A 55,752-nucleotide genomic window follows, 5' to 3' on the forward strand; every position below is an offset into this window, starting at 1 on the left:
TTCGCCTAATCTCTCTTAGCGACTTTAATATCTTAACATCTCATCTCCATGCCGTCAACAACTTTTTTTCAAAAGTTTTTTAAGTCTTTTTTAAAAGCTTTTATGTTGCAGCAACTTTTATAATATACCAGCGAATAAATCAATAGTCAATAGGTTTTACGAATAAAATTAGCTTTTAACCATCATCAATAATTTCGCTTCAATAATTTCGCTTTCTCCTTCATGTATGTGTGGCATTCCTCTTCCGCGCTCATCCTTCTCAACAAACCGTAAAGGAGATTATACTTTTCATTCATGGCCCTCTTGATTAAGTGATCAACCCTTTCATCGTGAAAATCGCTGATGATTTCATCCATTTCCTTTTTTAACAGATACACCATTTCCATTTTTTCTTTCTCATTAATCAATAAACCAAGCATGCACGACACCTCCAACAGACATCTTTCCCTAAACAGATGGTTTTTATCAAGCATCCCTAATTTTTTTGCATAACAAAAAACCTTTCGCATAAATTTGAAGACAAGAGTCTTGGACAAGGGGATGGAATTAATGAAATTTTTCATGGTGCTTCAAGCAAAGAACCTCAAATTTTATTCGTTAATTTTACTCAGTGCATTGTTTACCGCATGGTTCTTATTCGTACAAAACATCCTTCATGCACCTGTTTTTTCAACGGAGGATGGACCAAAAGCGGTTTATAAAGGAGAGAAGAATGTTGCGATAACTTTCAATATTGGTTGGGGTGATGAAAAAGCGGTGCCGATAATAGACACTTTAAAAAAAGAAAACATCAAATCGGCAACTTTTTTCCTTTCCGGTTCTTGGGCAGAACGTCATCCTGATATCGTTGCGCAAATCGTAAAAGAAGGATTTGAAATCGGCATGCTTGGTTACGATTATAAGGATTATTCCGAAATGGAGGATCAGGAAATCATTCGCGACATATCTAAAGCCCAGGAAGCATTTAAAAAGCTGAATGTGAAAAATATAGAGCTTTTACGTGCACCAACCGGACATTTTGACAAGCGCCTCTTAAAGATCAGTGATAAGTTTGGATATACCGTGGTCCATTGGAGCATTGATTCAAAAGATTGGACCAATCCAGGTGTAGAACGGATCGTTCAAAATATCAACAAAGCACAAAAGGGAGATATCATTTTATTGCATGCTTCCGACTCGGCAAAGCAAACGAATAAAGCACTCCCCGAGCTGCTGGATGAACTTCGCGAAAAAAATTTGACCTTCGTCAACGTGTCGGAGATGATCTCCAATTCCTCTGCAAGCAGTGAGGAAATCCGCTAGTCAGGTCATGAAGAAGACGGCGTACCATCGGTTTCCTTTAGCCTTCGGCACGCCGTCCCTTTAAAACTTCCAATTGTACGCAACGCTAGCTGCCTTTCCCCAGTTCGCCAGCCTTCATTTCATTGCCTTTAGCTTGAGCTTGCTTCCGGGCTCTTTTTCCTGCCAATTCCTTTTGGGAATGCTCGATCAATTTGCCTAGGACCAATAATTGATAGGCATTGCAAACGAGCAGGGGAAACAACATGAAGTAAAGCCAGCCTTCATCATTGGAATTCAGAACGGGCAACCACTCTAGAACGGTGAATACGACCATGAAAAATAAAGCGGGGATGAACGATTGTCCATTCGTTTGCTTCATTTTGAAAAAAGCGGTAACCAAGGCGGCTGCCAAAACGATTAAGGCTAATACGATATAGGAGCTGATTGCCCCGCCAGATCCGAAATTAAGGTACCTTAAATAGACTAAATCGAATACAACAAAAAGGATGAGCACAATTTGTACGGCATTCCAAAGGTAAGCGCTTTTAAAAATCCCCAAACCGAATCGATGTATCGTTAAATAAGCAAAAAAACCAGCTTGGCTTATGACGCTGAAAATTAATCCAACACCGAATAACCAAATGAAGGTCGAAAGGATGGCCATGACTTCGAAAGAAGAAAAATAAGGCTCAAACTCCCCCCACCGGGCTAAAAAACCTACAACCCCTCCAGTTATACCGCCGATAAGCAATGTCGTAAAAAACAATTTAACTAAATTACGGCTGTTCATTGTTTTCCCCCATATATTTCTATTTCATTTCCTTAATTGTACCAACCATATTTGGAAAAATCCACTTATTCTATGATGGAATAATATCGCCGTTTGGAACCATATTAATTGTAAGAAGGATGAAAGGGGCCCTGCGTATGAAAGTGGGAGTTGCTTTGCTATTTACGTCATTCTTACTCGTTTGTTCCGGTTGTGCTCAAAATGGGGCAGGGCAAGATAAAATGGAGTATGAAGAGACAAAGAAAATGGTCGTTGATATCCTGAAGACAGACGATGGAAAAAAAGCCATCCAGGATATCATTTCCGATGATAAAACAAAAGCTGAACTTATTATGGACTCGGATGTCATTAAGAAGTCCATTGAAGATATGATCACCTCGGATAAAGGCAAGGAGTTTTGGAAAAAGACATTTAAAGATCCTGAATTTGCTTCTGCTTATGCTAAAGCTCTGGAAGATGAACATAAAAAAATATTGAAGGACTTGACGAATGATCCGCAGTACCGCGGCATGCTCATGGACATTTTAAAAGAACCTGATATGGAAAAAGAAATGAATAAATTATTGAAAACGAAGGAAATGCGATCGGTGTACAAAGAATTGATCATAGAAACGATGGATAGTCCACTCGTTCAAGCAAAGCTGCAGGAAAGATTGGATAAAGCAGCTACAAAAGCAGCAGAGAAGGAAACCAAAAACGAAGAAAAAGATAAGAAGGACAAGGAATGAAATCAGGCTGATTCCAGTGGAATCAGCCTGATTTTTTTATTGAAGCTTTTCGATGACTTTTTCGGCTATATCCCCATATATCCTGCCAAGCCTATGATCTGCTGCGTAAATGGATGGAGCGAAGTCCTCTTCATTCCAATCAGGCTGCTGCAGCGGAAGTTGTCCCAAAACCTCTGTCCGCAGTTCTTCGGCAAGCTTCGCACCGCCGCCTTTACCGAATACATATTCTTTTTCTCCAGTCGTTTTGCTTTCAAAGAATGACATATTCTCAATGACTCCAATGACTTCGTGCTCTGTCTTGATCGCCATCGCACCGGCCCTCGCAGCAACGAAGGCTGCAGTTGGATGCGGTGTCGTCACGATGATTTCCTTACACGAAGGCAGCATCGTATGGACGTCGAGAGCAACATCACCGGTACCTGGAGGCAAGTCGAGCACCAAATAGTCCAACTCTCCCCATTCCACTTCATTGAAGAAGCTGTTCAGCATCTTACCGAGCATCGGCCCTCTCCAGATGATTGGCGCATTATCTTCTACAAAGAAGCCCATCGAGATGACTTTAACGCCAAACCGTTCGACGGGGATGATTCTCTCCCCGCGAACGACAGGTCTTTTTGTTATACCCATCATATCAGGTACACTGAAGCCATAGATATCAGCATCAACAAGGCCGACCTTTTTCCCCAAACGAGCAAGTGAAGTAGCGAAATTCACTGAAATCGTCGATTTCCCTACCCCGCCCTTACCGCTGGCAATCGCGATGAATTGTGTCTTGCTGTTAGGACCAAGCAAGCCCTGATCCCCTTCATCCTGCATCATATTTTCACGGTGTTTAGCCAATTCCTCTTCCGAAAGCTCCGTAAAGCGAATTCCTACCGACTCCGCTCCATTCGTTTTCAGCAAGTTCACGACTTCCGTTTGCATTTGCATTTGCTCCGCTGTCCCCGTTTTTGCAATCGCAAGTTTAACGCTTACATGTTTCTTTTCAGGCTTTATCTTGATTTCAATGATCCCGTTCGTTTTTTCAAGGCTTTTATGTAGAAAAGGGTCTGTGAGATCCTTTAGTAAACTCAATACTTTCTCTTCTGTTAACAAGTCGAGCACCCCTTTGAATTCGTTTTATTTTCCCCATTTCAGTATATCATATTACGGAAAGAAAGCTTATCATCTGCCCCCTGTTTCAAGGAACGGCCCATTTGCCCATAGTAAAAAGGCCTTGTACCCTACAAGACCCAAAGATCATTCTTCATCGGTTAGCTTTTCCTCTGTAAAGTAACGTAAAATCCCCATATAAATTGAACTCGCAATTTTTTCCTGATACTTATCACTAATAAGGCGTCCCCTTTCCTCAGCATTGGAAAGAAAGCCTATTTCCACTAGTGCACCCGGTTTCTTCGCATAGTTCATTAAATAAACATGATTGATCGTTTTTGCATCACGCTTTGTATTTTCAAGATTCCGAATGATTTCAGTCTGAATGAATTTAGCCACCTGTTCATTTTCCTCATATCGCTTCGTATAAAAGGTTTGGGCCCCCTTCGACGACGCCGACGGAAAAGAATTCAAATGAATGCTTAAAAATAAGTCCGCTTCTGAGTCATTGATCATCTCAACCCTGCTGCGCAGGTCCTCCTGTTTTCGCTGCCGGATTCCCTTCGTATTTTTTTGAGCTAAATCCTCGTCCTTCTCACGGGTCATGATGACTAAAGCTCCCTGCTCCTGCAGATAGTCGCGGACCTTCATTGAAACGGAAAGGGCAATTTCCTTTTCCATTACATCTTGTACATTCGCTCCGCCATCCATCCCTCCGTGACCGGCATCAAGGACGATCACTTTACCTGCCAGCGGAAGGTTCCAGGAGTCCCATGAATCATCCTCCACAAATTTAAAAGTAACAATTAAAAAAAGGACAAACAATCCCATGGCGATACCAGTATATTTCAGCTTTCTACGCATGACCGTTCTCCTCCCATGATCCCTATACTAAAAAGTATGGGACAAACCATGGATTTAGAACATTTAGTGCAATTTCATTTTATAACGTTTTTCACCAGTCTTGAAGCCATCCTGCCACCACTCCCCGACAAACCCCTCACAGCAATAAAATAAACCCTCGTCGAAGGCGTTATTCGCTGTAACTTCCCGCCAATACAATATAAAGTTGAACAGGGTATCGATCAAAAACTTTTCTTCCTTGACGCATCTCGCCCTTACATCATCCTCCGACTCACCGTAATAGCCGAACTTGCTATAGTTCGCCCCCAATAAAAAGGCTTCGATGGCAACATCAAAGTAGCCTTCCTCCAAAACTTCCATGAAGTCCTGCCCAAAGTAGCGCTGGATCCGCCGCTTCATGTCTTCGATTGAAAGCTCCCTCAGCAACCTGCGCTCGAACTTCAATTGTTTTTCCCTTTGCATCTCCTGCAAACCTAATATCACAGCCATATTTCACCTCCGGGGCCTACCCCATTTCCCAAATTATTTCCCAAGACATAATTTAGTTTTTGCTTTCTTAATGGAACCATTCATTGATTCCATTGGCAAAATTTAAAAAGGATAGGTTCGGCAGGCGTTATTAATGATGAAACATGGAGGGTGCAATTTGATTTGAAAAAGTATTCTTCTTTTAAAAGTAATCAGCACCAATTCAGGTTCTTTGTCAGGATAAATAAAAAGATTTTTCCCCATTATCATTCAACCCCTTACACCCCTTCAACTGCTTTATAGGCAATTGGCTTTCTTGTAGTGCTTATCATTTGCATGAATAAATGGCTTACCATTTGATCTCAGGATAAGGTTTCCATGATTAAATGTCTCACTTTTCAACGCCCCGGGAAAAATCAAGAGCGACACTCAAAGATAAAAGAATTATTTAAACAGTTTGCCAATCATGCCTTAATGACAGCTGCTGATAAAAAGATAATAGGTGCCAGATCAAGTATTTGCCGATTCCAAGCATGTGAAAGCCAGTGCGAATATGCGATTATTTGCGAAGATATTTTTCACGTAAAGAAACGCGATTAAAAAAACAACGGACCCTAAGAGTGGCAACTGTGTGATAGATGGATGTCATCATCAGATACAAAAAACCTATATATGCGAAAAACAAAGAAACGATTGAGCGCATATTCGCGCATGTGAAGCTTTCACTGGCATTAATTTGACGAAGAGTTGGCCGCTGATCGTTAAAAGGTTAAAAATGGCCTAAATATAGTAGCTTGTAGAGCATCAGCTAATCAATATGGGGAAATCAAAGGAGATTTTAAGAGAGAGTACGGAATTTTTATATTCCGTACTCTCTTTTGACTACAAATTGAAGCGCAGCTTTTGAGCTGCGCTATTTTTTTATATTAAATTTAAACGCCTACCCACTCGATAACTTGCTGCTCAGGTTGCTTCCCAAGGATGTTCCTCCCCCCTCGGGTCGCTCATTGCTCATCTTATATTAAAAAAATACCCGAAACCTAGATCAATGGGTAATGAATCATATACCGTTCTTAAGCATTTAGAGCTTAAGATTTTTATGAAATTGCATTTAGCATGTCCATCCATTTTTGATGCACAACCTCATTTGAGTATTTGTTAATCATTTCTTGTCTACCGATAGCCCCCATCTGAGCAGCTACCTCTTTATTTTTCAACAAATACACAATTTTATTTGCTAGATTTTCTTCATCCTCAAGGTCAATTACAAACCCTGAGTTACCATCATTAATAATATCAGATGCACCATAATTAAAGTCGTATGACACAACTGGTGTTTCATTTTCAAGCGATTCTACTGCAGCTAGCGGCAATCCTTCATAGTTAGATGTTAGTAAACTTAGAGTTGCGGATTTTATTTCTTCTTTAATATTACGTGAATATCCTTTAAGAAAAATGTGATCTTGCATCTGATGTTTTATGATACTTTCTTGTAGTTTTTCTAATTCCGTTCCTTTACCAAATATATTTAACTTTGCACTTGGAATTTTATCCACAACCAGATGGAACATTGAAATGGCACGTTCCAAATGCTTTTGTGGTTCTAATCGAGTAACCATAATAATTGTATCATCAGCTTTTTTCCTGGGTTCATGTTCAGTAATTGTAATAGCGTTAGGTATTACGTATATATTGTTATGTTGACCGTATTGCTTTTGAATATCTTGTTTTTGCTTTTCCGTCAGTACAATTAAGGCATCTAGCTTATCGATTCGATTAAAGACAAAATCATACTTCTTTTTAACCTTACTCCCATAAGAGTAAGGTGATTCAAAGTGATTATTGTGAACGAAATAGGCTCTTTTGGCCTTTTTCTTATCAATACCCATTATTTTAGGTCCACTCCCCTGGCCATTTGAAATGAAGAGAGGAAGACGATTACCTATTTTATAAACCTCTGCAAGTTCATTAAGCCAATGTTTATCATGGGCCTTATTTCCAGAAAACTGCAAGATATTTCCTGTTTCTCTTTCAAATAAAAAGACTTCCCCTGGATCGCCTTTCTCGTTATGGTATCGAGTCAAAAAACAGAATCCCATTGAGTTATAGTATGATTCTCTTGCGATATTTTGAGTTCTGACACTAAAATACTGTTTGCGAAGAACAAATTTTTCTTCACTGAATTCCACTCGTTGTACAAGTTCTCTACCACTATTGAAATAATCAATTGCCATAAGACAGCTAATGCCATGATCATAGTATTTTGTTTTTTTTAGTTCGCCGTCTTTAAAATAATGAATTACTTGATTATCATTGGAGCTGATAATATTCGTATAACCATCTTGATCAGTAATAAATTCTTCTTCATAAAATCGAGTGTCTATTAAACCTTCCTTGTTATTTTTTTTAGCGTAGTATTCGAATTTATTAAAATGGTGAACATCAGGATAAACCCGGTTCATTGATTTAAGCTCATTAAAAATTTGCTTATAATGAGGTTGATAATCAAATGTCGTTATAGATACGTCATAGTTTGCATCAGCAAACATCTTGGACTGATTTAATGTAGCGACCGTAACTCCACCTGACTCAGGTGTTATACCATAAGTAACTAAAAAAACTTTGTTTTCAAACATTTATTAAACCTCCATACAATCAATAGTCTAATATTACTTGATACACCGGGGTATCACAAGGAAACTCAATACACCAAAAAGTTTGCCTTGTATGAGGTCCCCCATATGCTTTCTGAACGGTTGATTGCTGTAGCAAATTCCAAACTCGAATATCAACCATCTTTTACAATACCCGGAACAGTTTTAACTTTATTCAAATAAGAACTCAGCACCGTTTACATGACCAAAACCTCGTCAAATAATACTCTTGCTAAATATTTCAAATCCTAAACCTACATTCTTTTTATAACCTTTTATGCCTATCCACACACACCTTTCAAAGTATTTTCTTGTATAAATGCGGACGTGGAAGTTATTCGTATATATTAGACACTATAAATCAACCTACTTTACCGTATCATGATTATACCTTTAGTAGCTAGGAAAGCTCCTTAAAAGTGAAGATAAGCGGAGACACTTTCACACACAAAAACTTTATAATATTTGAGCGGGTAGTAAATATTAAAAATGTACTAGGAGTAGGTGGCGACCAGACTCCGAACCCCGCCGTACGTAACTTTTAAATTATTGGTATACAGGCGGTTCAGTTTAAGTCCGACGCAGTTTTGTAAATCATTTATATTAATTTACAAATCGTTGATGTAACCATAAATTTAAGGTCTTAACCGACCTCCTTGTGGAATTCAATCCTCGATTTTATGAAATAAACCACCTATTATCATCCTTACTTAAAGGAATTTACGGGATCGTTTATCTTCCATTTCCTCTCTAACCTCCCCCCATAAGCTGGTCATGATTCACTTCCCATATCTTGACAGGCTACCAAGTGTACTTGGCTGTCACCAGACTCCCCGGAAAAGGCTGCAATCTTTCCCTTTATCTATTTGCTCCTTTTACTCTGTACACTTTCGACAGCAAGGACTTTCTTAAAGATGTAATTTTCCTGACCTGAAGTTTACCGCGTCCTCCCTACAGATTCCACATCACCGGGGACACTCTTGCATTAAGAAAACCATAATAGATTGCACTCATGCCTAAGGCACGAAAAAAGCGCAGTCCCGATGACTGCACCTCTTATCAAAATCCATTATATCAACGACAGCTCAGGTAGCTTCCAGAGCTTGTACCCTTTATAGCTGTCCTGCTCGTTGCTTTAACCGCCCTGCAAGCGGCACGACGATGATACCGGCCAGGACGACCTGCATAACGTTGCCGGGGATGGAGCCGAAAGGCTGAATCCAGTTACCGTAAAGAATGACTTCGACGAAGTAGTAGCCGACGATTTTAATGATGAGTGCAACGGCCACAGCCAGTGTGTAAACAACGACTTTTTTGCCGGGCACTTTTTCCGCTATGAAGCCAGCTAAAAAGCCCATTGTACCGACAATGACAAAAGTGAATGGCGCCCATGCTGCCCATCCGGAGAAGAGGTCAAAGAGGGCCATTCCGAATGCTCCTGCTATTGCTCCGGTCCTTTTGCCGTAAACGAGTGCCGCTATAAACAGCGGAACGTTACCGAGGTGGATGAGTCCGCCGTTGCCCATTATCGGAAGCTTTATATTGATGAACATAGTAGCTACAAGGGTCAGTGCGATGAAAAGTGCATTGATGACCAGAGTCCTTGTTTTGGTCGTTTCTACCGATGAGTATGTTGAATTCATATGAAGTCCTCTTTCTGTTTTTAAGTATTATCATACTCCTAAATGGAAATTTAATAAATATCAAATCCGATATATTTGCAATGAATTTTAACAGTCTAAATCAAAGAGGGCTTCAGTCTGTATAACCACACAAAGAAAAAACCCTCTCCCGGTAATCGGGAAAGGGCAGAAACGAATTAACGTTTTGAGAACTGAGGTGCACGACGTGCGCCTTTAAGACCGTATTTTTTACGCTCTTTCATACGTGGGTCACGAGTTAGTAAACCAGCAGTTTTAAGAGACGGACGGTATTCCGGATCAACTTGAAGCAATGCACGTGCGATACCGTGACGGATTGCTCCAGCTTGACCAGTGTATCCACCACCATTTACGTTTACTAGAATGTCGTAATTTCCAGTAGTTTCAGTTGCAACTAGTGGTTGGTTAACAACTTCACGTAATGCTGCGAAAGGAATATATTCATTAATGTCACGACCGTTAATAACGATGCGACCTTCGCCTGGTACTAAACGTACACGAGCTACTGAGCTCTTACGGCGACCAGTACCATAATATTGAACTTGTGCCAAGATAGTAACCTCCTTAGTAATTATCCGCGTAATTCGTATACTTCCGGTTGTTGAGCAGCGTGTGGGTGCTCAGCTCCAGCGTATACGTGTAATTTTTTGTAGATTTGACGTCCAAGAGAATTCTTTGGAAGCATACCTTTGATAGCAAGTTCAAGCATTCTCTCAGGGTAGTTTGTACGCATTTCAAGAGCCGTTCTAGTTTTAAGACCGCCTGGATGCATAGTGTGACGGTAATAAATTTTGTCAGTCAATTTTTTACCAGTCAAGTGGATTTTATCAACATTGAATAAAATTACATGATCACCAGTGTCAATGTTCGGTGTAAAAGTTGGTTTATGTTTACCACGTAAAATGGATGCTACTTCAGTAGAAAGGCGACCCAAAGTTTTGCCTTCAGCGTCAATCACATACCATTTACGTTCTACTTCATTAGCTTTCGCCATAAATGTCGTACGCATGGTTAACCTCCTAAAAAACTTTTTAATTTTTTATATTTATTTTCAATCACAATAAACTTCCGGGGCTTATCGTGGGATTAAAATACATACCATATTATATTAACTTCTCCCAGATTCATTGTCAAGGGAATGTTACACTAGGATAAGTTGTCTATAAAACATCCTCTTTGACTCCATGAAAAGGACGAAGCCGCTGCCAATGCAGGTTTCTCACAGTTTCCAGTTGTAACCGAACTGGAATTACAGCAGAAATATTTTATTTGTAAAAAACTTTCCATAAATACAGACCTTGGGCTGGTGCCGTTTTCCCTGCAAAGCTGCGATCTTTTTTGTCCAATATCCCGATAATATCCTGGGGGGCAATCTTACCGCTGCCTACATCCAGGAGTGTCCCAACCAAGATACGGACCATATTGTACAGGAAGCCTTCCCCAATGAAGCGGAAAATCAAATGGCCCTCGCGCTCTTCAAAATCGATTTCCTCTATGGTCCGGACTTTATCGACCACTTCCGTCTTTGCCGAACAAAAGCTCGTGAAGTCATGTGTCCCGACTAAATGGGACATCGCTTCCCTCATTTTCAGCTCATCCAAAGGAAAGGGAAAATGGTAGGCATAGTTCCGCTTAAACGGATCCCGCAGTTTGGAGCGGTCTATGATGTATCGGTATTCTTTACCCGTCGTATGGAACCTCGCATGAAATTCGTCAGGAACGATATCGACTTCAAGAACGACGATATCGTTCGGGAGCAGGGCGCTGAACGCCTTTACCCAATTTTCAGTAGGGAACGTAAGGGGTGAATCAAAATGAATGACCTGCCCCTTAGCATGGACCCCTGAATCTGTCCTGCCTGAAGCAATCACTTTTATCATTGCGCCTTTGTGCATTTGCGATAGGACGGCCTCGAATTCGCTTTGAATCGTGCGCTTCTCAGGCTGTACCTGATAGCCGGCGAACTCCGTCCCGTCATACGCTAGCACGCATTTATATTTTGGCATTGCACTCTTCCTTATTATGAACGTAATAAAACCAACATAACCGTAAGAAGTCCTAGTGAGACCATCAATAGGCTGTCACTTGTCTTCCAATTCAATTGGCGGTATTTCGTGCGTCCTTCCCCGCCGCGGTATCCTCTGGACTCCATGGCGGTTGCCAATTCCTCAGCGCGTTTGAACGAACTGACGAATAAAGGAACAAGCAGCGGTACAATCGATTTAACCCTCTCCTTAATTGGACCTGAAGAAAAATCGACCCCCCTTGCCGTTTGGGCCTTCATGATTTTTTCCGTCTCCTCCATCAGCGTCGGGATGAAGCGAAGGGCAATGGACATCATCAATGCCAGCTCATGAACCGGCATTTTCCATTTTTTCAGTGGCCCCAACAGCTCCTCCATCCCATCAGTGATCGATATCGGGGTAGTCGTCAACGTTAATAATGACGTAACAAGGATCAGTAAAGTAAATCTAATCGAGATGAACAAACCTTGAATCAAACCGCCTTCATAGATTTCAAACCACCCGTATCCAAATAGCAATTCTCCTTCTTTCGTAAACAGGATATGGAGCAGAAAGGTGAATACGATCAAGAAAAAGATCGGCTTCAGTCCATTGTACAGATAACGGAGCGGAATTTTCGAAATGCTGATCATTAGGATGGTGAATATCGCAAGCAAGCCATAAGAAAAGAAATTATTCGCCAAAAACACGACACAAACAAATAAGAAGACGAGGAGCAATTTAGCCCGGGGATCCATCCTGTGCATCAGGGAATTGGCAGGGACATAACGCCCGATGATCATTTTATCAAGCATCAGCGATTCCCCCGTTTCATGGCTTTATCTATCTCAATCGCGAGATCGCCAATATTAAGGCAAGGATGATCGAAGCGGACCCCGAGTTCCTTCTGAAGCTTAAGCTGAAAACGGACGGTATCCGGAACATCCAGGCCAAGCTCAAGTAATTGCTCCGGGTCCGAGAAGATTTCCTGCGGAGTTCCTTTTTTGAAAACTGTGCCCTGGTGCATGATGATGATGTCATCTGCATACTTGGCGGCATCCTCCATGCTATGTGTGACGAGAATGGTCGAGATGCCCCTCAATTTATGAAGATCATAAAACATGTCCATAATTTCTTTGCGTCCTCGCGGATCTAATCCGGCAGTAGGCTCATCAAGCACCAATACCTCCGGCTCCATCGCAAGTACACCTGCTATGGCCACCCGGCGCATTTGCCCCCCGGATAAGTCAAAGGGTGATTTATCAAGGATTTCCTCACTCAAGCCCACCTGGGCAATGGCCTTCCTTGCCAGTTTTTTCGCATCGTTTTCGGATACGCCAAAATTCATCGGCCCGAAGCATATATCTTTTTCCACCGTTTCATCGAATAGCTGATGTTCCGGAAACTGAAAAACGATTCCAACCTTTTGTCTGATCGGCCGCAATGCCTTTTCTTTCCTTCCGGCCTCAATCGTGCGGTCCCCGATCAGCACCCGCCCCTTCGTCGGTTTCAAGAGGGCATTCAAGTGCTGAAGAAGGGTCGATTTACCGGACCCTGTATGCCCGATGATTGCGGTATAGGTACCCTGCTCCATGGAAATATTGACATCATGAAGGGCCAGATGTTCAAAAGGAGTATTCACCTGATAGCGGTATTCTACATCATCGAGTGTAATTCGCATAAATCCTTCACCAACTCTTCCTCTGTCAAATGCCCATCAACCACACGAACACCATTCTTTTGCAACTCTTTCGTCAGCTTCACTGAAAAAGGGATATCCAGACCAAGGGCAATCAGTTCTTCTTCTAATTCAAATATATCCTGAGGTGTTCCTTCACGATATAAGCGGCCTTGGTTCATGACTATCATTCGATCAGCTTTGGCAGCTTCTTCAAGATCATGGGTGATTGATATGACGGTAATTTCATTTTCCTGCTTTAATTCCCTAACGGTTTCAAGCACTTCTTCACGGCCTCTTGGGTCAAGCATGGAGGTTGCTTCATCTAAGATGATGATATCTGGCTGCAGGGCTATAACACCTGCTATGGCCACTCTTTGCTTCTGACCGCCGGATAGATGGTGCGGCTCTTGATTAAGAAAGGCATTCATTTTAACCTTAGTTAACGCACCATGAACACGCTCCACCATAACCTGCTGAGAAACACCGGCGTTTTCTAAACCAAAAGCCACATCATCCTGAACTGTCGTGCCTACAAATTGATTATCTGGATTTTGAAAAACCATGCCGATTTTCCGGCGTACATCCCAGACGGACTCATCCGTCAAAAGCTGATCATTGATTGTTATCGTACCAGAGTTAGCAAACTGAAGGCCATTCAGTAATTTCGCTAATGTTGACTTGCCGGAACCGTTGTGTCCGACAATCGCAAGCCACTCCCCATGATGAATATCAAATGAAACATCATCCAAGGCATTTCGAGAATGACCGTCATATTTAAAAATGATATTACGTAAAGAAACCAGCTTCTTCCTCATGTGGCCCTCCTCATACTCGACTGCACTCATCTAAACTAAACTCTGCAATTTCAACAGTAACAGGCGTTGACAAAAGCAGTCATTTCTTCTGAAAATATAAAAAAACGCTGCACCCCTTCCACCGAAAGAATTTTCGGTAAATTAAGAGCAGCTTATTGCGGGCCTGTTACGAAAACAGGTTTTCTTATAATCGCTTTTCAAAAGCGGGAAGGGATGCTTGAGCTAGACGTGAAGGCTCCCTTCATCAAAGGTTCCGCCAGCCATCGTAACACTCAATGCGAATTTCTAAAAAACAGAATTTCTATTATAAATAAAGAAAAAGGGCATAGAACAAGTGAGTATATTCATTTGTCCCGCCCTTTTTCATCGTTGTTATTAAACTAATTCAATAACCACGACTGGTGCACCGTCACCGCGGCGTGGACCAACTTTCATGATACGAGTGTATCCACCTTGACGTTCTTCATAACGTGGAGCAACGTCACTGAATAGTTTTTGAAGGGCATCCGTGCCTTTCTCAGCGTCAGCGATTTCGTTACGGATGAATGCTGCAGCTTGACGGCGTGCATGCAAGTCACCACGTTTACCAAGAGTGATCATTTTATCTACTACAGAACGTAATTCCTTTGCACGTGCTTCAGTAGTTTCAATGCGCTCATGGATAATAAGATCCGTAGCTAAATCACGAAGTAATGCTTTACGTTGTGCGCTAGTGCGTCCTAACTTTCTGTAACCCATTAGAGATTCCCTCCTTTGTTGAAGTTCTATATTGTGTGTCTAAAACAAGGCTCACAACATAATGGATGATTCCGCCATGTTATCAGTCGTCTTTACGAAGACCTAAGCCTAATTCCTCTAGCTTCGCTTTCACTTCTTCAAGTGATTTGCGGCCTAGATTACGTACTTTCATCATATCTTCTTCCGTCTTATGAGCAAGCTCTTGAACGGTATTGATTCCAGCACGCTTCAAGCAGTTGTAAGAACGAACAGAAAGGTCTAATTCTTCGATGGTCATCTCAAGAACTTTTTCTTTTTGATCTTCTTCTTTTTCAACCATAATTTCAGCATTTTGAGCTTCATCGGTTAAACCGACAAAAATGTTCAGATGCTCTGTTAAAATCTTAGCTCCAAGTGCTACCGCTTCTTGCGGACCAGTACTGCCATCAGTCCAGACATCGAACGTTAACTTGTCAAAGTTAGACAACTGTCCTACACGTGTATTTTCAACTTGGAAAGATACTCGTGAAACCGGAGTGTAAAGAGCATCGATTGGAATGACACCAATTGGCTGATCTTCTCTCTTGTTTTGAACAGCAGGAGTGTAGCCGCGGCCGCGACGTGCAGATAAACGCATACGCATATGACCGTTTTTACCAATTGTAGCAATATATAAATCCGGATTAAGAATTTCTACATCACTATCATGAGTGATATCAGCAGCCGTGATGACTCCGTCACCTTGAACGTCAATTTCCAGCGTCTTCTCTTCATCAGAGTAAATCTTAAGAGCCAGTTTCTTCACATTAAGAATGATAGATGTTACATCTTCCACGACGCCTTCAATTGTTGAGAACTCATGTAGCACTCCATCAATTTGTATAGCTGTGACAGCAGCACCTGGGAGTGAGGATAAAAGGATACGACGTAAGGAGTTACCCAATGTAGTACCATACCCACGCTCTAGTGGCTCTACGACGAATTTACCGAATTTGGTATCGTCGTTGATTTCAACCGTTTCGATTTTTGGTTTTTCTATTTCGATCATCAATAAACCCTCCTTCAAAACGTCAAAACCCCGGCAAGCAAACTATGTCACTTAAGCCGAAATTCCCCATGTATACGTTCCCGCTGTGCGCAACAACTGAAAATTAATCTTCTGTAAGAACGCAAACTCAGTATTATATCCCATTATTGACAGGAATACAAAATCTATACAGAAAAATTAAACACGGCGACGTTTTGGTGGACGGCATCCGTTATGTGGAACTGGAGTTACATCTTTAATTGCAGTTACTTCTAGGCCAGCAGCTTGAAGTGCACGAATGGCAGCCTCACGTCCAGCACCAGGTCCTTTAACTGTAACTTCAAGAGTTTTCATACCATGTTCAATCGATGTTTTAGCAGCTGTTTCAGCAGCCATTTGTGCAGCGAAAGGAGTGGATTTACGAGATCCGCGGAATCCAAGAGCCCCAGCACTTGACCATGAAATAGCATTACCATGAGAGTCAGTGATCGTAACGATAGTGTTATTGAAAGTTGAACGAATATGTGCAATACCAGTTTCTATATTCTTTTTCACACGACGTTTACGTGTATTAGTTTTACGTGCCATGAAAAGTAACCTCCTTTACTAATTATTTTTTCTTGTTAGCTACTGTACGACGAGGTCCTTTACGCGTACGAGCATTGTTTTTTGTGTTTTGACCGCGAACAGGAAGACCACGACGGTGACGTAAACCACGGTATGAACCGATTTCCATTAAACGTTTGATGTTTAGGGAAATTTCACGACGAAGGTCGCCTTCTACTTTAAGCTTGTCAATGATATCACGAATTTTATTCAATTCGTCTTCCGTTAAGTCACGAACGCGAGTTTCTTCAGAAACGCCTGCTTCTGCAAGAACTTTCATCGCTGTTTGTTTTCCAATACCATATATATATGTTAATGAGATAACAATACGTTTGTCACGGGGAATATCTACTCCAGCAATACGTGCCATGCTTGAGTGCACCTCCTTCTATTTAGCCTTGTTTTTGTTTATGTTTAGGGTTTTCGCAAATAACCATAACTTTACCTTTTCTGCGGATAACTTTACACTTTTCGCAGATTGGTTTGACTGATGGTCTGACTTTCATTGCTATCTAACCTCCTTATACAGATCGGAGCGTAACCGGAATTATTTGAACCGGTATGTGATTCTGCCGCGAGTTAGATCATACGGGGAAAGCTCAACCGTAACTTTATCTCCAGGCAAAATGCGAATAAAGTGCATACGAATTTTACCGGATACATGAGCTAAAACAGTATGACCATTTTCTAATTCTACCTTAAACATTGCATTTGGCAAAGTCTCTTGTACTGTGCCTTCTACTTCAATTACATCATCTTTCGCCATTAAAGTGATTCTCCCTTCTCTATGCGTGGACCTATAAAAGGTACACATCTTTCCGTCAACATTACTACAGTCCAATCATCCTCATAAGTCATACAATTCTGCATCAAGTATTCACCATTTTGTAGAACCAGGCTTTAACTGAGGACCTTTATCAGTTGGACCGAAATGAGGGGTTTAAGGTCCTCATGTAAGTCTTGACCGATTCCGTGACCGACATACTCTCGAAATGAGAAGCAATTGGTCTCGACATAGGTTTGAATAGCATGGGAGATGTTTGAAAGGCGCACGCCTGACATAGCTTCTTTCAACTCTCTATATCACGACTCTTTTGGAATCCCAATAGAGTCACTGCATTTCTTCATCAATTTTGCCGACCGGATATGTCCGTGAAGATCACTTAGAAAGTAATCGCCCAATTCAGGGAATACCAAGTACAAGAACCTGATTAATAAATGTGCGAATGCTCGCGAAATCCATTATACCCTTTGTAATAAAGGATTGCACCAAGTTTAAATAGTAAGTTGTAAAAATGGTATGAAATTCATAAATTAATCCAGACGATTAATTTTGCAAAGCACCAAGTAACACATCAATGTTTTCAAATACCTTATTAATATCTTGCTGTCCGTTAATGTTGACTAAGTACCCTTTTTCTCCATAGAAGTCAAGAAGTGGCTTAGTTTGCTTCAAATTCACATCCAAGCGATTTTGAACCGTTGCTTCATTATCGTCGGCACGTTGATATAATTCTCCGCCGCAGCGGTCGCATACGTCATCTTTGGCTGGTGGATTGAAAACCAGGTGGTATGTCGCACCACAAGACTTGCAAATACGACGTCCTGTCAATCTTTCCATCAAGATGCTTTTATCCACATCGATATTAATGACAAAATTCATTTTGCGATCCAAATCAGTAAGGATGCCTTCAAGCGCCTCTGCTTGTGCCACGGTACGTGGGAAGCCATCAAGCAAAAATCCCTTTAGGCAGTCCTCCTTGCTTAAACGCTCACGTACGATGCCAATGGTAACTTCATCAGGTACCAATTCGCCTTTGTCCATGAATGCTTTCGCCTTCAGACCAAGTTCTGTTCCATCTTTTATAGCTGTTCGGAACATATCTCCAGTAGAGATATGAGGGATATTATATTTTTCTACGATTTGTTCAGCTTGAGTGCCCTTACCAGCACCCGGCAGACCCATTAAAACTAGATTCAAAATTTTCTTCCCCCTCAAACTCTATAATGGGTAAAGGGAACAAGGTGTTCCCAAAACTCATTACTTTATAAAGCCTTTGTAGTGTCTCTTCACAAGCTGTGATTCCAGCTGCTTCATCGTATCAAGGGCAACCCCGACAACGATCAGCAAGCTTGTGCCGCCAATCTGTGCAGATTGAGGCAAATCAGCAATCTTAATGAAAACTACCGGCAAAACGGCAATGGCGGCTAAAAAGATAGAGCCAACAAACGTTAAGCGGTATAAAACACGTGTTAAATATTCCTGTGTACTCTTACCAGGACGAATCCCAGGCACATAGCCACCTTGCTTTTTCAAATTCTCAGCCATTTGTTCAGGATTGACCTGAATGAATGCATAAAAATACGCAAAAGCAATGATAAGAGCAACATATATGACCATTCCGATAGGATGGGTATATGTTAAATTTTCTGTAATCCAGCTAGTCACGCTGTTCTTTCCAAAGAAAGAGGCGATTGTAGTTGGAGTGATCAGAAATGCCATCGCAAAGATTACCGGAATAACCCCCGCAGCATTGACTTTCAATGGTAAATGAGTAGACTGGCCACCCATTTGAGTACGACCTGCCGCAGCACGTTTTGCATACTGTATAGGGATTTTACGTAAGGCCTGCTGGATGAAGATGACAGCGACCACGATTGCTAATACTGCTAAAACAATAAGGACAATCGAAATGATTCGTAAGAATAATTGGTCTCCCGCATTTTCAAATTGCTGTGCGTAGATCTGGTTTGCCGTGTTCGGCAGACTAGCCACGATACCAGCAAAGATGATGATGGAGATCCCATTACCCACGCCCTTAGCAGTGATCAGCTCCCCTAACCACAAAAGAAAAGCTGTTCCTGCCGTCAAGACAGTTGCAATGAGCAAGTATGTTGCAATTCCAGGGTTTTCAATCAACTGGCCACTTGACATATTATTGAACCCGTAAGACATACCCAAAGCTTGGATGAACCCTAGGATAATAGTGAAGTAACGAGTGAATTGAGCTAATTTACGACGCCCTGCTTCACCTTGCTTAGACCATTCAGCGAACTTAGGAACAACGTCCATTTGTAACAGCTGAACGATGATGGATGCCGTGATGTATGGCATGATCCCCATCGCTAGGATTGAAAAGTTTTGCAGTGCACCGCCGCCAAAGGTATTTAAAAGACCGATGACGCTTAGCTGGTCCTGTTGAGCAAGAAAATCGGCATTCACATGCGGTACAGGTATAAATGTACCGATGCGATAGACGATTAACATGAGAAGGGTAAAAATAATCTTGTTCCTTATTTCACCCACGCGCATAAAATTGGAGATCGTGCGAAACATTAGATCACCTCTGTTTTACCGCCAGCAGCTTCGATAGCTTCTTTTGCAGTAGAAGAGAATTTGTGAGCTTTAACAGTAAGCTTTTTCTCAATGCTTCCTTTGGCAAGAATTTTGATTCCTGCTTTTTCTTTACTTACAACTCCAGACTCAAGTAAAAGAGCTGGTGTTACTTCAGTACCGTCTTCGAAAAGATTTAACGTATCAAGATTCACGATAGCGTAGTCTTTACGGTTAACGTTAGTAAATCCACGTTTAGGCAAACGTCTGAATAGAGGAGTTTGACCCCCTTCAAATCCAAGGCGTACACCGCCGCCGGAGCGAGCGTTTTGACCTTTGTGTCCTTTACCTGCTGTTTTACCGTTACCAGATCCAATACCGCGACCTTTACGTTTACGTTCTTTACGAGAACCTTCTGCAGCTTTTAACTCATGAAGTTTCATGTTGGCACCTCCTTGTTAAGATAAAAATTATTTTATTGTTCTTTTACAGTAACAAGATGAGCAACTTTGGTAATCATACCGCGGATCGCAGGGTTATCTTCTTGAATAACCGTTTGATGCATTTTGCGTAAACCCAAAGTGTTGACTGTAACACGTTGATCTTCAGGACGACCAATCAAGCTGCGAGTGAGGGTAATTTCTAATTTATTAGCCATAATTCGATTTCCCTCCTTATCCTAACAGTTCTTGTACTGATTTTCCACGTAACTTAGCTACGTCTTCAGCACGTTTCAATTGCTTCAATCCTTCGATTGTTGCGCGAACCATATTGATAGGTGTATTAGTACCCAATGATTTAGACAAGATATCGCTAACTCCGCCTAATTCAAGTACCGCACGAACAGGACCACCAGCAATTACTCCTGTACCTTCAGAAGCTGGTTTCAAAAGAATGTGACCTGCGCCATAGCGACCGTTCACAAGGTGAGGAATTGTAGTTCCAACCATTGGTACAGTAATTAGATTTTTCTTAGCATCCTCAATAGCTTTACGGATTGCATCCGGAACTTCTTGAGCTTTACCAGTACCAAATCCAACATGACCATTTTTATCACCAACAACAACTAGTGCAGTGAAACGGAAACGACGCCCGCCTTTAACAACTTTAGCTACACGATTTACTGTAACTACGCGTTCTTCAAGTTCTAATTTATTAGGATCAATGCTACGCATCTGTTATGTCCCTCCTTATCCATTAAAATTCTAAGCCGTTTTCACGAGCAGCGTCAGCCAATGCTTTAACACGACCATGGAAGAGGTAACCGCCGCGGTCAAATACCACAGCTTTGTAACCTTTTTCAACAGCACGTTTCGCAATAAGTTCGCCAACTTTTTGAGCTGCTTCAGCATTGCTACTAGCTTCGATACCGATCTCTTTATCAAGAGTTGAAGCACTTGCCAATGTTACGCCTTTTGCATCGTCAATTAATTGTGCGTAAATGTGTTTGTTTGAACGAAACACATTTAAACGAGGACGAGCTTCTGTTCCAGAAAGCTTAGCACGTACACGCGCATGTCTTTTCTGACGAGTAGCATTTTTATCAAGCTTCGTAATCATTTACGTCACTCCTTTCGTTTACTTATGCGGCATTACTTACCAGTTTTACCTTCTTTACGGCGAACGAATTCACCTTGGTAACGAATCCCTTTGCCTTTATACGGCTCAGGTGGGCGTACATCACGGATATTAGCTGCAAGAGCTCCTACACGTTCTTTGTTAGCGCCTCTTACGATTACTTTTGTATTAGAAGGAACTTCGACTTCAACGCCAGCTTCTGGCTCTATTTCTACAGGGTGTGAGTATCCTACGTTAAGGATAAGCTTAGTACCTTGCTTTTGTGCACGGTAACCGACCCCAATAAGTTCAAGTGATTTCTCAAATCCTTTAGATACACCTTCAACCATGTTAAAGAGAAGTGCGCGAGTAGTACCGTGTAAAGAACGGTGTGTCTTCTCATCGGACGGACGTGTAACAGTTAACACGTTCTCTTCAACAGCGATTGATAGGTCAGGACTGAATGATCTAGTTAATTCACCTTTAGGACCTTTAACAGTCACTTCACTTCCGTTAATAGTAACCGTTACGCCTGCAGGGATTTCAATAGGCTTTTTACCTATACGAGACATAATGTGCACCTCCATTCTTGTGAAAATGTATTACCAAACGTATGCTAAAACTTCTCCGCCAACTTGTTTAGAGCGAGCTTCCTTGTCTGTTAAAACTCCGTGAGAAGTAGAAACAATTGCGATACCTAAACCGTTTAGAACGCGTGGTACCTCTCCTGTTTTTGCATATACACGCAAACCAGGTTTGCTGATACGTTTCAGACCAGTGATAACACGTTCGTTGTTTGCACCGTATTTTAAGAAGATACGGATGATACCTTGTTTGTTGTCTTCGATTAATTCAAAGTCACGTACGAAGCCTTCACGCTTTAAGATCTCAGCGATTTCCTTTTTGATCTTTGAAGCAGGAACTTCTAGTTTTTCGTGACGAACCATATTCGCATTACGGATGCGAGTAAGCATATCTGCAATAGGATCTGTCATGACCATTTTATTTTACCTCCTTCCCAAACTCGGGTTTTACCAGCTAGCTTTTTTAACGCCAGGAATTTGTCCTTTATATGCAAGTTCGCGGAAACAAATACGACAAAGCTTAAATTTACGTAATACAGAATGTGGACGTCCGCAACGTTCGCAACGTGTATATTCTTGTACTTTAAACTTCTGTTCGCGTTTTTGCTTTACGATCATAGACTTTTTAGCCACGATTTCGCCTCCCTTTATTTAGAGATTACTTTACTTTTGGAACGGCATTCCAACTTGAGTAAGTAGTTCACGAGCTTCTTCGTCAGTGTTGGCAGTCGTTACGATAACGATGTCCATACCACGAACCTTGCTCACTTTATCGTAATCAATCTCAGGGAAGATAAGTTGCTCTTTAACACCTAATGTATAGTTCCCACGTCCGTCAAAGGATTTCTTTGAAACGCCGCGGAAATCACGTACACGTGGTAAAGATACAGATACTAGCTTATCAAGGAACTGATACATACGCTCTCCACGTAGTGTAACTTTCGCTCCGATAGGCATACCTTCACGCAAACGGAAGCCTGCGATTGATTTTTTTGCTTTTGTTACAACAGGTTTTTGACCAGTGATCAATGTAAGTTCTTCAACAGCTGTATCTAAAGCTTTAGAGTTAGCTACTGCGTCACCCACACCCATGTTAATAACGATTTTTTCAATGCTCGGTACTTGCATTACTGAATTATAGTTGAATTTACCCATCAATGATGGTGTAATTTCACTTTTGAATTTTTCTTTAAGGCGGCTCATTGCTTAGTGTACCTCCCTTCATTTATGGCTTATTTATCTAAAGATTCACCTGATATTTTAGCTACGCGTACTTTTTTACCATTTTCGATCTTGTATCCAACACGAGTCGGTTTACCTGATTTAGGATCAAGAGGCATTACATTGGAAACGTGAATAGCAGCTTCCTTGCTGATGATTCCACCTTGTGGATTGATCTGAGAAGGCTTGGAATGCTTTTTCACGATGTTAATTCCTTCTACAAGCACACGATTTTGTTTCGGATATGCTGCAAGAATTGTTCCTTGTTTGCCTTTGTCCTTACCAGAGATGACTACGACTTTGTCACCTTTTTTAACATGCATTAGCTTGGCACCTCCTTGAAAGGCTTTATACAAATTTTACATATTATAGAACTTCTGGAGCTAGAGAAACGATTTTCATGAAGCTGTTGTCACGTAATTCACGGGCAACTGGTCCAAAAATACGAGTTCCACGTGGGCTCTTATCGTCACGGATAATTACACATGCGTTTTCATCAAAACGAATGTAAGAACCGTCAGGACGACGCATACCACGTTTTGTACGGACAACAACAGCCTTAACGACTTCACCTTTTTTAACAACGCCTCCTGGTGTTGCCTGTTTGACTGTACAAACGATGATATCACCGATGTTTGCAGTTTTACGGCCTGAACCACCTAGGACTTTAATTGTTAGCACTTCACGAGCACCTGAATTGTCAGCGACTTTTAAACGAGATTCTTGTTGAATCATGTACGGTACCTCCCTTCGGAATTAGCTTAATCCGAACTATATTAAATGATTACTGCTTTTTCTACTACTTCTACAAGACGGAAGCGTTTTGTAGCTGAAAGTGGACGAGTTTCCATGATACGCACTACGTCGCCTGCTTTAGCTTCGTTTAGCTCGTCATGAGCTTTAAACTTTTTAGAGTATTTCACGCGTTTACCGTATAAAGAATGCTTTTTATAGGTTTCTACAACAACTGTTACCGTTTTATCCATTTTGTCGGATACTACGCGGCCAGTGTAGACTTTGCGTTGGTTGCGTTCGCTCATTCTGCAAACCTCCATTCATTATCGATTAGTGACACCGATCTCTCTTTGACGAACAACTGTTTTCATACGAGCAATCGATTTGCGAACTTCACGGATGCGAGCTGTATTTTCAAGTTGCCCAGTAGCTAACTGGAAACGAAGATTAAATAGTTCTTCTTTAAGAGATTTTAGTTTTTGTTCAATTTCAGCAGTGGTTAGGTCTTTGATTTCATTAGCTTTCATTTGTTTCACCACCAATTTCCTCTCTTTTTACAAACTTACATTTGATTGGAAGTTTGTGTGCTGCAAGGCGCAATGCTTCTCTTGCCACCTCTTCAGATACACCAGAGATTTCAAACAATACTTTGCCCGGTTTAACAACTGCTACCCAACCTTCAGGAGCACCTTTACCGGAACCCATCCGTACTTCAAGCGGCTTAGCTGTGTAAGGTTTGCTTGGGAAGATCTTGATCCAAACTTTTCCTCCACGTTTCATATAACGAGTCATCGCAATACGAGCTGCTTCGATTTGGCGGTTAGTGATCCAGGAAGCCTCTTGAGCTTGAAGTCCGAATTCTCCGAAGTGAACTTCAGTGCCGCCCTTAGCCATCCCTCTCATCTTACCGCGGTGTTCACGACGGTATTTTACGCGTTTTGGCAATAACATATTATTTTCCTCCTTCCTCAGATTTCTTCTTAGTAGGAAGAACTTCTCCACGGTAGATCCAAACTTTCACGCCTAGCTTACCGTAAGTAGTGTCTGCTTCAGCATGAGCATAGTCTATGTCAGCACGAAGTGTGTGAAGTGGAACTGTTCCTTCGCTGTAGTGTTCAGCACGAGCGATATCAGCACCGCCAAGACGACCAGAAACTTGAGTTTTGATTCCTTTTGCGCCAGAACGCATAGTGCGCTGGATAGCTTGCTTCTGAGCACGACGGAATGAAACACGGTTTTCTAATTGACGAGCGATGTTTTCAGCAACCAATTTTGCGTCAAGATCTGCTCTTTTGATTTCGATGATATTGATATGAACTCTTTTGCCAGTCAACTGGTTCAAAGCTTTACGAAGTGCTTCTACCTCAGTACCGCCTTTACCGATAACCATTCCTGGTTTAGCAGTGTGGACAGATACATTGATACGGTTAGCTGCACGCTCGATTTCAACTTTAGACACTGAAGCATCGTTCAAACGTTTCGCGATATATTCACGAACTTTGATGTCTTCGTGCAAAAGAACTGCGTAGTCTTTATCAGCGTACCATTTGGATTCCCAGTCACGGATGATCCCGATACGCATACCGATTGGATTTACCTTTTGACCCACAGATTACCCCTCCTTCTTTTCTGATACAACGATTGTAATATGACTAGTACGTTTGTTTATTGCACTCGCACGACCTTGAGCGCGAGGACGGAAACGTTTTAATGTTGGTCCTTCGTTAACGTATGCCTCTGAAACGACTAGGTTATTGATATCCATTTCGTAGTTATGTTCTGCATTTGCAATAGCGGAATTCAAAACTTTTTCTACGACTGGAGAAGCAGATTTTGGTGTTAAGCGAAGAATCGCCACTGCTTCACCTACTTGTTTTCCTCGAATTAAGTCTGCGACTAAACGCACTTTACGAGGAGCAATACGAACTGTTCTAGCAACAGCTTTTGCTTGCATGAGATGCCCTCCTCTCATTAACGTCTTGTTTTCTTGTCATCACTTGCGTGACCTTTATAAGTGCGTGTAGGCGCGAATTCGCCTAGTTTGTGTCCTACCATATCTTCTGTTACATAAACCGGCACATGCTTACGACCGTCATAAACAGCGATTGTATGTCCGATGAATTGCGGGAAGATTGTTGAGCGACGAGACCAAGTTTTAACTACCTGTTTCTTGTCAGCTTCATTTAACTTTTCAACTTTTACCAATAAATGATCATCAACAAAAGGCCCTTTTTTTAAGCTACGACCCATGCGAGTACCTCCCTTCGTGACTGTTCTACGGTTCGATGTGTGAACCGTAGTGCAATCCCGTTATTTTTTACGACGACGTACGATAAATTTATCGGATTTATTTTTCTTTTTACGTGTTTTGAATCCAAGAGTCGGTTTGCCCCAAGGAGACATTGGTGATTTACGTCCGATTGGTGCTTTACCTTCACCACCACCGTGCGGGTGATCATTCGGGTTCATTACAGATCCACGAACTGTTGGGCGTTTACCTAACCAACGGTTACGGCCAGCTTTACCAATGTTGATAAGTTCATGTTGTTCGTTACCGACTTGACCGATAGAAGCACGGCAAGTAGCAAGAATCATACGAACCTCACCTGAGTTTAAACGTACAAGAACATAACGGCCTTCTTTACCAAGAACTTGAGCAGATGTACCTGCTGAACGGACTAATTGTCCACCTTTACCTGGTTTAAGTTCGATGTTATGGATTACTGTACCAACTGGGATGTTCATAAGAGGAAGTGCGTTACCCACTTTAATGTCAGCTTCTGGACCTGACATGATCTCCAGACCTACTTCTAGGTTCTTCGGAGCTAGGATATAACGTTTTTCTCCATCAACGTAATTAATTAATGCAATGTTTGCAGAACGATTTGGATCGTACTCAATAGTAGCAACGCGTCCTGGTATACCATCTTTATTCCGTTTGAAATCGATGATACGGTATTGACGCTTGTGGCCGCCACCTTGATGACGAACTGTTAACTTACCTTGGTTATTACGGCCGCCTTTGCTGTGTAAAGGAGCAAGTAATGATTTTTCCGGTTTGTCTGTAGTGATCTCAGCAAAATCGGAAGTTGTCATATTACGTCGACCGTTAGAGGTAGGTTTATACTTCTTAATCGCCATTTGTATTTCCCTCCTTCTCTAATGAATTAAGCCTCAAATAGCTCGATTTCTTTGCTGTCAGCAGTTAATTTAACAATAGCTTTACGGCGCTTGTTAGTATAGCCTGCGTGTTTGCCCATACGTTTAAATTTACCTTTGTAGTTCATGATGTTAACTTTCTCAACTTTAACGCCGAAAATTTCTTGAACAGCATCTTTAACTTGAGTTTTGTTAGCTCTAACATCAACTTCAAATGTATATTTTTTTTCAGCCATTACGTCTGAAGAGCGTTCAGTGATTACGGGGCGCTTAATGATATCGCGTGCATCCATTATGCAAGCACCTCCTCTACTTTTTCGACAGCTGATTTAGTCAAGATCAATTTGTTGTGTGATACAACATCAAGAACATTAAGACCAACAGCTTCCACTACAGTAACACCAGGGATGTTACGTGCAGAAAGAGCAACTTTCTCATCTAATCCGTCAGTAACGATCAACGTTTTAGTATCAACAGAAAGGTTTTTAAGTACTGCTACAAATTCTTTTGTTTTTGGAGCTTCGAAAGACAAGCTCTCAAGTACCAAAATGTTCTCTTCCAATGCCTTTGCAGACAATGCAGATTTAATAGCTAAACGACGAACCTTTTTAGGTAGCTTGTAAGAGTATGATCTTGGAGTTGGACCAAAGACGATACCACCGCCACGCCATTGTGGAGAACGGATAGAACCTTGACGCGCACGTCCAGTTCCTTTTTGTTTCCAAGGTTTACGTCCACCGCCTGCAACTTCAGAACGGTTTTTAACTTTGTGAGTTCCTTGACGTAAGGAAGCTCTTTGCATGATGATTGCTTCGAATAATACATGATTGTTAGGTTCGATACCAAAGATGGATTCATTTAGTTCGATATCGCCGACTTGCGAACCCGTTTGGTTGAACAATGTAACTTTTGGCATTATATTGCTCCTCCTTTCTTAAAAATTACTTTGCTTTAACAGCAGTTTTAACTTTGATCAATGCTTTTCTAGCACCCGGTACATTACCTTTGATCAAAAGCAGGTTACGTTCAACATCAACCTTAACGATAGCAAGGTTTTGAACAGTAATTTGTTCCCCACCCATACGTCCTGGTAAAAGTTTACCTTTGAATACGCGGTTTGGAGCTACAGGACCCATTGAACCTGGGCGACGGTGGTAACGAGAACCGTGAGACATTGGTCCGCGAGATTGTCCATGACGCTTGATAGAGCCTTGGAAACCTTTACCTTTAGAAATTCCTGTTACATCTACTAATTCGCCTTCAGCGAAAATACTAACATTGACTTCTTGACCGATCTCATATTCAGTAAGATCCGTTCCGCGGAATTCGCGAATGAAGCGCTTAGGAGTAGTATTTGCTTTTTCAACATGTCCCTTTTCAGGTTTGTTAGAAAGCTTTTCACGTTTGTTTTCAAAACCAACTTGAACTGCTTCATAGCCATCAGTTTCTACAGTTTTCTTTTGAAGAACCACGTTATTAGCAGCTTCGATAACCGTTACCGGGATAAGTTCACCGTTTTCAGCAAAAACTTGAGTCATACCGATTTTTCTTCCTAAGATTCCTTTGGTCATAAGTCACACCTCCTAGAGTAATTGTTCATACTTATATGAATTATAATTTGATTTCAATGTCAACGCCTGACGGTAAATCTAAACGCATCAATGAGTCAACTGTTTGTGGAGTTGGGTTAACGATGTCGATTAGACGTTTATGCGTACGCATTTCGAATTGTTCACGAGAATCTTTGTATTTATGAACCGCACGTAGGATCGTATATACCGATCTTTCTGTAGGTAATGGAATTGGACCAGATACAGCCGCACCAGAACGTTTTGCAGTTTCAACAATTTTCTCAGCAGATTGATCAAGAATTCTGTGATCATATGCTTTTAAACGGATACGAATTTTTTGTTTTGCCATAATTTTCCCTCCTTTTCGCCTATTTTAAAATAGACCTTCTCAATGGAAATTTCCCACACACTCGCCATGGCAAAGCGGCCGGGTGTGTCAGCAACCTTCCATATCATCGCAGTCAAAGACCAACATTGTCTATTATACATTAAACACAAGTTGAAAGCAAGTAACACTTAGACTTTTCTTGTGCAACACACTTTTATTATTATACATACTATCTAAGTGATTTACAAGTACATTCTTCATGGACTTTTCCATCCATTTAATTCCGTGAGAATCGATGTCGTTCATGATAGATAAAAACATGAACGTATCCGGGTGAAAACAAAAAAAGAGCAGATGGCGTCCCATCTGCTCTCTTCGGAAGGCGTCCCTTCCAATATTCTTTTAATGAATCAATTATTCTTGGATTGTAGCAACTACGCCAGCGCCAACAGTACGTCCACCCTCACGGATAGAGAATTTAGTACCTTCTTCGATAGCGATTGGAGCGATAAGTTCAACAGTCATTTCGATGTTATCCCCAGGCATAACCATTTCTACGCCTTCAGGAAGGTTACAAATACCAGTTACATCAGTTGTACGGAAGTAGAACTGAGGACGGTAGTTCGTGAAGAATGGAGTATGACGTCCACCTTCTTCTTTTGAAAGAACATAAACTTCAGCTTTGAACTTAGTGTGCGGAGTGATTGTACCTGGTTTAGCAAGTACTTGTCCACGTTGGATATCATCACGTGATACACCACGAAGAAGGGCACCGATGTTGTCACCAGCTTCAGCATAGTCAAGAAGTTTACGGAACATTTCAACACCAGTTACAGTAGTTGGTTTTGACTCTTCGTTGAAACCGATGATGTCAACAACGTCACCGACTTTAACTTGTCCACGCTCAACACGTCCTGTAGCAACTGTTCCACGTCCAGTGATAGAGAATACATCCTCAACTGGCATCATGAATGGTTTTTCAGTGTCACGAGTAGGTTCTGGGATGTACTCGTCAACAGCAGCCATTAATTCATGGATTTTTTCTTCCCAAGCAGCGTCTCCTTCAAGAGCTTTAAGAGCAGAACCTTTGATAACTGGGATGTCATCGCCAGGGAAATCGTATTCAGAAAGAAGGTCACGAATTTCCATTTCTACTAATTCAAGAAGTTCTTCGTCATCAACCATGTCACATTTGTTCATGAATACTACTAGGTAAGGTACACCTACTTGACGAGAAAGAAGGATGTGCTCACGAGTTTGTGGCATTGGGCCGTCAGCAGCAGATACTACTAAGATCCCGCCGTCCATTTGTGCAGCACCTGTGATCATGTTTTTAACATAGTCAGCATGTCCTGGGCAGTCTACGTGTGCATAGTGACGGTTAGCTGTTTCATACTCAACGTGAGCTGTAGAGATTGTGATACCACGTTCTCTTTCTTCTGGAGCACCATCGATTTGGTCATAAGCGCGAGCTTCTGCGCCACCAGATTTAGCAAGTACAGTTGTGATTGCAGCAGTTAGAGTTGTTTTACCATGGTCAACGTGACCAATTGTTCCAACGTTAACGTGCGGTTTTGAACGATCAAATTTAGCTTTTCCCATTAGGAATTCCTCCTTAAAATTATAAATAAAAGATTAAGTATATAAGGGCTGTGAAAGAAGACTAATTCTTCCATCACAGCTTACATAAGATAGTTATACTTTAATAAGAGATGAAAATCAATTATTCACCTTTATTTTTTTTGATGATTTCTTCGGAAATGCTCTTAGGTACTTCTTCATAATGATCGAAGTGCATTGAGAATGTTCCGCGTCCTTGTGTGTTAGAACGTAAAGATGTAGCATAACCGAACATTTCGGATAGTGGAACCATGGCTTTAACCATTTGCGTGTTACCGCGGGCTTCCATACCTTCTACGCGTCCACGGCGAGATGTAATATCTCCCATGATATCGCCTAGATAATCTTCAGGAATTACAACTTCGACCTTCATAACAGGTTCAAGGATAACCGGCTTACATTTAGAAGCAGCATTTTTAAGTGCCATTGAAGCGGCAATTTTAAATGCCATTTCGTTGGAGTCAACGTCATGGTAAGAACCATCGAATAATTTAGCTTTGATGTCGACTAGTGGGTAGCCAGCAAGTACACCGCGATCAAGTGAATCGACTAAACCAGCTTGTACAGCAGGAATGTATTCACGTGGCACTACACCACCGACGATAGCATTTTCAAATTCGAAGCCTTTACCTTCTTCGTTTGGACCGAATTCAATCCAAACGTGTCCGAATTGTCCACGTCCACCGGATTGACGAACGAATTTACCTTCGACTTTAGCAGAACCACGGAAAGTTTCACGGTATGCTACTTGAGGAGCACCAACGTTAGCTTCCACTTTGAATTCACGGCGCATACGGTCAACAAGGATGTCCAAGTGAAGCTCACCCATACCGGCAATGATCGTTTGACCAGTTTCTTGGTCAGTGTGTGCACGGAATGTAGGATCTTCGTCTTGCAGCTTTTGTAAAGCTTGAGACATTTTGTCTTGGTCTGCTTTTGACTTCGGTTCAACTGAAAGCGAGATAACTGGCTCTGGGAACACCATGGATTCAAGAATAACTTGGTTCTTGTCGTCACATAGGGTATCGCCAGTAGTCGTATCTTTCAAACCAACAGCTGCAGCGATATCCCCTGCATATACAGTAGATATTTCTTCACGGCTGTTTGCGTGCATTTGAAGGATACGTCCAATACGCTCACGTTTTCCTTTAGTTGAGTTGATAACATATGATCCTGATTCCAATGTACCTGAGTACACGCGGAAGAATGTAAGTTTACCAACGTAAGGGTCAGTCATAACTTTAAACGCTAACGCGGAGAACGGTTCAGAATCATCTGAGTGACGTTCAACTTCTTCATCTGAATCCGGAAGGGTACCTTTGATAGCCGGTACGTCCAATGGAGATGGAAGGAAGTCGATTACGTTATCAAGCATTAATTGAACACCTTTGTTTTTGAAAGCTGATCCACAGATAACTGGGTAGAATTCAACGTTAACAGTTGCTGTACGGATGGCTGCTTTCAATTCAGCGATGCTGATTTCTTCGCCGCCAAGGTATTTTTCCATTAAGTCTTCATTTACTTCTGCTACTGCTTCAATTAGCTTTTCACGGTACTCTTCAGCCAATTCACGATGTTCTTCAGGAATTTCACCAACAGTGATATCAGTTCCTAGGTCATTACCATAGAAATGAGTTTTCATTTCGATAAGGTCGATGATTGCAGAGAATTGATCTTCAGCACCGATAGGTAACTGAACCGGGTGAGCATTCGCTTGCAGACGATCGTGGATCGTTCCTACTGAATAAAGGAAATCTGCACCGATTTTGTCCATTTTGTTTACGAATACGACACGTGGTACACCGTAAGTTGTAGCTTGGCGCCAAACCGTTTCAGTTTGAGGCTCAACACCTGATTGGGCATCAAGTACAGCTACAGCTCCATCAAGTACACGCAATGAACGTTCAACTTCAACTGTGAAGTCTACGTGTCCAGGAGTATCAATGATGTTTACACGGTGACCTTTCCACTGTGCAGTTGTTGCAGCGGAAGTGATCGTGATTCCGCGTTCTTGTTCCTGTTCCATCCAGTCCATTTGTGAAGCACCTTCATGCGTTTCACCGATTTTGTGGATTTTACCAGTGTAGTAAAGAACACGTTCTGTTGTTGTCGTTTTACCGGCATCGATGTGAGCCATGATACCGATATTACGAGTGTTTGCTAAGGAGAACTCTCTTGCCATTTGTCTTTCTCCTTCCTTCTATAAGGATTTTATAGTGATTGATCTTACCAGCGATAATGAGCGAAAGCCTTATTGGCTTCAGCCATTTTGTGTGTATCTTCACGTTTCTTAACAGCTGCTCCAGTGTTGTTTGCAGCATCCATGATTTCGTAAGCTAAACGCTCTTCCATCGTTTTTTCTCCACGAAGGCGAGAGTAGTTTACTAACCAACGAAGACCTAGTGTCGATTTGCGGTCTGGACGCACCTCAACTGGTACTTGGTAGTTAGCTCCACCCACACGGCGTGCTTTTACTTCCAGTACAGGCATGATGTTTTTAAGTGCTTGATCGAAAACTTCGATCGGCTCATTGCCAGTACGTTCTTTGATTAAATCAAATGCAGAGTAAAGAATTTTTTGTGATTTACCTCTTTGTCCATCAACCATTAATTTGTTGATTAAGCGAGTCACAAGTTTTGAATTATAAATTGGATCTGGTAATACGTCTCTTTTCGTTACAGGTCCTTTACGAGGCATTGTATTTCCTCCTTTCAAGCAAGTTTAATTTTTTTATGATTATTTTTTAGCTGCTTTCGGACGCTTAGTACCGTATTTAGAACGGCCTTGCATACGATTGTTCACTCCAGCAGTATCAAGAGCACCACGTACGATATGGTAACGTACCCCTGGTAAATCCTTTACACGACCGCCACGGATAAGAACCACGCTGTGTTCTTGTAGGTTGTGACCGATACCTGGGATATAAGCTGTTACCTCGATACCGTTTGTTAAACGCACACGCGCATATTTACGTAACGCGGAGTTTGGTTTCTTCGGTGTCATTGTACCCACACGAGTGCAAACACCACGTTTTTGCGGAGATGATACGTTAGTTTGTGCTTTTTTAAAGCTGTTGTAGCCTTTGTTAAGTGCTGGAGATTTTGAGTTAACCTCTTTAGACTCGCGTCCTTTACGCACTAATTGATTAATAGTAGGCATTACATTTTTCCTCCCTTCACGTTTTCATTTCTAGTACCACACATCCAGGTGGTTCATAAATGGGTAAAAACAAAGTCTTTGCAAATATTATTGCAAAAACATTTTTACTTTTTAATGGCAACAGTTGCTGCTCCGACATCAATACCACATGCTTTGCCAAGCATTCTCATCGAATCAACATATGTGATAGGAACATCCAATTCTTTGGCGGTCTCAATGACTCGCCCAGTCAAGTATATATCTGCATCATCAGCGATGATAACTTCTTGAATTAAATTGTTTTTAAGAGCTCTGACTGCTTGCTTCGTCCCTATAATCACTGACTTTGCCTGTATTACTTTTTCATAAGACATGGTCCATATCCTCCAAAGTTACAGGGTAACATAGGAGCACCTTTGCTATAGTATCATTATAAGTCGGATACTGTCAACTTCTTTCACGAAATTTATTAAAAGCAAAAGGTTTTCCATACATATTTCTATAGACGTGCATATTGCTTTAGCGAAACTTCACAGGTCGGAATCCTCACTCAGCTAACGGGCACGATGGGTAATTAAGAGAGACCAGCCCAATGATTCCCTGATCATCAACTCCCTAAACGGGAGCACTGTTTTCAGTTTCGTCATTGGGCTGGCCCGTCAATCCTTAGTCCACTGATACTGTCTCGGTGCTTTCATCACCAACAACGACAGGGTTTGCTTTTCTGTAGCGAAGCATTCCTGTACCTGCTGGGACAAGTTTACCAATGATGACATTTTCTTTAAGACCAAGCAACTCATCACGTTTTCCTTTGATTGCTGCATCAGTCAAGACTCTTGTTGTTTCTTGGAATGATGCGGCGGACAAGAACGAATCCGTTTCAAGAGACGCTTTTGTGATACCCAGTAATACAGGGCGTCCTGTTGCAGGCAATTTATTAGTCAACAATGCATCTGTGTTAGCAGTAGTGAATTGGTTGACATCCAATAATGTTCCTGGAAGCACTTCCGTTTCACCCGCATCAAGCACACGCACTTTACGCATCATTTGTCTAACCATTACCTCAATATGTTTATCACCGATTTCAACCCCCTGCATCCGGTATACTTTCTGCACTTCATGCAGCAGGTATTCCTGAACGGTAAGCACATCGGTAACTTTCAACAATTCTTTCGGGTCGATCGATCCCTCTGTCAACTCTTCACCGCGGCGAACAGGAGTATCAACAGTAACTCTTAGGCGCGCTGTGTATGGTGCAGTATATGTGCGTGACTCCACTGCCCCTTGAACGACGATTTCCTGTTGTTTATCCCTGATTTCGTTAATGGAAACGACCGTACCGTCGATTTCGGAAATGACAGCTTGACCTTTAGGGTTCCTTGCTTCAAAAATCTCCTGGATACGCGGAAGACCTTGTGTGATATCATCACCGGCCACACCGCCAGTATGGAATGTACGCATCGTTAACTGTGTACCAGGTTCGCCGATTGATTGAGCCGCAATGATACCGACAGCTTCGCCCACTTCAACTTCCTGTCCTGTAGCCAAGTTGCGTCCGTAACATTTTTTACATACACCATGGCTGGTGTTACATGTAAAGGCAGAACGGATCCAAGCCGTTTCAATACCTAAGGATTCGATATAATGAGCAAGATCTTCAGTGATAAGACCATTTTCAGGTACGATCACATCACTTGTTTCAGGGTGTCTGATCGCTTTTCTTGCATAACGGCCTACTAGGCGTTCTTCAAGATGCTCGATTATTTCTGTTCCTTCTCTCAAGGCAGAAATTTTCAAGCCGCGGTCTGTTCCACAATCATCATCACGAATGATGACATCTTGGGCAACATCAACAAGTCGACGGGTAAGGTAACCGGAGTCAGCTGTTTTAAGTGCTGTATCGGCAAGACCTTTACGCGCACCATGTGTGGAGATGAAGTATTCCAATACCGTTAAACCTTCACGGAAACTTGATTTAATCGGTAATTCAATGATCCGTCCAGCCGGGTTGGCCATCAATCCGCGCATACCCGCAAGCTGCGTGAAGTTAGATGCGTTACCACGGGCACCGGAGTCACTCATCATGAAGATCGGGTTGCGGCGATCCAATGAGTCCATAAGCTTGGATTGAATGGTATCCTTGGCAGCACTCCAGATCGAGATTACGCGATCATAACGCTCATCCTCGGTGATCAAACCGCGTCTGAACTGTTTTAAGACGTTATCCACTTTAGTTTGAGCTTCGGTAATGATTTCTTGTTTTTCTTTTAATACGACGATATCAGCCACACCAACTGTAATACCGGCTTTTGTCGAGTATTTGAATCCAAGATCCTTCATCCTGTCAAGCATTTTGGATGTTTCGGTAATCTTGAAGCGTTTAAAGACTTCTGCAATGATATTACCAAGAATTTTTTTCTTGAAAGGATCGATAGCAGGTTGGGATTCAATCAGTTCAGGGATATTAGCGCCTTTTTCCACGAAATATTTCTCTGGAGTTTTCGTTTCCAGATTATATCGGGTCGGTTCGTTAATATACGGGAATGATTTTGGTAAAATTTCATTGAAAATCAATTTACCGACAGTCGTAATAAGCAACTGACCGTTTTGCTCTTCAGTGAACGTTTCATTATTTAATGATGATGCATGTACGGCACAACGGGAATGCAGGTGAACATATCCGTTTTGGTATGCAAGCAACGCTTCACTTGTATCTTTAAAAATCATACCCTCGCCGATTGCGCCTTCTCTTTCCAACGTCAAGTAATAGTTACCTAAAACCATATCCTGGGAAGGTGTAACGACCGGTTTACCATCTTTAGGGTTCAAGATGTTCTGTGCAGCAAGCATGAGCATGCGTGCCTCAGCTTGGGCTTCAGATGAAAGCGGAACGTGAACTGCCATTTGGTCACCGTCAAAGTCAGCATTGTAGGCTGTACATACGAGCGGGTGCAAGCGGATTGCACGCCCTTCGACCAAGGTTGGCTCAAATGCCTGGATACCAAGTCTGTGAAGTGTCGGTGCACGGTTCAATAGTACCGGATGCTCCCTGATCACTTCTTCAAGGACATCCCAAATTTCAGGAGATAAGCGTTCGATTTTACGCTTGGCGGATTTAATGTTATGCGCCAGGCCTCTTTGAACAAGCTCCTTCATGACGAATGGCTTGAATAATTCAATCGCCATTTCTTTTGGCAGACCGCATTGGTACATCTTTAAGTTTGGCCCTACTACGATAACCGAACGTCCGGAGTAGTCAACACGTTTACCAAGAAGGTTTTGACGGAAACGGCCTTGTTTACCTTTTAACATATGAGATAAAGATTTTAACGGACGGTTACCAGGTCCCGTTACCGGACGGCCGCGACGGCCATTATCGATAAGTGCATCTACAGCTTCTTGCAGCATGCGCTTCTCATTTTGAACGATGATGCTTGGCGCACCAAGGTCAAGCAGTCGTTTTAACCGGTTATTACGGTTGATGACACGACGGTATAAATCATTTAAATCAGACGTAGCGAAGCGTCCGCCGTCAAGCTGTACCATCGGACGAAGTTCCGGCGGAATGACCGGCAGCACGTCAAGGATCATCCAAGAAGGTTCATTACCGGAGTTACGGAATGCTTCAAGCACTTCCAAGCGTTTGATGGCACGGGTTCTGCGTTGTCCCTGGGCTGTTTTAAGCTCCTCTTTCAACGACTCTACTTCCTTTTCCGTATCTATATCTTGTAAAAGTTTTTTTATAGCTTCGGCACCCATGGCAGCTTGGAACTTCTTACCGTATTTTTCACGGTATGTACGATATTCCTTTTCGGAAAGAAGCTGTTTCTTTTCCAAAGTTGTATCGCCCGTTTCAGTTACTACGTAAGATGCGAAGTAAATAACTTCTTCCAAAGCACGCGGGGACATATCAAGAACAAGTCCCATCCGGCTAGGAATCCCTTTGAAATACCATATATGTGAAACCGGCGCTGCCAGTTCAATATGACCCATACGTTCACGGCGCACTTTAGCACGAGTGACTTCGACGCCACAACGGTCACAGACTACACCTTTATAACGAACACGTTTATATTTTCCGCAATGACATTCCCAGTCCTTTTGAGGTCCAAAGATTCTCTCACAGAATAAACCGTCCTTTTCGGGCTTTAACGTCCGATAGTTGATTGTTTCAGGCTTCTTCACTTCTCCATGGGACCAAGAACGAATCTTGTCTGGTGAAGCAAGACCTATTTTCATATACTCAAAATTATTAACGTCTAACAAGGGGCCTACCTCCCTTTTAATCTCCAGGTTTAACCCTTGATTGCCGGATTTCAACTGGCAATCCACCCCGGATGATGGTTGATTGAATCAATAAGGCTCTAACAAGGCAGCAGGATCTTCAAAGAAACATCTTGCTGCCAGTCAGAGCGGATAATATATAACTGGATATGTTTATATTTAATTATTCTTTGATAGGTGCCCCTACTTCGGAAGCAACCATATCTTTTGTATCGGCATCAAGGCTTAATTTGTCTGCTTGGTTGGCTTCTTCTTCATCTTCCAAGTCACGCATTTCAATCTCGCGGTCTTCGGCGTTGAGGATTTTAACATCCAATCCTAAACTTTGAAGCTCCTTAATCAATACTTTGAAGGACTCGGGAACACCAGGTTCAGGGACATTTTCACCTTTTACAATCGCTTCGTACGTTTTAACACGGCCTACGACATCATCCGATTTAACGGTTAAGATTTCTTGTAATGTATAAGCAGCACCATATGCTTCAAGTGCCCACACTTCCATCTCACCGAAACGCTGACCACCGAATTGCGCCTTACCACCAAGTGGCTGCTGCGTAACAAGTGAATAAGGTCCGGTTGAACGTGCATGCAGCTTATCATCAACCATGTGCGCCAGTTTGATCATGTACATGACGCCGACTGAGACACGGTTATCGAACGCTTCACCCGAGCGACCATCGTAAAGGACGGTTTTTGCATCACGGGACATTCCGGCTTCTTCAATCGTACCCCAAACATCTTCCTCTGTGGCGCCATCGAAAACAGGAGATGCTACATGAATGCCTAGCGAACGGGCAGCCATACCCAAGTGCAGCTCCAGCACCTGACCGATGTTCATACGTGATGGTACACCAAGCGGATTCAACATGATGTCGACTGGCGTGCCGTCTGGTAAATAAGGCATATCTTCCTCAGGAAGGATCCTGGAAATTACCCCTTTGTTACCATGTCGCCCGGCCATTTTATCGCCTTCATGGATTTTACGTTTTTGTACGATATATACACGCGCCAATTGGTTTACACCTGGTGGCAGTTCGTCGCCGTCTTCTCTGTTGAACACTTTAACATCGAGGACGATTCCGCCGCCGCCATGAGGTACGCGAAGTGACGTATCACGGACTTCACGTGCTTTTTCACCGAAAATGGCATGCAATAGACGTTCCTCGGCAGTCAGTTCCGTTACACCCTTAGGAGTGACTTTACCAACCAGAAGGTCTCCGTCCTTCACTTCAGCTCCGACACGGATGATTCCGCGCTCGTCAAGGTTGCGAAGCGCATCTTCACCGACGTTAGGAATATCGCGTGTGATTTCTTCAGGCCCTAATTTAGTGTCGCGGGACTCAGACTCATATTCTTCAATATGAATGGACGTGTACACATCATCTTTAACTAGACGTTCACTCATGATGATGGCATCTTCATAGTTGTACCCATCCCATGTCATGAAGGCAACCAATACGTTACGTCCAAGTGCTAATTCACCTTTTTCCATTGAAGGACCATCAGCAAGAATCTCACCTTTTACGACGTTGTCGCCAACACTTACGATTGGGCGTTGATTATAGCACGTTCCTTGGTTGGAACGAATGAATTTCAATAAACGGTATTTATCCAAGTTGCCTTTTACTTGCTGTCCGTCAACTTCACTTACCCTGCGGACCCATACTTCACGTGATTCAACGTGTTCTACGATACCAGGGTGCTTACAGATGACAGCGGCGCCGGAGTCTTTTGCCGAAACATATTCCATACCCGTTCCAACTCGAGGTGCTTCCGGTTGTAGCAAAGGCACTGCTTGACGTTGCATGTTCGCTCCCATGAGGGCACGGTTGGAGTCATCGTTTTCCAAGAAAGGAATACATGCTGTCGCTGCAGAAACGACTTGTTTAGGAGATACATCCATGTAATCTACGCGGTCACGCGGAACAACGGTATTTTCACCGCGGAAACGTGCAACAACATCTTTATCAAGGAATGATCCATCATCCGATAGACGCACATTCGCTTGGGCAACTACATAGTTATCTTCCTCGTCTGCCGTTAGATAGTCGATTTGGCTCGTAATTCTGCCTGTTTCCGGATCCACACGGCGATATGGTGTTTCAATGAAGCCATATGGATTTACCTTCGCAAAACTGGATAGCGAGTTAATCAAACCGATATTCGGTCCCTCAGGCGTTTCAATCGGACACATACGCCCATAGTGGGAATAATGAACGTCACGTACTTCAAAACCAGCACGCTCACGTGTCAAACCACCAGGTCCCAATGCAGAAAGACGGCGTTTATGTGTCAATTCGGCCAGTGGGTTCGTTTGATCCATGAATTGAGAAAGCTGTGAGCTTCCAAAGAACTCTTTAATGGATGCAATGACAGGACGAATGTTGATTAGTTGCTGCGGTGTGATCGTATTCGTATCCTGAATGGACATCCGTTCACGAACGACACGCTCCATACGGGATAAACCAATTCTGAATTGGTTTTGCAATAATTCACCAACAGAACGCAGACGACGGTTACCTAAGTGGTCGATGTCATCCGTGATTCCTACGCCATGCAATAAGTTAAAGAAATAACTGATAGAAGAAATGATATCTGCCGGCGTAATGTTTTTGACTTTATCAGTCACATAAGCATTACCGATGATATTGATTACTTTTTCACCTTCAGCATCATTTGGCGCAAACACCTTAATAGGCTGAAGAAGAGTCTCTTCTTCTACCACACCACCAGATGGGTGGAATGTTTTGAACCCTATTCCAGCTTCGATATGAGGCAGGATCCTATCAAGGGTCCGGCGGTCAAGCATTGTCCCTTTTTCGACAATGATTTCCCCTGTTTCAGGATCGATCAAGGTCTCTGCAATGCGTTGTCCGAATAGACGATTTTTGATATGGAGTTTTTTGTTGATTTTATAACGACCTACATTAGCTAAATCATAACGTTTTGGGTCAAAAAAGCGTGAAACCAAAAGACTTTTCGCGTTTTCGACAGTAGGCGGTTCACCCGGGCGTAGACGCTCATAGATTTCCAGTAATGCTTTTTCCACACTCTCGGTGTTATCCTTCTCAAGTGTGTTGCGAAGATATTCGTTGTCACCGATCAAATCAATGATTTCCTGGTCGGTTCCGAATCCAAGGGCACGCATCAATACTGTAATAGGTAATTTCCTGGTGCGATCGATTCGGACATACACAACATCCTTGGCATCTGTTTCATATTCGAGCCAAGCGCCACGGTTCGGGATAACGGTAGCAGAGAACCCTAACTTACCGTTTTTATCCATTTTTCCATTGTAGTATACGCTTGGTGAGCGCACTAATTGTGATACAATGACCCGTTCGGCACCATTGATAACAAATGTACCTGTTTCCGTCATCAACGGGAAGTCACCCATAAATACATCTTGGTCTTTAACTTCGCCTGTTTCTTTGTTAACAAGGCGCACTTTCACACGAAGCGGTGCAGAGTACGTAACATCGCGTTCTTTTGTTTCTTCCACTGAATACTTCGGCTCAGCTAAGCTGTAATCGATGAATTCCAATGATAAATTACCTGTAAAATCCTCAATAGGAGAAATATCCTGGAACATTTCCTTTAAACCTACATCTAGAAACCATTGATAAGAAGCTGTTTGAATTTCAATCAGATTCGGAAGATCCAAAACCTCACTGATTCTTGCATAACTTCTACGTTGGCGGTGTCGACCATACTGAACAAGTTGACCTGTCAACTGATTCACCCCTTAAATCAAGCGTTATAAGGATCCATTTGCCCCGGAAATGCAATCATTTCCATAGACAAAAAGAAAATGGTTTTTATTTTTAAAAACCACTATTTCTCATAAAACGAACTATTATTTATATATTTTTCCCAATTTATCCATTGATTATACACCAATGGTATAAAAATTGCATAGTTACGGAATTATATATATGCATTTTATAATACTAACATAGCGAAAATTTAGAGTCAAACCTTTTTGGATAATAGTATATAGTAACCTTTTTTCTTGGACGGCACTTCAATATTTCCAAATAATTGCTCCATTTTAGCCATGGCGGATGGCGCACCCTGCTTTTTTTGAATGACCACCCATAATTCTCCCCCAACTGCTAGGCTGCGATAGCCTTCTTCCAAAATATCGTGGACTACACTTTTACCAGCGCGAATGGGGGGATTGGTAAGGATTGCAGCGAATTGATTGGAACCTACTTTGTCAAAACGATCGCTTTCGAAAACTTTTACATTCGCGACCCCGTTGGAAGCAGCATTTTCTTTTGACAATTCGACTGCACGACTATTAATATCAATCATTTCTATCGTTCTATTTGGGTAAGCCGCCGCGATCGATATTCCGATTGGCCCGTACCCGCAGCCTACATCAAGAATATTTCCTTCCACGGCCTCATCAAGGGTAAAGCTCTCAACTAAAAGGCGTGATCCGAAATCGACTTCCTTTTTTGCAAAAACGCCATTATCACTTTTGAAGCGAAAGGTACGTCCCTTTAATGTGAAATCCCAAAACTTAGGATTACTTACGACATCCGGTTTTTGTGAGTAGTAATGCTCTGTCAGAGTCATCTCCCCCTATCAGAAAGGAATATTGAAGATTTATTGAGAGAAGATATTTGAAGAATGGAAGCTTGCATGCCGGAATGTTCGTTGAATGCCTTATCCAAACTAGTAACGGCCATTTCCGTCATTTCTTAAAAATGAAGAGAAAAAAGCCCGCCAGTGATAGCGAGCTTTTTGTTTATGCAAGATTACTTAACTTCAACGCCAGCTCCAACTTCTTCAAGTTTAGCTTTGATTTCTTCAGCTTCTTCTTTAGAAGCAGCTTCTTTGATTGGTTTTGGAGTGTTATCAACAAGTTCTTTTGCTTCTTTAAGTCCAAGACCTGTTACTTCACGAACAGCTTTGATAACTTTGATTTTTTGATCTCCAGCAGATGTAAGGATTACATCAAACTCAGTTTTTTCTTCAGCAGCAGCGCCACCAGCAGCAGCAACAGCTACAGGTGCAGCAGCAGTTACGCCAAATTCTTCTTCGATTGCTTTTACAAGGTCGTTTAATTCTAAAACAGTCATGTTTTTAACTGCTTCAATGATTTGATCTTTAGTCATTGTTATTTCCTCCTCGAAATGGTTGGTTTTTTTGTGGTATGGCAGGCAGGTCAAGCGATTAGCTTACGCGCCTTGTTCTTCTTTTTGTTCTGCAACTGCTTTTGTAGCAAGAGCAAGTCCGCGCATAGGTGCTTGTAGCACGCTGAGTAGCATTGAAAGTAGGCCTTCGCGTGAAGGTAGTTCTGCAAGAGCTTTAATTTCTTCAGCAGTTGCAACGTTTCCTTCGATAACTCCAGCTTTGATTTCTAACGCTTCATGTTTTTTCGCAAAATCGTTAAGGATTTTTGCTGGCGCGATAACATCTTCAGTTGAGAATGCAATTGCGTTTGGTCCTGTTAATGATTCGTTCAAAGCGCTAAGCTCAGCACTTTCAGCAGCACGGCGAGTCAAAGAGTTTTTGTAAACTTTAAACTCAACGCCAGCTTCACGAAGTTGCTTACGAAGTTCTGTTACTTCAGCAACAGTCAATCCACGATAGTCAACAACTACAGTCGATTGGCTTGCAGTTAATTTCTCAGAAATCTCAGCAACGATCTTTTGCTTTTGTTCAATAATTGCGTTCATCCTTACACCTCCTGTAGATTTGCTTGAAAACATTCATACCGTTTCAAAGAAAAAGCCTTCATCTCTATTGCAGACATGAAGGCAGTAATTTCAAAGGTTATAGTCGATGACTATTCTTATCGAATTACCTCGGCAGGGAATTAAGCTCTTAAAGGAGCACCTACTGTCTACGGTACAAATGATATTCATTTATTCACAACAAAACTTATTAAAACATAATAGTTTTGGAATGTCAATTAATTATTTGAAAGTAGAAGGATCGACTTTCACGCCAGGGCCCATAGTAGTCGTTACAGAAACGTTTTTCATGTAAGTCCCTTTAGCAGCCGCAGGTTTAACTTTAAGCAATGTATCATAGATAGTAGTGAAGTTTTCCACTAGCTTAGCATCTTCGAAAGATACTTTGCCGATTGGAGCGTGGATGTTTCCAGCTTTATCTACGCGGTATTCAACTTTACCAGCTTTGATTTCATTGACAGCTTTAGTCACGTCAAAAGTTACTGTGCCAGTTTTAGGGTTAGGCATTAATCCTTTAGGTCCTAAAACGCGTCCAAGTTTACCAACTTCACCCATCATGTCTGGAGTCGCTACGATAACATCGAATTCGAACCATCCTTGTTGGATTTTGTTAATGTAGTCAGATTCGCCAACGTAGTCAGCACCAGCAGCTTCCGCTTCTTTTGCTTTTTCGCCTTTAGCGAAAACTAATACGCGTTGAGTTTTACCAGTACCATTCGGAAGAACAACCGCTCCACGAATTTGTTGGTCAGCTTTCTTAGGGTCTACGCCTAAACGGAAAGCAACTTCAACAGTCGCATCGAATTTTGCGAAGTTAGCTTTTTTAGCCACTTCAATTGCTTCAGTTACAGCATAAGCCTTAGATACTTCTACAAGCTTAGCTGCTTCAAGATACTTTTTACCTTTTTTAGCCATGATATAAATCCTCCTAAATTGTGGTTTTAACGGAATGACCTCCCACGAATAAAGGTTGCGAGTATCAATCGCAACCCCGTAGAAACAAATAGCATTTACATGGATTAGTCTTCGATGACGATACCCATGCTGCGAGCAGTACCTTCGACCATACGCATTGCAGACTCAACGTTTGCAGCGTTTAGGTCAGGCATTTTAGTTTCAGCAATCTCGCGCACTTGATCACGCTTGACTGTAGCAACTTTATTACGGTTAGGTTCTCCAGAACCAGACTCAATACCTGCCACTTTCTTAAGCAATACTGCAGCCGGTGGAGTTTTTGTAATGAATGTAAATGAACGGTCTTCAAATACCGTGATTTCAACAGGAATAATTAGACCAGCTTGATCTGCTGTACGAGCGTTGAACTCCTTACAGAATCCCATGATGTTTACACCAGCTTGACCTAATGCAGGACCGACTGGCGGTGCCGGATTCGCTTTACCAGCAGGAATTTGCAATTTAACCATTTTAATTACTTTTTTAGCCACGAGACACACCTCCTTATAAGTCCGTGATGTGGTAATAGGGGTATACCCTCCCACTCATCTTGAATTCTTTATATATTAATAAAGAATGCTTGTATCGTTGAGGCCTAAAAATTTGAAACATACTGACCTTTGAAATTTTACCACTTTCAAATGGCAATTTCAAGTTTTTTTCCGTTTATAATTTTTCCACTTGATTAAAATCAAGTTCAACCGGTGTATCGCGGCCAAACATATTGACTAGCACCCTTACTTTACCTTTATCTTTATCAAGTTCTTCTATCGGTCCTGCAAAGGTTGCAAATGGTCCTTCTTTAACTTGAACTGTATCGCCGAGTTCAAAATCAACTTCGATCTTGCTTTCATCGACGCCCATTCGTTTAAGTACGACTTCGATTTCTTCGGGAAGTAACGCAGTCGGCTTGGAGCCGGCCCCCGCTGAACCTACAAAGCCAGTTACTCCAGGTGTATTCCGGACTACATACCAGGAGTCATCCGTCATGATGATCTCCACCAGTACATATCCAGGGAATACTTTCTTTTTGGTCACTTTCTTTTTGCCATCTTTCATTTCCGTTTCTTCTTCTTCAGGAACGACAACCCGGAAGATCTTATCTTCCATCCCCATCGTTTCTACACGTTTTTCCAAGTTAGCTTTAACCTTGTTTTCATAACCTGAATAAGTGTGAACTACATACCAATTCTTTTCCATGTGTTAGGACTTTAACGTCCTTCCCTCCCTGCAATCCATCATTTTCTTTATTGAGCTTTATCTTTGAACGTTTTAGCCAAAAACCAGTTCCGGCGTCATCCCGACTTAACAAGAATATTTTTGTGATGTTCCATGGTGCAGCAGTGCACGATTTGAATATAAAAAAGACAAATTAAAAAACCCGTTTCCGGGCTTTTCTGCTGACACATATTATTCTATCACTATTATACCTTATTTTCGAATCTCTTATTCAATAACTAAGCGAATTAATTCGGAAATGCCCAAATCGACCACAGTAAAGAATAAAGCCATAAATATTACAGTCGTGACCACCACGATTGTATATTTGGTAAGCTCCTTGCGTTTTGGCCAGCTTACTTTTTGCATTTCGCGAATGACACCGCTGAAAAATTCGGTAAAACGTTTCATGAATGTATCCTCCAAGCATTAGACAGCTTGCTTCTGTCAATCTATTTATAAAACAATTATTTCGTTTCTTTATGAATTGTATGTGCATTGCATGTCCTGCAAAATTTCTTGATTTCAAGGCGTTCGCCGCTTGTCGATTGTTTACTTTCATAGCTGTAATTTCTTGAACCGCAATCCATGCAGGCAAGAACGATTTTTTTTGGCATTAGATACACCTTTCCTATCTACCATATCCATAAAACCTTATCATGGCTGTCTTTTATTGTCAATATCAAACCGGGATTGAACAGATATGGTTATCGTTAGGATGAACCTTTATACCAGTTATCCAAATAGAACTTAGTGAATAATAAATTTCCTAGTGGAGAAGGGACAGATGAAATTAAGCGGAAAAAGCGGAGGGATTATAAACTGATTTCCCTTACTTCCAAATAGCGCTCGAGCTTTCTTTTCACCCGTTGAAGGGCGTTGTCGATTGACTTAACATGCCTGTTCAATTCTTCGGAAATTTCTTGGTAGGTTTGTCCATCCAGGTAAAGAGCCAATACTTTTCTCTCAAGATCGCTCAGGAGCTCGGCCATCTTCAATTCGATATCGTCAAACTCTTCTTGGTTGATGATCAGTTCTTCCGGGTCCAGTACTTTCGTACCCGAGATGATATCCATAAGAGTTCGGTCCGATTCCTCATCGTAAATGGGCTTGTCCAGGGAAACATAGGAATTGAGCGGAATATGTTTTTGACGTGTTGCTGTTTTAATGGCTGTAATGATTTGCCTCGTAATGCATAGTTCTGCAAATGCTTTAAAAGAGGATAACTTATCTCCTTTAAAATCACGGACGGCCTTATAAAGTCCAATCATACCTTCTTGCACGATGTCTTCCTTGTCGGCACCAATCAAGAAATAAGTCCTTGCCTTTGCTCTTACGAAATTACGATATTTTTGGATCAAATAATCCAGCGCTTCACTGTCACCGGTGTGAACCAACCCTATCAATTCATCATCATCAAACTGCAGATATTTTTCGTTCAGCTTCATTCCGAATTTGAGACCCACATTATATCCCCCTGACCTGACTCAGATAGAAATATTATACAGCAGGTAAAATTTACCCGTCAATGGTTCAAATCTTCCCGCGGCGCCATTTTTCGAAAATTTCTGCCACTTCTTCACTTAAAGGAATTTTGCCAGACGGTTTGATCGTAGTTGTTTTTCTGACATCTTTCTTGATTTCCCCTTGGATTTCTTCCATTTCGATGAGCAGTTCACGAGCTGATTTCCTTAGAGCCCCTTGGCCAAAGATCACCCATTGCTCGGTGAAGTCAGAGGTGGCCACTTGAATTTGCGTTTTGACATTATTCAGCTCAATGGCCAGCTTTTCTATTCTCTCATCAGCCGTTTCATTTTCTTTTGTAAAAATTACGTCCACCTTATGATTTTTGAAAATACGGGCAATTCCCTGAACATATTGGGCATCGAATACGACAATTACGCGGAATCCGGTAAATGCTTGGTACTCGGCCATCATTTCAATCAATTTATCTCTTGCGGCAGCAAGATCCCGTTCTTTTAATTCTCTCAGTACCGGCCAGGCTCCTATAATGTTATAACCGTCCACCAACAGAATATCCATCCGATTATTGTCCTAAAGGGTTTCTTTTGCGATAGACCTCATACATCAATAACCCGGCTGCCACAGATGCATTTAACGAGGTTACTTTTCCTGCCATAGGCAAACGGATGAGGAAATCACATTTTTCTTTCATTAACCGGGCCATCCCTTTTCCTTCGCTTCCGATAACGAGACCGATCGGCATCTTTCCATCCATGTTACGGTAGTCATCACTGCCTTTCGCGTCCGTACCGACAATCCATACTCCGCGCTCTTTCAACTCTTCCACCGCTCTTGATAAATTGGTGACGCGTGCCACCGGTATATACTCAATCGCACCTGTTGAAGCCTTGGCCACCGTCGCCGTTAAGCCTACCGCCCTTCTTTTAGGAATGATGATTCCATGGGCACCAACTGCATCAGCCGTTCTCATGATCGAGCCTAAGTTATGGGGATCTTCAATTTCATCAAGGATCATGAAAAAAGGTGCTTCGTCCCGTTCTGCCGCTTTTGCGAATAAGTCATCCAATTCCACATATTCATATGCCGCAACTTGGGCGACAACACCTTGATGGATGCCTTCAACCATTTGGTCAATCTTTTTCTTCGGGACGATTTGCATAAATACTTTCTTTTCCTTTGCCAGTCCGATGAGCGGCTGCATGGAGCCTTTTTGCGACCCCTCCGCTATCCAAATCTTATTAATATCCCGTTCGGAGCGAAGAGCTTCCAAAACGGGGTTCCTTCCAATGATATATTCTTCACTCATGGGTTACGCCCCTTTTCTTCTTCAATGTATTCAATCGCTTTTTTTATGAGTTCTTCCATTCTTTCTATTCGGCCTGATAGATACAAATAGCCCATCAGTGCCTCGAAGGCTGTACTGTAGCGATACGTTTGCACATCCGTATTTTTTGGGACAGTACCTGATTTCGCATTACGGCCCCGCCGAACGACAGCAGTTTCCTCTTCCGATAACCAATTTGACTCCAAGAAATGATGGATGATTTTGTTTTGAGCTTTAGCCGCTACGAATGATGTAGCTTTCTTATGCAGCAAATTGGGCTTGACCGCTCCGTTTTGAATGAGGTGGTGCCGGATATACGTCTCGTATACGGCATCACCTATATAAGCTAAAGCAAGGCTGTTCAGCATTTTTGCATCTATTTTACTATCGTAATGAAGCATTATTCCTTACCCTCTTTTCCATCTTGTACCTTGAGGGGTATCCTCTAATATGATATTCATGCTTTTCAAGCGATCACGAATTTCATCGGATAACCCAAAATCGCGGTCTTTACGCGCTTGAATTCTTTGTTGGATCAAGCCTTCGATCTCTTCATCCAACAGCCCATCCTCTTCCAGGGAGAGACCCAGGACAGAAAATAAGGTATTGAATTTTTCAAGGAAAGCATCGATGACATCCTTATGTGTATTTTTCTCCATCAAGTAATAATTTGCTTGTTTCGAGAGTTCAAAAAGGATGGAAATGGCATTGGCTGTATTGAAGTCATCGTCCATTTCAACAATGAATTGATCCTGCAGCCCATTAACCTTTGCCAGCCAGGCCTCATTGTTTTCAGTCAATCCGTCGCTTGATTGGAGGCGGTGCTTTAAGTTTTGGTAAGATGTCTTCAGCCGATCCAGGGCCGCCTTGACATTTTCAAGCACTTCTTCGCTATAGTTGATGGGATGGCGATAATGAACCGACAACATGAAGAACCGCAACACTTGTGGATCGTGATTCCTGATGATGTCATGAACAAGGACGAAATTCCCTAATGATTTGGACATTTTTTCATTATCAATATTTATATACCCATTATGCATCCAATAATTCGCAAAGGTCTTTCCTGTCAATGCTTCGGATTGTGCAATTTCATTTTCGTGATGCGGGAAGGCAAGGTCTTGACCGCCTGCATGGATGTCGATTGTATCGCCTAAATACTTCTTGACCATTGCCGAGCATTCGATGTGCCATCCGGGACGGCCATTCCCCCACGGACTCTCCCATGAAATCTCACCATCCTTAGCGGCCTTCCACAGGGCGAAATCAAGGGCATCTTGTTTTTTCTCGCCAATTTCGATACGCGCCCCCACTCTTAACTCATCGATCGACTGGTGTGATAGTTTTCCATAGCCGTCGAATTTACGGGTCCGGAAATAAACGTCCCCCTCGGATTCATAAGCGAACCCTTTTTCAATAAGTGTCGAGATGAACGCAATGATGGCATCCATGTTTTCGGTTACGGTAGGGTGGACATCCGCTTTTTTGCACCCGAGTGCAGATACATCTTCGAAATACGCCTCGATGAAGCGCTTTGATATCGTCGGGACATCTTCCCCCAATTCTTTTGCGGCACGGATCAATTTATCGTCCACATCCGTAAAATTGGAAACAAAATGTACGTCATATCCACGGTAATCCAAATACCTGCGAACGGTATCAAATACAATTGCCGGTCTGGCATTACCGATATGGATGTAATTATAGACAGTTGGACCACATACGTACATCTTCACCTTGCCCTCTTCCATCGGAATGAAGGTCTCTTTTTTCCTGGTAGCCGTGTTATAAATTTTAATCGTCATATTATAAACTCCTTTCTTCCTGCTTCTGCTCAGCCAATTTCGCTTTCAGGAACCTGATTTCACTATCCATTTCTTTAAAGCGGTCGGCGATCGGATCCGGAAGATCACAATGATTCAGGTCTTTTTTAATTTTAATGCCATCTTGAATGACCACTTTGCCTGGAATGCCAACAACGGTTGAATTAGGCGGGACTTCCTTTAAAACGACAGATCCGGCACCAATCTTCGAATTCTCCCCGATAGTGATCGAACCCAGTACCTTAGCACCTGTTGCAATTAACACATTATCCTTTATCGTCGGATGGCGTTTCCCCTTTTCCTTTCCTGTCCCTCCAAGCGTTACACCTTGAAAGACAGAAACATTATCACCGATCTCGCACGTTTCGCCGATGACGATCCCCATTCCATGGTCGATGAAGAAGCGGCGGCCGATGGTGGCTCCAGGATGGATTTCAACCCCGGTAAAAAAGCGGCTGATTTGGGATATACTTCTCGCCAGGAAAAAAAACTTCTTCTTAAACAGCGCATGTGCCATCCTATGGCTCCAGATTGCATGTAAACCCGCATAAGTCAGAATGACCTCCAAATAGCTGCGCGCAGCAGGGTCTTGATCAAAAACCACTTCGATATCCTCTTTAAACATCTTGAACAAAATGATCCCCCCCTATGTTCCGTACCTCTCCTACATCCCCTATTTTGCTTTCTTTGCATATAAAAAAGCGTCTCTGTCGAAATAGACAGAGACGCTTCAAGCGCGGTTCCACTCTGTTTGGCATGTACGAAACAGGTTAATCATGTCCCTGTCTTTCCATCCCCAACTTAAATCCCTGTAACGGAGGACATTCCGCCTGTGCCTACTATAAGTTAGTTCAGCAAAGGACTCAGGGGTGCATTTCGGAAAACGAGAGGCTTAAACCACTTTCAGCAGGTTATGGTTCTCTCTAAAAAGCATCGTTTCCTTACTTCTCCCCATCTACGCGTTCTTTTGTAAGATTATTAAATACTATATTACATTTTTGACTAATTGTTAATATAAAATACTCTGTAGCCTCTGTTTAATTTTTTCCTTGCCCAATAACGATATCGCCTTAGGCAGATCCGGACCATGTGTTTGACCGGTAACGGCGGCCCGAATCGGCATGAATAATTTTTTTCCTTTGTGGCCCGTGCCTTTTTGGACCGCTTTAATCGCCTTCTTGATTTCATCGGCATTAAACTCTTCCAGACCCTCGATCTCCTGAAGGAAAGCCTTCATGACCTCCGGCACCTGATCCTCAGCAAGCACTTCCTTCGCTTCCGCTTCGAACTCGACCTCATCTTTGAAAAACAGTTCGGATAGCTCCACGATTTCCGCTCCATAGCTCATCTGCTCTTGATAAAGGGATACAAGGCCATGTACCCATTCCTTCTCATCGGCCGTCATTGTTCCGGAAACCTTTCCCGCTTTGATCAAGTGGGGCAATGACAGGTCAACTGCCGAATCAACATCAAGTTGCTTCACATATTGGTTATTCATCCACGTGAGCTTTTGCTTATCGAAAAGTGCAGGTGATTTGGACAATCGCTCTGCATCGAAAACATTAATGAATTCTTCCTTCGTGAAGATCTCTTCCTCGCCGACCGGTGACCAGCCAAGTAGTGTGATGAAATTGAACAACGCCTCCGGTAAATAACCAAGTTCTTCATATTGCTCAATGAATTGGATGATCGATTCATCCCGTTTACTTAGTTTCTTCCTGCTTTCATTCACGATCAATGTCATATGGCCGAAGATCGGCGGTTCCCAGCCAAATGCATCATAGATCATCATTTGCTTTGGCGTGTTGGAAATATGATCGTCGCCGCGAAGCACATGGGATATCTTCATCAAGTGATCATCGACAGCCACCGCAAAGTTATACGTGGGGATGCCATCCTTTTTAACGATGACAAAATCTCCAAAACCATCCGTTTCAAACGAAACGTCATCCTTGACCATATCATTGAAGGTAAGGACCTCACCTGCAGGAACGGCAAAACGGATGCTCGGCTTTCTTCCTTCAGCCACCAATTTCGCTTGCTCCTCCTCGGTTAAATGCTTGCACTTTCCTGAATACTTTGGTGTTTCATTGCGCTCGACCTGCCCTTCGCGCTCTGCTTCGAGCTCCGCTTCCGTACAATAGCATTTATAAGCCAAGCCCTTATCCAAAAGCTCCTGATACAGCTCCTGATAGAGGTCATTCCTTTCAGACTGACGATATGGCCCATATTCGCCGCCGACATCCACACCCTCATCCCATTCGATGCCAAGCCATTTTAAATATTTAAGCTGGCTTTCCTCGCCGCCTTCAATATTTCTCTTTTGATCGGTATCTTCAATCCGGATGATGAATTTCCCGCCTTTGTTCCGTGCGTATAAATAATTGAATAAAGCCGTCCGTGCATTCCCTATATGTAAATGTCCAGTCGGACTCGGTGCATAGCGAACTCGAATATCGCTGCTCATGATATAAATAGACCTCCCAGTCGTTCTTTTCTATTGTACATTTTAGCATTTATGGACGTTTGGATAAAGGCATCCACGCTAAAAATGAATTCAATTCGATTTAACCAATAGGACAACAGCCTGTGCTGCAATTCCTTCGCTTCTGCCCGTAAATCCAAGTTTCTCTGTAGTGGTCGCCTTTACATTGATCCTATCGACCGAGGTATCGAGAAGCTCCGCGATCCTGGCCCTTATATCCTCAATGTGCGGTGCCATTTTGGGGCTTTGAGCGATGATTGTACAGTCGGCATTGCCTAGTGAATATCCTTCATTTTTTACGATTGCCCATACGTGGCGGAGCAGCTTTGCCGAATCGGCATCTTTAAATTCCGGATCGGTATCCGGGAAATGCTTACCGATATCCCCTGCTCCAATTGCCCCTAAGCAGGCATCGGCAACGGTATGCAAAAGAACATCCGCATCCGAATGGCCTAACAGCCCCTTCTCATGCGGAATCGTAATGCCGCCGATGATCAGTGGCCTCCCTTCAACAAGCTGATGAACGTCATATCCTTGTCCAATACGAAACATATCAATATCCCCAATCATTTTCTTTTTTGTTTATGTAAAATCGCTTCTGCAAAATAAAGGTCTTCCTGAGTCGTAATCTTAATATTATCATAATTGCCCTCAATAATAACCACCTGTTCATCGATCCATTCCAGCAAACTTGCGTCGTCCGTCCCTAAAAAGGCTTCTGCCTCCGCCTGTTCATGTGCCCGCTTCAAGGTGGATATACGAAAAGCTTGTGGAGTTTGTACCGCCCACAAGCTTGATCGTTCCACCGTTTCCAAAATTCTATTATCCATCGCCTTTTTAATCGTATCCTTGACCGGGACGGCAATGACTGCTCCGCCATGAAGGGAAGCGGCTTCACACAATTCACTGATCTGTCCTCGTTCGATAAAGGGGCGGGCTCCGTCGTGTACAAGGACAATTTCTGCATCTGCATGCTGCAGCCCATTGTATACGCTTTGTTGACGCTCCCCGCCGCCATTGACAAGCTCCTTAACCTTGTTGATCCCATACGCGGCCATCAACTGGTTGAAATAATCCCTTTCAGCCAGGTTTATCGGAAGGATGATTTTCCGGCAGTCCGGATCTTCTTCAAAGACACGAAGCGTATGAACAATAATCGGGATGCCCGATAGTTCAATAAACAACTTATTCATGCCCGCCTTCATTCTTTTTCCTTGTCCTGCTGCAGGTATCACTACATCATAAAACATAAAGGTTTCTCCTACTCTTCTTTATAATGCTTTTTCTAATAGCTTCGGTTTGGCGAATATCATCCGGCCTGCAGATGTTTGCAGCACACTTGTGACAAGGACATCAATGCGTTTTCCGATATGATCGCGCCCTCCCTCGACCACGATCATCGTCCCATCGTCCAAATAGGCAATGCCTTGGTTCTGCTCTTTCCCATCCTTTATGACTTGAACATTCATCTCTTCACCCGGAAGGACGACAGGCTTGACAGCGTTGGCAAGGTCATTGATGTTAAGGACCGCCACATTTTGAAACTCGCATACTTTATTTAAATTGAAATCGTTTGTAACGACCATTCCACCTGATATTTTGGCAAGTTTGACAAGCTTGCTGTCCACTTCCTGTATGTCTTCAAAATCACCCTCGTACATTTCCACTTTGATCGGAAGGTCTTTCTGAATCCTGTTCAGGATATCCAGCCCCCGTCTGCCGCGATTCCTTTTCAAGGCATCTGATGAATCAGCGATATGCTGCAGCTCATTCAATACGAATTGAGGGATGACGATCGTGCCTTCCAGAAAGCCTGTCTGACAGATATCCGCAATCCTGCCGTCAATGATGACGCTTGTATCGAGAATCTTCAGCCGCTTGCTGTACCCTTCCTCATCCTCACTTGCTTCACCATCTGCATTCTTCTTCTTATTATTTTTCGTAAATAAATTCAATAGCTCATCGCGTTTTTTAAAACCGACCTGGAAACCGAGATAACCAAACAAAAGCGTAAGGATGATCGGAACGACCGTATTTAAAATGGGAACACCGATGGCACTGAAGGCATAGCCGACCAAGAACGCCGCAAGCAGACCTACCAAAAGTCCGACACTGCCAAAAATGATGTCCGTAATCGGTATCTTAACGAGCTGCTCCTCCAGCCACTTCATAAAATAGATCACATGATCTACTGCCCAAAAAGTAATAAGATAAAAGATAATGGCACCCAACAGTACACTTACATAAGGATTGTTTATTAAAGCAATATCATCTGCATGTAAAACAACTAATAATTCAGGAATGAGTATCATACCAAGCGTTCCGCCAACTATTAAGAAGCATGCTTGTATAATGCGTTTTAACATCCCTTTCACCTCCCTCTACTCATTATTGACCAATAAAATAAAATGAAACCTTCGAAAATTCGTTTTCGAAATTCACTTATCGATTCAGTGGATTTACATATATGACTCTTCTTTTTTCGTAATATTAGCCTAGCACCCTGGGTTTTGAGTGTCAAAAATAAGCGCCAACCAATTTCAAGCTGATGCCGGGAGATTTTTTTATGCTGTGCCTTACATCCTTCTATTTGTAACCAGCTGGTTCTTCAAAATGCGAAGACCTTCTTTAATTTTATTGGCTCGGACTTCCCCAATGCCTTCCACATCATCCAGGTCTTCAACCGACGCTTTGTTGACTTCGCTAAAGCTTTCGAATTGATTCACTAAATTTTCGATGATCAATACCGGCAAGCGCGGGATTTTATGGAGGATTCGATAGCCACGGGGATGCACGGCCTCATCAAGGTGGATATATCCATGATAGCCCAGAACTTT

The 55,752-nt window shown here is 42.3% G+C and carries 72 protein-coding genes and 2 other annotated features (1 of these 74 only partly in view); of the genes, 3 read left to right on the plus strand and 69 right to left on the minus strand.

Annotated features, from left to right (window positions below):
- Positions 1–185: 185 nt before the first annotated feature.
- Positions 186–419 (minus strand): hypothetical protein, encoded by a 234-nt coding sequence (locus QNI08_RS19995; protein WP_285769139.1) that lies wholly within the window; start codon positions 417–419, stop codon positions 186–188.
- Positions 420–549: 130 nt separating this feature from the next.
- On the opposite strand from QNI08_RS19995, the gene pdaB reads away from it, so the two are divergent.
- On the plus strand, positions 550–1,302 hold the full coding sequence (gene pdaB / locus QNI08_RS20000; RefSeq protein WP_285769140.1) for a polysaccharide deacetylase family sporulation protein PdaB: 753 nt from the start codon (positions 550–552) through the stop codon (positions 1,300–1,302).
- A gap of 85 nt (positions 1,303–1,387) precedes the next feature.
- Here pdaB and QNI08_RS20005 read toward each other — a convergent pair whose 3' ends face one another.
- The gene (locus QNI08_RS20005) at positions 1,388–2,071 is read right to left on the minus strand and encodes a KinB-signaling pathway activation protein (protein ID WP_285769141.1); all 684 of its coding nucleotides are present in this window, start codon (positions 2,069–2,071) and stop codon (positions 1,388–1,390) included.
- 137 nt (positions 2,072–2,208) lie between these two features.
- Between QNI08_RS20005 and gerD the strand changes: the two genes are divergently transcribed.
- Positions 2,209–2,799: a spore germination lipoprotein GerD gene (gene gerD / locus QNI08_RS20010; protein ID WP_285769142.1), complete on the plus strand. Its 591-nt coding sequence runs from the start codon at positions 2,209–2,211 to the stop codon at positions 2,797–2,799.
- 36 nt (positions 2,800–2,835) lie between these two features.
- Here gerD and QNI08_RS20015 read toward each other — a convergent pair whose 3' ends face one another.
- The 11 genes from QNI08_RS20015 to QNI08_RS20065 all read right to left on the minus strand — a co-directional run bounded on the left by QNI08_RS20015 (position 2,836) and on the right by QNI08_RS20065 (position 14,037).
- A complete protein-coding gene (locus QNI08_RS20015; protein WP_285769143.1) occupies positions 2,836–3,894 on the minus strand; it encodes an Mrp/NBP35 family ATP-binding protein in 1,059 nt (352 codons plus the stop codon).
- A 144-nt stretch (positions 3,895–4,038) separates the two neighbouring features.
- Positions 4,039–4,755: an N-acetylmuramoyl-L-alanine amidase CwlD gene (cwlD, locus tag QNI08_RS20020; RefSeq protein ID WP_285769144.1), complete on the minus strand. Its 717-nt coding sequence runs from the start codon at positions 4,753–4,755 to the stop codon at positions 4,039–4,041.
- Positions 4,756–4,818: 63 nt separating this feature from the next.
- Positions 4,819–5,244, minus strand: a complete 426-nt coding sequence (locus QNI08_RS20025; protein WP_285769145.1) for a DUF2521 family protein — start codon at positions 5,242–5,244, stop codon at positions 4,819–4,821.
- A 1,076-nt stretch (positions 5,245–6,320) separates the two neighbouring features.
- Complete coding sequence (locus QNI08_RS20030) at positions 6,321–7,859, minus strand: glycosyltransferase (protein ID WP_285769146.1); 1,539 nt, start codon at positions 7,857–7,859, stop codon at positions 6,321–6,323.
- 1,130 nt (positions 7,860–8,989) lie between these two features.
- On the minus strand, positions 8,990–9,520 hold the full coding sequence (locus tag QNI08_RS20035; protein WP_285769147.1) for an ECF transporter S component: 531 nt from the start codon (positions 9,518–9,520) through the stop codon (positions 8,990–8,992).
- 176 nt (positions 9,521–9,696) lie between these two features.
- On the minus strand, positions 9,697–10,089 hold the full coding sequence (rpsI, locus tag QNI08_RS20040; protein ID WP_285769148.1) for a 30S ribosomal protein S9: 393 nt from the start codon (positions 10,087–10,089) through the stop codon (positions 9,697–9,699).
- A 20-nt stretch (positions 10,090–10,109) separates the two neighbouring features.
- Positions 10,110–10,547, minus strand: coding sequence for a 50S ribosomal protein L13 (rplM, locus tag QNI08_RS20045; RefSeq protein ID WP_285769149.1), 438 nt, complete (start codon positions 10,545–10,547; stop codon positions 10,110–10,112).
- A 256-nt stretch (positions 10,548–10,803) separates the two neighbouring features.
- Positions 10,804–11,544, minus strand: a complete 741-nt coding sequence (gene truA / locus QNI08_RS20050) for a tRNA pseudouridine(38-40) synthase TruA (protein ID WP_285769150.1) — start codon at positions 11,542–11,544, stop codon at positions 10,804–10,806.
- A gap of 14 nt (positions 11,545–11,558) precedes the next feature.
- Complete coding sequence (locus QNI08_RS20055) at positions 11,559–12,356, minus strand: energy-coupling factor transporter transmembrane component T family protein (protein WP_285769151.1); 798 nt, start codon at positions 12,354–12,356, stop codon at positions 11,559–11,561.
- Positions 12,356–13,222 carry an energy-coupling factor ABC transporter ATP-binding protein gene (locus QNI08_RS20060; protein WP_285769152.1) on the minus strand — a complete coding sequence of 289 codons (867 nt, stop codon included), beginning with the start codon at positions 13,220–13,222 and terminating at the stop codon, positions 12,356–12,358. The genes QNI08_RS20055 and QNI08_RS20060 overlap by 1 nt, the downstream gene beginning before the upstream one ends.
- Entirely contained in the window at positions 13,198–14,037 is an 840-nt protein-coding gene (locus QNI08_RS20065) for an energy-coupling factor ABC transporter ATP-binding protein (protein ID WP_285769153.1), read from the minus strand. Before QNI08_RS20065 ends, QNI08_RS20060 begins: the two co-directional genes overlap by 25 nt.
- A gap of 66 nt (positions 14,038–14,103) precedes the next feature.
- Here QNI08_RS20065 and QNI08_RS20070 point away from each other — a divergent pair, with 66 nt between their 5' ends.
- The gene (locus QNI08_RS20070) at positions 14,104–14,421 is read left to right on the plus strand and encodes a hypothetical protein (protein ID WP_285769154.1); all 318 of its coding nucleotides are present in this window, start codon (positions 14,104–14,106) and stop codon (positions 14,419–14,421) included.
- Here the strand turns inward: QNI08_RS20070 and rplQ are convergent.
- The 56 genes from rplQ to disA all read right to left on the minus strand — a co-directional run.
- Positions 14,413–14,775, minus strand: coding sequence for a 50S ribosomal protein L17 (gene rplQ, locus QNI08_RS20075; protein WP_057915229.1), 363 nt, complete (start codon positions 14,773–14,775; stop codon positions 14,413–14,415). The two genes, QNI08_RS20070 and rplQ, sit on opposite strands and share 9 nt — an antisense overlap.
- An 82-nt stretch (positions 14,776–14,857) precedes the next feature.
- Complete coding sequence (locus QNI08_RS20080) at positions 14,858–15,802, minus strand: DNA-directed RNA polymerase subunit alpha (protein ID WP_053349049.1); 945 nt, start codon at positions 15,800–15,802, stop codon at positions 14,858–14,860.
- A 177-nt stretch (positions 15,803–15,979) separates the two neighbouring features.
- Complete coding sequence (gene rpsK, locus QNI08_RS20085) at positions 15,980–16,369, minus strand: 30S ribosomal protein S11 (RefSeq protein ID WP_028390438.1); 390 nt, start codon at positions 16,367–16,369, stop codon at positions 15,980–15,982.
- Between the two features lie 22 nt (positions 16,370–16,391).
- Entirely contained in the window at positions 16,392–16,757 is a 366-nt protein-coding gene (gene rpsM, locus QNI08_RS20090; protein WP_057915228.1) for a 30S ribosomal protein S13, read from the minus strand.
- Positions 16,758–16,779: 22 nt separating this feature from the next.
- Positions 16,780–16,893 carry a 50S ribosomal protein L36 gene (gene rpmJ / locus QNI08_RS20095; protein WP_003156543.1) on the minus strand — a complete coding sequence of 38 codons (114 nt, stop codon included), beginning with the start codon at positions 16,891–16,893 and terminating at the stop codon, positions 16,780–16,782.
- Positions 16,894–16,934: 41 nt separating this feature from the next.
- On the minus strand, positions 16,935–17,153 hold the full coding sequence (infA, locus tag QNI08_RS20100) for a translation initiation factor IF-1 (RefSeq protein ID WP_028390440.1): 219 nt from the start codon (positions 17,151–17,153) through the stop codon (positions 16,935–16,937).
- A 134-nt stretch (positions 17,154–17,287) separates the two neighbouring features.
- Positions 17,288–17,449 (minus strand): M24 family metallopeptidase, encoded by a 162-nt coding sequence (locus QNI08_RS22615; protein WP_483313800.1) that lies wholly within the window; start codon positions 17,447–17,449, stop codon positions 17,288–17,290.
- A 265-nt stretch (positions 17,450–17,714) separates the two neighbouring features.
- Positions 17,715–18,368 carry an adenylate kinase gene (locus tag QNI08_RS20110; RefSeq protein WP_285769155.1) on the minus strand — a complete coding sequence of 218 codons (654 nt, stop codon included), beginning with the start codon at positions 18,366–18,368 and terminating at the stop codon, positions 17,715–17,717.
- Between the two features lie 60 nt (positions 18,369–18,428).
- Positions 18,429–19,724, minus strand: a complete 1,296-nt coding sequence (secY, locus tag QNI08_RS20115) for a preprotein translocase subunit SecY (RefSeq protein ID WP_285769156.1) — start codon at positions 19,722–19,724, stop codon at positions 18,429–18,431.
- Positions 19,724–20,164, minus strand: coding sequence for a 50S ribosomal protein L15 (rplO, locus tag QNI08_RS20120; RefSeq protein WP_285769157.1), 441 nt, complete (start codon positions 20,162–20,164; stop codon positions 19,724–19,726). The genes secY and rplO overlap by 1 nt, the downstream gene beginning before the upstream one ends.
- Positions 20,165–20,196: 32 nt before the next feature.
- Positions 20,197–20,379: a 50S ribosomal protein L30 gene (gene rpmD, locus QNI08_RS20125; protein ID WP_076372857.1), complete on the minus strand. Its 183-nt coding sequence runs from the start codon at positions 20,377–20,379 to the stop codon at positions 20,197–20,199.
- A 16-nt stretch (positions 20,380–20,395) separates the two neighbouring features.
- Positions 20,396–20,896: a 30S ribosomal protein S5 gene (gene rpsE, locus QNI08_RS20130; protein ID WP_034304987.1), complete on the minus strand. Its 501-nt coding sequence runs from the start codon at positions 20,894–20,896 to the stop codon at positions 20,396–20,398.
- A gap of 22 nt (positions 20,897–20,918) precedes the next feature.
- Positions 20,919–21,281, minus strand: coding sequence for a 50S ribosomal protein L18 (rplR, locus tag QNI08_RS20135; RefSeq protein WP_285769158.1), 363 nt, complete (start codon positions 21,279–21,281; stop codon positions 20,919–20,921).
- A 32-nt stretch (positions 21,282–21,313) separates the two neighbouring features.
- On the minus strand, positions 21,314–21,850 hold the full coding sequence (rplF, locus tag QNI08_RS20140; RefSeq protein ID WP_285769159.1) for a 50S ribosomal protein L6: 537 nt from the start codon (positions 21,848–21,850) through the stop codon (positions 21,314–21,316).
- A gap of 30 nt (positions 21,851–21,880) precedes the next feature.
- Positions 21,881–22,279, minus strand: coding sequence for a 30S ribosomal protein S8 (gene rpsH, locus QNI08_RS20145; RefSeq protein ID WP_285769160.1), 399 nt, complete (start codon positions 22,277–22,279; stop codon positions 21,881–21,883).
- Between the two features lie 30 nt (positions 22,280–22,309).
- Complete coding sequence (locus QNI08_RS20150; RefSeq protein WP_034304998.1) at positions 22,310–22,495, minus strand: type Z 30S ribosomal protein S14; 186 nt, start codon at positions 22,493–22,495, stop codon at positions 22,310–22,312.
- Positions 22,496–22,525: 30 nt separating this feature from the next.
- Positions 22,526–23,065: a 50S ribosomal protein L5 gene (gene rplE, locus QNI08_RS20155; RefSeq protein WP_285769161.1), complete on the minus strand. Its 540-nt coding sequence runs from the start codon at positions 23,063–23,065 to the stop codon at positions 22,526–22,528.
- A gap of 29 nt (positions 23,066–23,094) precedes the next feature.
- Positions 23,095–23,406 (minus strand): 50S ribosomal protein L24, encoded by a 312-nt coding sequence (rplX, locus tag QNI08_RS20160; RefSeq protein ID WP_285769162.1) that lies wholly within the window; start codon positions 23,404–23,406, stop codon positions 23,095–23,097.
- Between the two features lie 43 nt (positions 23,407–23,449).
- Entirely contained in the window at positions 23,450–23,818 is a 369-nt protein-coding gene (rplN, locus tag QNI08_RS20165; RefSeq protein ID WP_034305005.1) for a 50S ribosomal protein L14, read from the minus strand.
- A 41-nt stretch (positions 23,819–23,859) separates the two neighbouring features.
- The gene (gene rpsQ, locus QNI08_RS20170) at positions 23,860–24,123 is read right to left on the minus strand and encodes a 30S ribosomal protein S17 (protein WP_285769163.1); all 264 of its coding nucleotides are present in this window, start codon (positions 24,121–24,123) and stop codon (positions 23,860–23,862) included.
- 18 nt (positions 24,124–24,141) lie between these two features.
- Positions 24,142–24,345: a 50S ribosomal protein L29 gene (gene rpmC, locus QNI08_RS20175; RefSeq protein WP_034305010.1), complete on the minus strand. Its 204-nt coding sequence runs from the start codon at positions 24,343–24,345 to the stop codon at positions 24,142–24,144.
- Positions 24,335–24,769 (minus strand): 50S ribosomal protein L16, encoded by a 435-nt coding sequence (rplP, locus tag QNI08_RS20180; RefSeq protein WP_053349061.1) that lies wholly within the window; start codon positions 24,767–24,769, stop codon positions 24,335–24,337. Before rplP ends, rpmC begins: the two co-directional genes overlap by 11 nt.
- A gap of 1 nt (position 24,770) precedes the next feature.
- The gene (gene rpsC, locus QNI08_RS20185) at positions 24,771–25,427 is read right to left on the minus strand and encodes a 30S ribosomal protein S3 (RefSeq protein ID WP_034305014.1); all 657 of its coding nucleotides are present in this window, start codon (positions 25,425–25,427) and stop codon (positions 24,771–24,773) included.
- 3 nt (positions 25,428–25,430) lie between these two features.
- Positions 25,431–25,772, minus strand: a complete 342-nt coding sequence (rplV, locus tag QNI08_RS20190) for a 50S ribosomal protein L22 (RefSeq protein ID WP_283916490.1) — start codon at positions 25,770–25,772, stop codon at positions 25,431–25,433.
- A gap of 17 nt (positions 25,773–25,789) precedes the next feature.
- On the minus strand, positions 25,790–26,068 hold the full coding sequence (rpsS, locus tag QNI08_RS20195) for a 30S ribosomal protein S19 (RefSeq protein ID WP_034305018.1): 279 nt from the start codon (positions 26,066–26,068) through the stop codon (positions 25,790–25,792).
- A gap of 60 nt (positions 26,069–26,128) precedes the next feature.
- Positions 26,129–26,959 (minus strand): 50S ribosomal protein L2, encoded by an 831-nt coding sequence (rplB, locus tag QNI08_RS20200; protein ID WP_285769164.1) that lies wholly within the window; start codon positions 26,957–26,959, stop codon positions 26,129–26,131.
- Between the two features lie 26 nt (positions 26,960–26,985).
- Positions 26,986–27,270 carry a 50S ribosomal protein L23 gene (rplW, locus tag QNI08_RS20205; RefSeq protein ID WP_057915217.1) on the minus strand — a complete coding sequence of 95 codons (285 nt, stop codon included), beginning with the start codon at positions 27,268–27,270 and terminating at the stop codon, positions 26,986–26,988.
- The gene (rplD, locus tag QNI08_RS20210) at positions 27,270–27,893 is read right to left on the minus strand and encodes a 50S ribosomal protein L4 (protein ID WP_285769165.1); all 624 of its coding nucleotides are present in this window, start codon (positions 27,891–27,893) and stop codon (positions 27,270–27,272) included. The genes rplW and rplD overlap by 1 nt, the downstream gene beginning before the upstream one ends.
- 25 nt (positions 27,894–27,918) lie before the next feature.
- Positions 27,919–28,548, minus strand: coding sequence for a 50S ribosomal protein L3 (gene rplC / locus QNI08_RS20215; protein WP_285769166.1), 630 nt, complete (start codon positions 28,546–28,548; stop codon positions 27,919–27,921).
- Positions 28,549–28,588: 40 nt separating this feature from the next.
- Positions 28,589–28,897, minus strand: coding sequence for a 30S ribosomal protein S10 (rpsJ, locus tag QNI08_RS20220; protein WP_019244375.1), 309 nt, complete (start codon positions 28,895–28,897; stop codon positions 28,589–28,591).
- 393 nt (positions 28,898–29,290) lie between these two features.
- A complete protein-coding gene (gene tuf, locus QNI08_RS20225) occupies positions 29,291–30,478 on the minus strand; it encodes an elongation factor Tu (protein ID WP_285769167.1) in 1,188 nt (395 codons plus the stop codon).
- A gap of 121 nt (positions 30,479–30,599) precedes the next feature.
- Positions 30,600–32,678, minus strand: coding sequence for an elongation factor G (fusA, locus tag QNI08_RS20230; protein WP_285769168.1), 2,079 nt, complete (start codon positions 32,676–32,678; stop codon positions 30,600–30,602).
- Positions 32,679–32,722: 44 nt separating this feature from the next.
- Entirely contained in the window at positions 32,723–33,193 is a 471-nt protein-coding gene (gene rpsG, locus QNI08_RS20235) for a 30S ribosomal protein S7 (RefSeq protein WP_048677878.1), read from the minus strand.
- Positions 33,194–33,232: 39 nt separating this feature from the next.
- Positions 33,233–33,655, minus strand: a complete 423-nt coding sequence (gene rpsL, locus QNI08_RS20240; RefSeq protein WP_034305038.1) for a 30S ribosomal protein S12 — start codon at positions 33,653–33,655, stop codon at positions 33,233–33,235.
- Positions 33,656–33,759: 104 nt separating this feature from the next.
- Positions 33,760–34,008 (minus strand): 50S ribosomal protein L7ae-like protein, encoded by a 249-nt coding sequence (locus QNI08_RS20245; protein WP_207439802.1) that lies wholly within the window; start codon positions 34,006–34,008, stop codon positions 33,760–33,762.
- Positions 34,009–34,300: 292 nt separating this feature from the next.
- Complete coding sequence (gene rpoC, locus QNI08_RS20250) at positions 34,301–37,900, minus strand: DNA-directed RNA polymerase subunit beta' (RefSeq protein ID WP_285769169.1); 3,600 nt, start codon at positions 37,898–37,900, stop codon at positions 34,301–34,303.
- 181 nt (positions 37,901–38,081) lie between these two features.
- The gene (gene rpoB / locus QNI08_RS20255; RefSeq protein WP_285769170.1) at positions 38,082–41,651 is read right to left on the minus strand and encodes a DNA-directed RNA polymerase subunit beta; all 3,570 of its coding nucleotides are present in this window, start codon (positions 41,649–41,651) and stop codon (positions 38,082–38,084) included.
- Between the two features lie 239 nt (positions 41,652–41,890).
- A complete protein-coding gene (locus QNI08_RS20260; RefSeq protein WP_285769190.1) occupies positions 41,891–42,496 on the minus strand; it encodes a class I SAM-dependent methyltransferase in 606 nt (201 codons plus the stop codon).
- A 188-nt stretch (positions 42,497–42,684) separates the two neighbouring features.
- Complete coding sequence (rplL, locus tag QNI08_RS20265) at positions 42,685–43,044, minus strand: 50S ribosomal protein L7/L12 (protein ID WP_285769171.1); 360 nt, start codon at positions 43,042–43,044, stop codon at positions 42,685–42,687.
- A gap of 63 nt (positions 43,045–43,107) precedes the next feature.
- Complete coding sequence (gene rplJ / locus QNI08_RS20270; protein ID WP_285769172.1) at positions 43,108–43,608, minus strand: 50S ribosomal protein L10; 501 nt, start codon at positions 43,606–43,608, stop codon at positions 43,108–43,110.
- 39 nt (positions 43,609–43,647) lie between these two features.
- Positions 43,648–43,799: a sequence feature (ribosomal protein L10 leader region), on the minus strand.
- A gap of 49 nt (positions 43,800–43,848) precedes the next feature.
- Positions 43,849–44,541 carry a 50S ribosomal protein L1 gene (gene rplA / locus QNI08_RS20275; RefSeq protein WP_076372881.1) on the minus strand — a complete coding sequence of 231 codons (693 nt, stop codon included), beginning with the start codon at positions 44,539–44,541 and terminating at the stop codon, positions 43,849–43,851.
- A 104-nt stretch (positions 44,542–44,645) separates the two neighbouring features.
- Complete coding sequence (rplK, locus tag QNI08_RS20280) at positions 44,646–45,071, minus strand: 50S ribosomal protein L11 (protein WP_057915206.1); 426 nt, start codon at positions 45,069–45,071, stop codon at positions 44,646–44,648.
- A gap of 175 nt (positions 45,072–45,246) precedes the next feature.
- Positions 45,247–45,780 (minus strand): transcription termination/antitermination protein NusG, encoded by a 534-nt coding sequence (gene nusG / locus QNI08_RS20285; protein WP_285769173.1) that lies wholly within the window; start codon positions 45,778–45,780, stop codon positions 45,247–45,249.
- Between the two features lie 246 nt (positions 45,781–46,026).
- The gene (gene secE / locus QNI08_RS20290; protein ID WP_285769174.1) at positions 46,027–46,209 is read right to left on the minus strand and encodes a preprotein translocase subunit SecE; all 183 of its coding nucleotides are present in this window, start codon (positions 46,207–46,209) and stop codon (positions 46,027–46,029) included.
- Between the two features lie 56 nt (positions 46,210–46,265).
- Positions 46,266–46,415, minus strand: coding sequence for a 50S ribosomal protein L33 (gene rpmG / locus QNI08_RS20295; protein ID WP_285769175.1), 150 nt, complete (start codon positions 46,413–46,415; stop codon positions 46,266–46,268).
- 198 nt (positions 46,416–46,613) lie between these two features.
- Positions 46,614–47,246 carry an RNA polymerase sporulation sigma factor SigH gene (gene sigH, locus QNI08_RS20300; protein ID WP_152983803.1) on the minus strand — a complete coding sequence of 211 codons (633 nt, stop codon included), beginning with the start codon at positions 47,244–47,246 and terminating at the stop codon, positions 46,614–46,616.
- Positions 47,247–47,331: 85 nt separating this feature from the next.
- The gene (locus QNI08_RS20305) at positions 47,332–47,841 is read right to left on the minus strand and encodes an NYN domain-containing protein (RefSeq protein ID WP_285769176.1); all 510 of its coding nucleotides are present in this window, start codon (positions 47,839–47,841) and stop codon (positions 47,332–47,334) included.
- A 4-nt stretch (positions 47,842–47,845) separates the two neighbouring features.
- Positions 47,846–48,589 (minus strand): 23S rRNA (guanosine(2251)-2'-O)-methyltransferase RlmB, encoded by a 744-nt coding sequence (gene rlmB, locus QNI08_RS20310; protein ID WP_285769177.1) that lies wholly within the window; start codon positions 48,587–48,589, stop codon positions 47,846–47,848.
- Positions 48,586–49,008 (minus strand): Mini-ribonuclease 3, encoded by a 423-nt coding sequence (locus QNI08_RS20315; RefSeq protein ID WP_064462530.1) that lies wholly within the window; start codon positions 49,006–49,008, stop codon positions 48,586–48,588. The genes rlmB and QNI08_RS20315 overlap by 4 nt, the downstream gene beginning before the upstream one ends.
- A 6-nt stretch (positions 49,009–49,014) precedes the next feature.
- Positions 49,015–50,412, minus strand: a complete 1,398-nt coding sequence (gene cysS / locus QNI08_RS20320; protein ID WP_285769178.1) for a cysteine--tRNA ligase — start codon at positions 50,410–50,412, stop codon at positions 49,015–49,017.
- Position 50,413: 1 nt separating this feature from the next.
- On the minus strand, positions 50,414–51,064 hold the full coding sequence (gene cysE, locus QNI08_RS20325) for a serine O-acetyltransferase (RefSeq protein ID WP_285769179.1): 651 nt from the start codon (positions 51,062–51,064) through the stop codon (positions 50,414–50,416).
- An 84-nt stretch (positions 51,065–51,148) separates the two neighbouring features.
- Positions 51,149–51,397, minus strand: a binding site (T-box leader).
- A 42-nt stretch (positions 51,398–51,439) separates the two neighbouring features.
- Positions 51,440–52,897, minus strand: a complete 1,458-nt coding sequence (gltX, locus tag QNI08_RS20330; RefSeq protein WP_285769180.1) for a glutamate--tRNA ligase — start codon at positions 52,895–52,897, stop codon at positions 51,440–51,442.
- A gap of 90 nt (positions 52,898–52,987) precedes the next feature.
- Positions 52,988–53,467 carry a 2-C-methyl-D-erythritol 2,4-cyclodiphosphate synthase gene (gene ispF / locus QNI08_RS20335; protein WP_285769181.1) on the minus strand — a complete coding sequence of 160 codons (480 nt, stop codon included), beginning with the start codon at positions 53,465–53,467 and terminating at the stop codon, positions 52,988–52,990.
- Positions 53,468–53,481: 14 nt separating this feature from the next.
- Positions 53,482–54,165 (minus strand): 2-C-methyl-D-erythritol 4-phosphate cytidylyltransferase, encoded by a 684-nt coding sequence (gene ispD, locus QNI08_RS20340; RefSeq protein WP_285769182.1) that lies wholly within the window; start codon positions 54,163–54,165, stop codon positions 53,482–53,484.
- A 21-nt stretch (positions 54,166–54,186) separates the two neighbouring features.
- Positions 54,187–55,281, minus strand: a complete 1,095-nt coding sequence (locus tag QNI08_RS20345) for a PIN/TRAM domain-containing protein (RefSeq protein WP_285769183.1) — start codon at positions 55,279–55,281, stop codon at positions 54,187–54,189.
- Between the two features lie 210 nt (positions 55,282–55,491).
- A protein-coding gene (gene disA, locus QNI08_RS20350) for a DNA integrity scanning diadenylate cyclase DisA (RefSeq protein ID WP_285769184.1) crosses the window boundary here: on the minus strand, positions 55,492–55,752 show its 3' portion. The gene runs 813 nt beyond the window's last position; only the last 261 of its 1,074 coding nucleotides appear in the window; the start codon falls outside the window, past its right edge; it ends in the stop codon at positions 55,492–55,494.

Origin of the sequence: Peribacillus folii, from assembly GCF_030271255.1 — a bacterium.
Taxonomy (GTDB): domain Bacteria; phylum Bacillota; class Bacilli; order Bacillales; family DSM-1321; genus Peribacillus.

What these genes read in the sequence shown, in the direction of transcription:
- QNI08_RS22615 (WP_483313800.1), bottom strand. Translation starts at nt 17,449, where the DNA reads ATGTCAGGCGTGCGCCTTTCAAACATCTCCCATGCTATTCAAACCTAT.
- rpmG (WP_285769175.1), bottom strand. Translation starts at nt 46,415, where the DNA reads ATGCCAAAAAAAATCGTTCTTGCCTGCATGGATTGCGGTTCAAGAAAT.
- QNI08_RS20065 (WP_285769153.1), bottom strand. Translation starts at nt 14,037, where the DNA reads ATGAGGAAGAAGCTGGTTTCTTTACGTAATATCATTTTTAAATATGAC.
- truA (WP_285769150.1), bottom strand. Translation starts at nt 11,544, where the DNA reads ATGCCAAAATATAAATGCGTGCTAGCGTATGACGGGACGGAGTTCGCC.
- rpsE (WP_034304987.1), bottom strand. Translation starts at nt 20,896, where the DNA reads ATGCGTAGCATTGATCCTAATAAATTAGAACTTGAAGAACGCGTAGTT.
- rplX (WP_285769162.1), bottom strand. Translation starts at nt 23,406, where the DNA reads ATGCATGTTAAAAAAGGTGACAAAGTCGTAGTCATCTCTGGTAAGGAC.
- nusG (WP_285769173.1), bottom strand. Translation starts at nt 45,780, where the DNA reads ATGGAAAAGAATTGGTATGTAGTTCACACTTATTCAGGTTATGAAAAC.
- QNI08_RS20315 (WP_064462530.1), bottom strand. Translation starts at nt 49,008, where the DNA reads ATGCTTCATTACGATAGTAAAATAGATGCAAAAATGCTGAACAGCCTT.
- rplD (WP_285769165.1), bottom strand. Translation starts at nt 27,893, where the DNA reads ATGCCAAAAGTTACATTGTTCAACCAAACGGGTTCGCAAGTCGGCGAT.
- QNI08_RS20305 (WP_285769176.1), bottom strand. Translation starts at nt 47,841, where the DNA reads ATGGATATTCTGTTGGTGGACGGTTATAACATTATAGGAGCCTGGCCG.
- rpsK (WP_028390438.1), bottom strand. Translation starts at nt 16,369, where the DNA reads ATGGCACGTAAAACTAATACACGTAAACGTCGTGTGAAAAAGAATATA.
- fusA (WP_285769168.1), bottom strand. Translation starts at nt 32,678, where the DNA reads ATGGCAAGAGAGTTCTCCTTAGCAAACACTCGTAATATCGGTATCATG.
- rplV (WP_283916490.1), bottom strand. Translation starts at nt 25,772, where the DNA reads ATGCAAGCAAAAGCTGTTGCTAGAACAGTTCGTATTGCTCCTCGTAAA.
- rplA (WP_076372881.1), bottom strand. Translation starts at nt 44,541, where the DNA reads ATGGCTAAAAAAGGTAAAAAGTATCTTGAAGCAGCTAAGCTTGTAGAA.
- rplL (WP_285769171.1), bottom strand. Translation starts at nt 43,044, where the DNA reads ATGACTAAAGATCAAATCATTGAAGCAGTTAAAAACATGACTGTTTTA.
- rplC (WP_285769166.1), bottom strand. Translation starts at nt 28,548, where the DNA reads ATGACCAAAGGAATCTTAGGAAGAAAAATCGGTATGACTCAAGTTTTT.
- rplB (WP_285769164.1), bottom strand. Translation starts at nt 26,959, where the DNA reads ATGGCGATTAAGAAGTATAAACCTACCTCTAACGGTCGACGTAATATG.
- rplE (WP_285769161.1), bottom strand. Translation starts at nt 23,065, where the DNA reads ATGAGCCGCCTTAAAGAAAAATTCAAAAGTGAAATTACACCATCATTG.
- rpsG (WP_048677878.1), bottom strand. Translation starts at nt 33,193, where the DNA reads ATGCCTCGTAAAGGACCTGTAACGAAAAGAGACGTATTACCAGATCCA.
- rlmB (WP_285769177.1), bottom strand. Translation starts at nt 48,589, where the DNA reads ATGAGTGAAGAATATATCATTGGAAGGAACCCCGTTTTGGAAGCTCTT.
- rpsJ (WP_019244375.1), bottom strand. Translation starts at nt 28,897, where the DNA reads ATGGCAAAACAAAAAATTCGTATCCGTTTAAAAGCATATGATCACAGA.
- rpmD (WP_076372857.1), bottom strand. Translation starts at nt 20,379, where the DNA reads ATGGCTAATAAATTAGAAATTACCCTCACTCGCAGCTTGATTGGTCGT.
- ispF (WP_285769181.1), bottom strand. Translation starts at nt 53,467, where the DNA reads ATGTTTCGTATTGGACAAGGATATGACGTTCATCAGCTTGTTGAAGGG.
- cwlD (WP_285769144.1), bottom strand. Translation starts at nt 4,755, where the DNA reads ATGCGTAGAAAGCTGAAATATACTGGTATCGCCATGGGATTGTTTGTC.
- QNI08_RS20030 (WP_285769146.1), bottom strand. Translation starts at nt 7,859, where the DNA reads ATGTTTGAAAACAAAGTTTTTTTAGTTACTTATGGTATAACACCTGAG.
- rpsH (WP_285769160.1), bottom strand. Translation starts at nt 22,279, where the DNA reads ATGGTCATGACAGATCCTATTGCAGATATGCTTACTCGCATCCGTAAT.
- rpmC (WP_034305010.1), bottom strand. Translation starts at nt 24,345, where the DNA reads ATGAAAGCTAATGAAATCAAAGACCTAACCACTGCTGAAATTGAACAA.
- rplR (WP_285769158.1), bottom strand. Translation starts at nt 21,281, where the DNA reads ATGATTACGAAGCTTGATAAAAATGCTACTCGTCAGAAAAGACATGCG.
- tuf (WP_285769167.1), bottom strand. Translation starts at nt 30,478, where the DNA reads ATGGGAAAAGCTAAATTTGATCGTTCAAAACCGCACGTTAACGTTGGA.
- QNI08_RS20245 (WP_207439802.1), bottom strand. Translation starts at nt 34,008, where the DNA reads ATGTCTTATGAAAAAGTAATACAGGCAAAGTCAGTGATTATAGGGACG.
- ispD (WP_285769182.1), bottom strand. Translation starts at nt 54,165, where the DNA reads ATGTTTTATGATGTAGTGATACCTGCAGCAGGACAAGGAAAAAGAATG.
- QNI08_RS19995 (WP_285769139.1), bottom strand. Translation starts at nt 419, where the DNA reads ATGCTTGGTTTATTGATTAATGAGAAAGAAAAAATGGAAATGGTGTAT.
- rpsQ (WP_285769163.1), bottom strand. Translation starts at nt 24,123, where the DNA reads ATGAGCGAACGCAACCAACGCAAAGTCTACACTGGCCGCGTAGTATCC.
- rplO (WP_285769157.1), bottom strand. Translation starts at nt 20,164, where the DNA reads ATGAAACTTCATGAGTTAAAAGCTGCAGAAGGTTCTCGTAAAGAACGT.
- sigH (WP_152983803.1), bottom strand. Translation starts at nt 47,246, where the DNA reads ATGAAGCTGAACGAAAAATATCTGCAGTTTGATGATGATGAATTGATA.
- rplN (WP_034305005.1), bottom strand. Translation starts at nt 23,818, where the DNA reads ATGATTCAACAAGAATCTCGTTTAAAAGTCGCTGACAATTCAGGTGCT.
- rplJ (WP_285769172.1), bottom strand. Translation starts at nt 43,608, where the DNA reads ATGAACGCAATTATTGAACAAAAGCAAAAGATCGTTGCTGAGATTTCT.
- QNI08_RS20025 (WP_285769145.1), bottom strand. Translation starts at nt 5,244, where the DNA reads ATGGCTGTGATATTAGGTTTGCAGGAGATGCAAAGGGAAAAACAATTG.
- QNI08_RS20060 (WP_285769152.1), bottom strand. Translation starts at nt 13,222, where the DNA reads ATGCGAATTACACTCGATGATGTAGAATACCGCTATCAGGTGAATACT.
- QNI08_RS20345 (WP_285769183.1), bottom strand. Translation starts at nt 55,281, where the DNA reads ATGTTAAAACGCATTATACAAGCATGCTTCTTAATAGTTGGCGGAACG.
- secY (WP_285769156.1), bottom strand. Translation starts at nt 19,724, where the DNA reads ATGTTTCGCACGATCTCCAATTTTATGCGCGTGGGTGAAATAAGGAAC.
- rpsL (WP_034305038.1), bottom strand. Translation starts at nt 33,655, where the DNA reads ATGCCTACTATTAATCAATTAGTGCGTAAAGGACGCGAGTCTAAAGAG.
- pdaB (WP_285769140.1), top strand. Translation starts at nt 550, where the DNA reads ATGAAATTTTTCATGGTGCTTCAAGCAAAGAACCTCAAATTTTATTCG.
- rpsM (WP_057915228.1), bottom strand. Translation starts at nt 16,757, where the DNA reads ATGGCACGTATTGCTGGAGTAGATATTCCCCGTGACAAACGTATTGTT.
- gerD (WP_285769142.1), top strand. Translation starts at nt 2,209, where the DNA reads ATGAAAGTGGGAGTTGCTTTGCTATTTACGTCATTCTTACTCGTTTGT.
- rplP (WP_053349061.1), bottom strand. Translation starts at nt 24,769, where the DNA reads ATGTTATTGCCAAAACGCGTAAAATACCGTCGTGAACACCGCGGTAAG.
- QNI08_RS20080 (WP_053349049.1), bottom strand. Translation starts at nt 15,802, where the DNA reads ATGATCGAAATAGAAAAACCAAAAATCGAAACGGTTGAAATCAACGAC.
- QNI08_RS20055 (WP_285769151.1), bottom strand. Translation starts at nt 12,356, where the DNA reads ATGCTTGATAAAATGATCATCGGGCGTTATGTCCCTGCCAATTCCCTG.
- rplQ (WP_057915229.1), bottom strand. Translation starts at nt 14,775, where the DNA reads ATGGGTTACAGAAAGTTAGGACGCACTAGCGCACAACGTAAAGCATTA.
- gltX (WP_285769180.1), bottom strand. Translation starts at nt 52,897, where the DNA reads ATGAGCAGCGATATTCGAGTTCGCTATGCACCGAGTCCGACTGGACAT.
- secE (WP_285769174.1), bottom strand. Translation starts at nt 46,209, where the DNA reads ATGAAACGTTTTACCGAATTTTTCAGCGGTGTCATTCGCGAAATGCAA.
- infA (WP_028390440.1), bottom strand. Translation starts at nt 17,153, where the DNA reads ATGGCGAAAGATGATGTAATTGAAGTAGAAGGCACAGTACAAGAGACT.
- QNI08_RS20035 (WP_285769147.1), bottom strand. Translation starts at nt 9,520, where the DNA reads ATGAATTCAACATACTCATCGGTAGAAACGACCAAAACAAGGACTCTG.
- cysS (WP_285769178.1), bottom strand. Translation starts at nt 50,412, where the DNA reads ATGACGATTAAAATTTATAACACGGCTACCAGGAAAAAAGAGACCTTC.
- QNI08_RS20005 (WP_285769141.1), bottom strand. Translation starts at nt 2,071, where the DNA reads ATGAACAGCCGTAATTTAGTTAAATTGTTTTTTACGACATTGCTTATC.
- rplW (WP_057915217.1), bottom strand. Translation starts at nt 27,270, where the DNA reads ATGGATGCACGCGATATCATTAAGCGCCCCGTAATCACTGAACGCTCT.
- rplM (WP_285769149.1), bottom strand. Translation starts at nt 10,547, where the DNA reads ATGCGTACGACATTTATGGCGAAAGCTAATGAAGTAGAACGTAAATGG.
- rpmJ (WP_003156543.1), bottom strand. Translation starts at nt 16,893, where the DNA reads ATGAAAGTCAGACCATCAGTCAAACCAATCTGCGAAAAGTGTAAAGTT.
- rpsS (WP_034305018.1), bottom strand. Translation starts at nt 26,068, where the DNA reads ATGGGTCGTAGCTTAAAAAAAGGGCCTTTTGTTGATGATCATTTATTG.
- rplF (WP_285769159.1), bottom strand. Translation starts at nt 21,850, where the DNA reads ATGTCTCGTATAGGTAAAAAGCCTATTGAAATCCCTGCAGGCGTAACG.